General features: G+C 37.5%; 62 protein-coding genes and 1 riboswitch (2 of these 63 only partly in view). Of the genes, 21 read left to right on the plus strand and 41 right to left on the minus strand.

The features are described from left to right. The 3 genes from OU989_RS12575 to OU989_RS12585 all read right to left on the minus strand — a co-directional run. Positions 1–49: the 5' end (the start) of a GNAT family N-acetyltransferase gene (locus OU989_RS12575; RefSeq protein WP_274793382.1), read on the minus strand. 470 nt of this gene lie to the left of the window's left edge; 49 of the gene's 519 nt are visible here — the first part of the coding sequence; it begins with the start codon at positions 47–49; its stop codon lies beyond the left edge, outside the window. 580 nt (positions 50–629) lie between these two features. Then, positions 630–1,232: a CPBP family intramembrane glutamic endopeptidase gene (locus OU989_RS12580; protein ID WP_274793383.1), complete on the minus strand. Its 603-nt coding sequence runs from the start codon at positions 1,230–1,232 to the stop codon at positions 630–632. Positions 1,233–1,396: 164 nt separating this feature from the next. Beyond that, positions 1,397–1,558, minus strand: coding sequence for a hypothetical protein (locus OU989_RS12585; protein WP_274793384.1), 162 nt, complete (start codon positions 1,556–1,558; stop codon positions 1,397–1,399). Positions 1,559–1,646: 88 nt separating this feature from the next. On the opposite strand from OU989_RS12585, the gene OU989_RS12590 reads away from it, so the two are divergent. Continuing rightward, positions 1,647–2,648, plus strand: a complete 1,002-nt coding sequence (locus tag OU989_RS12590) for an SDR family oxidoreductase (RefSeq protein WP_274793385.1) — start codon at positions 1,647–1,649, stop codon at positions 2,646–2,648. A 2-nt stretch (positions 2,649–2,650) separates the two neighbouring features. Here the strand turns inward: OU989_RS12590 and OU989_RS12595 are convergent, their stop codons facing one another. Next, a complete protein-coding gene (locus tag OU989_RS12595; RefSeq protein ID WP_274793386.1) occupies positions 2,651–3,532 on the minus strand; it encodes a LysR family transcriptional regulator in 882 nt (293 codons plus the stop codon). A gap of 136 nt (positions 3,533–3,668) precedes the next feature. Here OU989_RS12595 and OU989_RS12600 point away from each other — a divergent pair, with 136 nt between their 5' ends. Then, positions 3,669–4,427: an SDR family NAD(P)-dependent oxidoreductase gene (locus OU989_RS12600; RefSeq protein ID WP_274793387.1), complete on the plus strand. Its 759-nt coding sequence runs from the start codon at positions 3,669–3,671 to the stop codon at positions 4,425–4,427. Between the two features lie 227 nt (positions 4,428–4,654). On the opposite strand, the gene OU989_RS12605 is transcribed toward OU989_RS12600, so the two are convergent. The 3 genes from OU989_RS12605 to OU989_RS12615 all read right to left on the minus strand — a co-directional run bounded on the left by OU989_RS12605 (position 4,655) and on the right by OU989_RS12615 (position 6,664). Next, on the minus strand, positions 4,655–5,497 hold the full coding sequence (locus tag OU989_RS12605) for an MBL fold metallo-hydrolase (RefSeq protein ID WP_274793388.1): 843 nt from the start codon (positions 5,495–5,497) through the stop codon (positions 4,655–4,657). Between the two features lie 188 nt (positions 5,498–5,685). Then, positions 5,686–6,255, minus strand: coding sequence for a GNAT family N-acetyltransferase (locus OU989_RS12610; protein ID WP_274793389.1), 570 nt, complete (start codon positions 6,253–6,255; stop codon positions 5,686–5,688). A 109-nt stretch (positions 6,256–6,364) separates the two neighbouring features. After that, positions 6,365–6,664, minus strand: a complete 300-nt coding sequence (locus tag OU989_RS12615; RefSeq protein ID WP_274793390.1) for a CD3324 family protein — start codon at positions 6,662–6,664, stop codon at positions 6,365–6,367. Positions 6,665–6,974: 310 nt separating this feature from the next. On the opposite strand from OU989_RS12615, the gene OU989_RS12620 reads away from it, so the two are divergent. Further along, positions 6,975–7,199: a hypothetical protein gene (locus tag OU989_RS12620; RefSeq protein WP_274793391.1), complete on the plus strand. Its 225-nt coding sequence runs from the start codon at positions 6,975–6,977 to the stop codon at positions 7,197–7,199. A gap of 733 nt (positions 7,200–7,932) precedes the next feature. Further along, on the plus strand, positions 7,933–8,409 hold the full coding sequence (locus OU989_RS12625; RefSeq protein ID WP_274793392.1) for a GNAT family N-acetyltransferase: 477 nt from the start codon (positions 7,933–7,935) through the stop codon (positions 8,407–8,409). A gap of 110 nt (positions 8,410–8,519) precedes the next feature. On the opposite strand, the gene OU989_RS12630 is transcribed toward OU989_RS12625, so the two are convergent. Further along, positions 8,520–8,660, minus strand: coding sequence for a hypothetical protein (locus OU989_RS12630; protein WP_274793393.1), 141 nt, complete (start codon positions 8,658–8,660; stop codon positions 8,520–8,522). Between the two features lie 12 nt (positions 8,661–8,672). Beyond that, positions 8,673–9,008, minus strand: a complete 336-nt coding sequence (locus tag OU989_RS12635; protein WP_274793394.1) for a YolD-like family protein — start codon at positions 9,006–9,008, stop codon at positions 8,673–8,675. Between the two features lie 349 nt (positions 9,009–9,357). Between OU989_RS12635 and OU989_RS12640 the strand changes: the two genes are divergently transcribed. Further along, the gene (locus OU989_RS12640; RefSeq protein ID WP_396631799.1) at positions 9,358–10,044 is read left to right on the plus strand and encodes a cupin domain-containing protein; all 687 of its coding nucleotides are present in this window, start codon (positions 9,358–9,360) and stop codon (positions 10,042–10,044) included. 97 nt (positions 10,045–10,141) lie between these two features. Further along, the gene (locus OU989_RS12645; RefSeq protein ID WP_274793395.1) at positions 10,142–10,618 is read left to right on the plus strand and encodes a DUF3231 family protein; all 477 of its coding nucleotides are present in this window, start codon (positions 10,142–10,144) and stop codon (positions 10,616–10,618) included. A 48-nt stretch (positions 10,619–10,666) separates the two neighbouring features. On the opposite strand, the gene OU989_RS12650 is transcribed toward OU989_RS12645, so the two are convergent. Together OU989_RS12650 and OU989_RS12655 are read right to left on the minus strand one after the other, a co-directional pair. Beyond that, positions 10,667–13,273 carry a cation-translocating P-type ATPase gene (locus tag OU989_RS12650; RefSeq protein ID WP_274793396.1) on the minus strand — a complete coding sequence of 869 codons (2,607 nt, stop codon included), beginning with the start codon at positions 13,271–13,273 and terminating at the stop codon, positions 10,667–10,669. Between the two features lie 293 nt (positions 13,274–13,566). Further along, positions 13,567–14,757, minus strand: a complete 1,191-nt coding sequence (locus tag OU989_RS12655) for an MFS transporter (RefSeq protein ID WP_274793397.1) — start codon at positions 14,755–14,757, stop codon at positions 13,567–13,569. Between the two features lie 122 nt (positions 14,758–14,879). Beyond that, a riboswitch (purine riboswitch) is annotated at positions 14,880–14,979 on the minus strand. Positions 14,980–15,139: 160 nt separating this feature from the next. Here OU989_RS12655 and OU989_RS12660 point away from each other — a divergent pair. After that, on the plus strand, positions 15,140–15,343 hold the full coding sequence (locus OU989_RS12660) for a hypothetical protein (RefSeq protein WP_274793398.1): 204 nt from the start codon (positions 15,140–15,142) through the stop codon (positions 15,341–15,343). Positions 15,344–15,376: 33 nt separating this feature from the next. Here OU989_RS12660 and lepB read toward each other — a convergent pair whose 3' ends face one another. From lepB to OU989_RS12675, 3 genes are all read right to left on the minus strand, one after another. Then, positions 15,377–15,937: a signal peptidase I gene (gene lepB, locus OU989_RS12665; protein ID WP_274793399.1), complete on the minus strand. Its 561-nt coding sequence runs from the start codon at positions 15,935–15,937 to the stop codon at positions 15,377–15,379. Positions 15,938–16,085: 148 nt separating this feature from the next. Next, positions 16,086–16,196, minus strand: coding sequence for a transcriptional regulator (locus tag OU989_RS12670; RefSeq protein ID WP_274793400.1), 111 nt, complete (start codon positions 16,194–16,196; stop codon positions 16,086–16,088). A 355-nt stretch (positions 16,197–16,551) separates the two neighbouring features. Further along, entirely contained in the window at positions 16,552–17,490 is a 939-nt protein-coding gene (locus OU989_RS12675) for an LCP family glycopolymer transferase (RefSeq protein ID WP_274793401.1), read from the minus strand. A 285-nt stretch (positions 17,491–17,775) separates the two neighbouring features. Between OU989_RS12675 and OU989_RS12680 the strand changes: the two genes are divergently transcribed. Then, the gene (locus OU989_RS12680) at positions 17,776–18,864 is read left to right on the plus strand and encodes a M24 family metallopeptidase (RefSeq protein WP_274793402.1); all 1,089 of its coding nucleotides are present in this window, start codon (positions 17,776–17,778) and stop codon (positions 18,862–18,864) included. 14 nt (positions 18,865–18,878) lie between these two features. Next, complete coding sequence (locus OU989_RS12685) at positions 18,879–20,093, plus strand: aminotransferase class V-fold PLP-dependent enzyme (RefSeq protein ID WP_274793403.1); 1,215 nt, start codon at positions 18,879–18,881, stop codon at positions 20,091–20,093. Between the two features lie 18 nt (positions 20,094–20,111). Here OU989_RS12685 and OU989_RS12690 read toward each other — a convergent pair whose 3' ends face one another. From OU989_RS12690 to OU989_RS12710, 5 genes are all read right to left on the minus strand, one after another. Continuing rightward, positions 20,112–20,885 carry an IclR family transcriptional regulator gene (locus tag OU989_RS12690; RefSeq protein WP_274793404.1) on the minus strand — a complete coding sequence of 258 codons (774 nt, stop codon included), beginning with the start codon at positions 20,883–20,885 and terminating at the stop codon, positions 20,112–20,114. Between the two features lie 1,074 nt (positions 20,886–21,959). Then, complete coding sequence (locus tag OU989_RS12695) at positions 21,960–22,394, minus strand: MarR family winged helix-turn-helix transcriptional regulator (RefSeq protein WP_274793405.1); 435 nt, start codon at positions 22,392–22,394, stop codon at positions 21,960–21,962. A 24-nt stretch (positions 22,395–22,418) separates the two neighbouring features. Then, entirely contained in the window at positions 22,419–23,174 is a 756-nt protein-coding gene (locus OU989_RS12700) for an SDR family NAD(P)-dependent oxidoreductase (RefSeq protein WP_274793406.1), read from the minus strand. A 149-nt stretch (positions 23,175–23,323) separates the two neighbouring features. Then, the gene (locus tag OU989_RS12705) at positions 23,324–24,325 is read right to left on the minus strand and encodes an anti sigma factor C-terminal domain-containing protein (RefSeq protein ID WP_274793407.1); all 1,002 of its coding nucleotides are present in this window, start codon (positions 24,323–24,325) and stop codon (positions 23,324–23,326) included. Further along, on the minus strand, positions 24,318–24,821 hold the full coding sequence (locus OU989_RS12710; protein WP_274793408.1) for an RNA polymerase sigma factor: 504 nt from the start codon (positions 24,819–24,821) through the stop codon (positions 24,318–24,320). Before OU989_RS12710 ends, OU989_RS12705 begins: the two co-directional genes overlap by 8 nt. A 228-nt stretch (positions 24,822–25,049) precedes the next feature. Between OU989_RS12710 and OU989_RS12715 the strand changes: the two genes are divergently transcribed. Next, the gene (locus tag OU989_RS12715) at positions 25,050–25,421 is read left to right on the plus strand and encodes a hypothetical protein (protein WP_274793409.1); all 372 of its coding nucleotides are present in this window, start codon (positions 25,050–25,052) and stop codon (positions 25,419–25,421) included. Positions 25,422–25,470: 49 nt separating this feature from the next. On the opposite strand, the gene OU989_RS12720 is transcribed toward OU989_RS12715, so the two are convergent. Both OU989_RS12720 and OU989_RS12725 read right to left on the minus strand, forming a co-directional pair. Next, a complete protein-coding gene (locus tag OU989_RS12720; protein WP_274793410.1) occupies positions 25,471–27,204 on the minus strand; it encodes an ABC transporter ATP-binding protein in 1,734 nt (577 codons plus the stop codon). Continuing rightward, positions 27,201–28,943: an ABC transporter ATP-binding protein gene (locus tag OU989_RS12725; protein ID WP_274793411.1), complete on the minus strand. Its 1,743-nt coding sequence runs from the start codon at positions 28,941–28,943 to the stop codon at positions 27,201–27,203. Before OU989_RS12725 ends, OU989_RS12720 begins: the two co-directional genes overlap by 4 nt. Positions 28,944–29,891: 948 nt before the next feature. Between OU989_RS12725 and crcB the strand changes: the two genes are divergently transcribed. Genes crcB through OU989_RS12740 form a run of 3 tightly spaced genes read left to right on the plus strand, consistent with a single transcriptional unit; the run spans position 29,892 to position 30,943 of the window. After that, positions 29,892–30,254: a fluoride efflux transporter CrcB gene (crcB, locus tag OU989_RS12730; RefSeq protein WP_274793412.1), complete on the plus strand. Its 363-nt coding sequence runs from the start codon at positions 29,892–29,894 to the stop codon at positions 30,252–30,254. Continuing rightward, a complete protein-coding gene (locus OU989_RS12735; protein ID WP_274793413.1) occupies positions 30,251–30,580 on the plus strand; it encodes a fluoride efflux transporter FluC in 330 nt (109 codons plus the stop codon). Before crcB ends, OU989_RS12735 begins: the two co-directional genes overlap by 4 nt. Before the next feature lie 15 nt (positions 30,581–30,595). Further along, entirely contained in the window at positions 30,596–30,943 is a 348-nt protein-coding gene (locus OU989_RS12740; protein ID WP_274793414.1) for a hypothetical protein, read from the plus strand. 29 nt (positions 30,944–30,972) lie between these two features. Here the strand turns inward: OU989_RS12740 and OU989_RS12745 are convergent, their stop codons facing one another. The 3 genes from OU989_RS12745 to OU989_RS12755 form a co-directional block, all read right to left on the minus strand. Continuing rightward, positions 30,973–31,674, minus strand: coding sequence for an SIR2 family NAD-dependent protein deacylase (locus OU989_RS12745; protein WP_274793415.1), 702 nt, complete (start codon positions 31,672–31,674; stop codon positions 30,973–30,975). Positions 31,675–31,779: 105 nt separating this feature from the next. Further along, a complete protein-coding gene (locus tag OU989_RS12750; RefSeq protein ID WP_274793416.1) occupies positions 31,780–32,379 on the minus strand; it encodes a trimeric intracellular cation channel family protein in 600 nt (199 codons plus the stop codon). A 246-nt stretch (positions 32,380–32,625) separates the two neighbouring features. Continuing rightward, entirely contained in the window at positions 32,626–33,552 is a 927-nt protein-coding gene (locus OU989_RS12755) for a helix-turn-helix transcriptional regulator (RefSeq protein ID WP_274793417.1), read from the minus strand. 162 nt (positions 33,553–33,714) lie between these two features. On the opposite strand from OU989_RS12755, the gene modA reads away from it, so the two are divergent. Continuing rightward, positions 33,715–34,503, plus strand: coding sequence for a molybdate ABC transporter substrate-binding protein (modA, locus tag OU989_RS12760; protein WP_274793418.1), 789 nt, complete (start codon positions 33,715–33,717; stop codon positions 34,501–34,503). Between the two features lie 2 nt (positions 34,504–34,505). Further along, positions 34,506–35,162: a molybdate ABC transporter permease subunit gene (modB, locus tag OU989_RS12765; RefSeq protein WP_274793419.1), complete on the plus strand. Its 657-nt coding sequence runs from the start codon at positions 34,506–34,508 to the stop codon at positions 35,160–35,162. Positions 35,163–35,199: 37 nt separating this feature from the next. Here modB and moaD read toward each other — a convergent pair whose 3' ends face one another. Genes moaD through OU989_RS12790 form a run of 5 tightly spaced genes read right to left on the minus strand, consistent with a single transcriptional unit; the run spans position 35,200 to position 38,709 of the window. Then, positions 35,200–35,433 carry a molybdopterin converting factor subunit 1 gene (gene moaD / locus OU989_RS12770; protein ID WP_274793420.1) on the minus strand — a complete coding sequence of 78 codons (234 nt, stop codon included), beginning with the start codon at positions 35,431–35,433 and terminating at the stop codon, positions 35,200–35,202. Further along, positions 35,426–35,905, minus strand: coding sequence for a molybdenum cofactor biosynthesis protein MoaE (locus OU989_RS12775; protein WP_274793421.1), 480 nt, complete (start codon positions 35,903–35,905; stop codon positions 35,426–35,428). The genes moaD and OU989_RS12775 overlap by 8 nt, the downstream gene beginning before the upstream one ends. Next, the gene (gene mobB / locus OU989_RS12780; RefSeq protein WP_274793422.1) at positions 35,902–36,426 is read right to left on the minus strand and encodes a molybdopterin-guanine dinucleotide biosynthesis protein B; all 525 of its coding nucleotides are present in this window, start codon (positions 36,424–36,426) and stop codon (positions 35,902–35,904) included. Before mobB ends, OU989_RS12775 begins: the two co-directional genes overlap by 4 nt. Beyond that, complete coding sequence (locus OU989_RS12785; protein ID WP_274793423.1) at positions 36,390–37,679, minus strand: molybdopterin molybdotransferase MoeA; 1,290 nt, start codon at positions 37,677–37,679, stop codon at positions 36,390–36,392. Before OU989_RS12785 ends, mobB begins: the two co-directional genes overlap by 37 nt. Before the next feature lie 13 nt (positions 37,680–37,692). Next, complete coding sequence (locus OU989_RS12790) at positions 37,693–38,709, minus strand: thiazole biosynthesis adenylyltransferase ThiF (RefSeq protein ID WP_274793424.1); 1,017 nt, start codon at positions 38,707–38,709, stop codon at positions 37,693–37,695. Between the two features lie 108 nt (positions 38,710–38,817). Here OU989_RS12790 and OU989_RS12795 point away from each other — a divergent pair, with 108 nt between their 5' ends. Genes OU989_RS12795 through moaC form a run of 3 tightly spaced genes read left to right on the plus strand, consistent with a single transcriptional unit; the run spans position 38,818 to position 40,374 of the window. Continuing rightward, complete coding sequence (locus OU989_RS12795) at positions 38,818–39,312, plus strand: MogA/MoaB family molybdenum cofactor biosynthesis protein (protein WP_274793425.1); 495 nt, start codon at positions 38,818–38,820, stop codon at positions 39,310–39,312. After that, positions 39,309–39,899, plus strand: a complete 591-nt coding sequence (gene mobA, locus OU989_RS12800) for a molybdenum cofactor guanylyltransferase (protein WP_274793426.1) — start codon at positions 39,309–39,311, stop codon at positions 39,897–39,899. The genes OU989_RS12795 and mobA overlap by 4 nt, the downstream gene beginning before the upstream one ends. Further along, entirely contained in the window at positions 39,892–40,374 is a 483-nt protein-coding gene (moaC, locus tag OU989_RS12805) for a cyclic pyranopterin monophosphate synthase MoaC (RefSeq protein WP_274793427.1), read from the plus strand. The genes mobA and moaC overlap by 8 nt, the downstream gene beginning before the upstream one ends. Positions 40,375–40,420: 46 nt before the next feature. On the opposite strand, the gene moaA is transcribed toward moaC, so the two are convergent. Genes moaA through OU989_RS12820 form a run of 3 tightly spaced genes read right to left on the minus strand, consistent with a single transcriptional unit; the run spans position 40,421 to position 42,616 of the window. Then, entirely contained in the window at positions 40,421–41,437 is a 1,017-nt protein-coding gene (gene moaA, locus OU989_RS12810) for a GTP 3',8-cyclase MoaA (protein ID WP_274793428.1), read from the minus strand. Then, positions 41,438–42,256 (minus strand): formate dehydrogenase accessory sulfurtransferase FdhD, encoded by an 819-nt coding sequence (gene fdhD, locus OU989_RS12815; RefSeq protein ID WP_274793429.1) that lies wholly within the window; start codon positions 42,254–42,256, stop codon positions 41,438–41,440. It lies immediately after the preceding gene. Positions 42,257–42,268: 12 nt separating this feature from the next. Then, entirely contained in the window at positions 42,269–42,616 is a 348-nt protein-coding gene (locus OU989_RS12820; RefSeq protein ID WP_274793430.1) for a Na-translocating system protein MpsC family protein, read from the minus strand. Positions 42,617–43,186: 570 nt separating this feature from the next. Here OU989_RS12820 and fdhF point away from each other — a divergent pair. From fdhF to OU989_RS12835, 3 genes are read left to right on the plus strand one after another with little or no spacing between them, the layout of a single operon-like run. Next, positions 43,187–46,123 (plus strand): formate dehydrogenase subunit alpha, encoded by a 2,937-nt coding sequence (gene fdhF / locus OU989_RS12825; protein ID WP_274793431.1) that lies wholly within the window; start codon positions 43,187–43,189, stop codon positions 46,121–46,123. A gap of 4 nt (positions 46,124–46,127) precedes the next feature. Next, on the plus strand, positions 46,128–46,607 hold the full coding sequence (locus tag OU989_RS12830; RefSeq protein WP_274793432.1) for a helical membrane plugin domain-containing protein: 480 nt from the start codon (positions 46,128–46,130) through the stop codon (positions 46,605–46,607). A gap of 13 nt (positions 46,608–46,620) precedes the next feature. Continuing rightward, positions 46,621–47,667, plus strand: coding sequence for an Mrp/NBP35 family ATP-binding protein (locus tag OU989_RS12835; protein ID WP_274793433.1), 1,047 nt, complete (start codon positions 46,621–46,623; stop codon positions 47,665–47,667). Positions 47,668–47,874: 207 nt separating this feature from the next. On the opposite strand, the gene OU989_RS12840 is transcribed toward OU989_RS12835, so the two are convergent. The 9 genes from OU989_RS12840 to OU989_RS12880 form a co-directional block, all read right to left on the minus strand. Further along, positions 47,875–49,527, minus strand: a complete 1,653-nt coding sequence (locus OU989_RS12840) for a M20/M25/M40 family metallo-hydrolase (protein WP_274793434.1) — start codon at positions 49,525–49,527, stop codon at positions 47,875–47,877. A gap of 29 nt (positions 49,528–49,556) precedes the next feature. Next, entirely contained in the window at positions 49,557–50,279 is a 723-nt protein-coding gene (locus tag OU989_RS12845; protein ID WP_274793435.1) for an amino acid ABC transporter ATP-binding protein, read from the minus strand. Beyond that, entirely contained in the window at positions 50,254–50,949 is a 696-nt protein-coding gene (locus tag OU989_RS12850; RefSeq protein WP_274793436.1) for an amino acid ABC transporter permease, read from the minus strand. The genes OU989_RS12845 and OU989_RS12850 overlap by 26 nt, the downstream gene beginning before the upstream one ends. 152 nt (positions 50,950–51,101) lie before the next feature. Beyond that, entirely contained in the window at positions 51,102–51,929 is an 828-nt protein-coding gene (locus OU989_RS12855) for a transporter substrate-binding domain-containing protein (RefSeq protein WP_274793437.1), read from the minus strand. Between the two features lie 21 nt (positions 51,930–51,950). Next, positions 51,951–52,697 carry an SDR family NAD(P)-dependent oxidoreductase gene (locus OU989_RS12860; protein WP_274793438.1) on the minus strand — a complete coding sequence of 249 codons (747 nt, stop codon included), beginning with the start codon at positions 52,695–52,697 and terminating at the stop codon, positions 51,951–51,953. A gap of 11 nt (positions 52,698–52,708) precedes the next feature. Beyond that, on the minus strand, positions 52,709–54,295 hold the full coding sequence (gcvPB, locus tag OU989_RS12865; protein WP_274793439.1) for an aminomethyl-transferring glycine dehydrogenase subunit GcvPB: 1,587 nt from the start codon (positions 54,293–54,295) through the stop codon (positions 52,709–52,711). A 21-nt stretch (positions 54,296–54,316) separates the two neighbouring features. Then, the gene (gene gcvPA, locus OU989_RS12870; RefSeq protein ID WP_274793440.1) at positions 54,317–55,705 is read right to left on the minus strand and encodes an aminomethyl-transferring glycine dehydrogenase subunit GcvPA; all 1,389 of its coding nucleotides are present in this window, start codon (positions 55,703–55,705) and stop codon (positions 54,317–54,319) included. Between the two features lie 27 nt (positions 55,706–55,732). Beyond that, complete coding sequence (locus OU989_RS12875; RefSeq protein ID WP_274793441.1) at positions 55,733–56,503, minus strand: SDR family NAD(P)-dependent oxidoreductase; 771 nt, start codon at positions 56,501–56,503, stop codon at positions 55,733–55,735. 328 nt (positions 56,504–56,831) lie between these two features. Then, on the minus strand, positions 56,832–57,671 hold the 3' portion of the coding sequence (locus OU989_RS12880) for a sigma-54 interaction domain-containing protein (RefSeq protein ID WP_274793442.1). Its footprint extends 552 nt past the window's final position; 840 of the gene's 1,392 nt are visible here — the last part of the coding sequence; its start codon lies off the right edge, out of view — the gene reads right to left on this strand; it ends in the stop codon at positions 56,832–56,834.

Consider the following 57,671-nt stretch of genomic DNA (forward strand, 5'->3'; position numbering starts at 1 on the left):
CAAAGGTCACTTCATAATCCGCCAATAAAGAACCTACGTTATTTGACATGTTCTATTCCCCTATCTTTCAATATTTTGATAACCGCAAAAATGAATATAACTGTTTAATACGACTCCTTTTTATTAATATCCTTCCTTTTTACATATAAGATCTCTTTCCCCTAGAAGTTTCACATTTTTTACCGTTAATAATTTTTTTCAATCTCTCATTATCTCGTATAAAAAAACCCATAATAGCTAACAATAACTATACTTCTGTTTGCCTATTTTTAAATTTTTGGCTTCTACTTCTTCCACGACAATCAAAATAATGCCTTCCAATAGGTCTTTTACTAGTGAATCGACAATTTAACATACATTACAAATAGAGGTGCTTGCATTGACTACATTCGGAAAATGTTTATATATCGTGTTCTTTGTAACACTGTTTTTATTTACAACGATTTATGATCATCTCACTCATGGGGATTGGGCCTTACTTGAAAATTTTTTCTTTTCTTTTTGGGTAGCAACTTTTTTATTCATGACGTTACTACTTAGAAGTAAAAAAGGTGAAGCAGAAAAAGGTTAGTTCATTTTAAAAGCTCAACAAACATAACCCCGTTCTCATTTGAGAATGGGGTTAGTTGTCAGTTGGATTTTTTAACACGTAAAACATTATATTTAAATAAAAGTGTTATCCCTAAGTTCATCAGAAAATGGACGATAATGGGGACCAAAATATTGTATGTATTAAAATAAAGCCAGCTAAACGTCAGACTTGGAATACTAATATTCAGGAGCATGATTGGCTTTTTAAAGTATTGAACATGAATGGCTAAAAACAAGCATGTAGTGATGAGTATGGCCATCCACTGATGATCCAGCCAAATGTAAAGAACATTTTGGATAATTCCTCTGAACAGAAGCTCTTCAAACACAGCACCTAACAACATAAAGGCGAAAATCTCGTGTAATGAATACATTTGATAACTCTTATTTGTATCATCAATATCATTCGAGGGTACAACATACGTTAAAATCACGCCATATAAGACTAAAGCAAAGGAAGCAATGATGACATACATAAGTAATTGAGCAGGATGATTAAATGTTAAGTATTGCTCAATGTTAACTACCTCGTACACGATTAACATAAACATAATAGCTAAACAAATGAATGAAAAGGAGGTAAACACTACAATAGCATCTTTCGGGTTAGCTTCCTTTTTTATGATTTTTTTATTTTCCATATAAAACCTTCTCTTCTTTTTTTCTATTGCTATCCTAGCAAAATCCATGAAATTTAATCTCAGGATCTCCTTATTTCAACTATTTTTTCTAATAAAAAAGGAAAAAAAGCCTACTTTAAAAAGAGTTCGGCATAACACCGAACTCAATCTACAGTTGCATCATACTATACTATTGGATAATACGGCTCGTAAATGGGTTGACTATAATAAGGTGGTCTAACACCAATGGTCGGTGTGAGCCAAGTATAATTCAAATAATGAATGTTTAATGAGTATGCTTCGTTTTCTAATAACCGCATAACCTCTGGAAAAAATTCAATTTCCATTTGACACTCCCCCTGTTGCATTCATAGCTATTTTCTATGCTTTAACATAAAAAGGTAAGCATTCATAGTATATGATGAAAAGGAGGGATTGGTTATCAACAATCCAAATGACTGGAATTCAAAAGACTACGAGGAATTAGTACAACAAATTCAATTTTATCAACAATGGTTTGAGGACAATAAAAAAGACGATCCGTACCCACACTATCCTATTTATGGTAAAATCACACAATACAAAGAGGTGCCTCTAACACAACCCGAACAAAGACAATTACGCCAGCCTGGTCTAGAAAGCTTAATGGTACCAAAGCCTATCATTGAAAACCCTCATTATAAAGGGAGTGGCAAGTTAAAGGGGAAAGTTGCTCTTATTACTGGGGGTGATAGTGGGATGGGCGCAGCCGCTGCCATTGCCTTTGCAAAGGAAGAAGCGGATATCGCCATTGCTTATTTAGATGAGCATGAGGATGCTAATAGAACGAAAAAAAGAATTGAGGAACTAGGCAAAAAATGTTTGCTACTTCCTGGGGATCTACGTCATAAAAAACAATGTGTTGACATTGTTTTAGAAACGATTAACACTTTTGGCCGTTTAGATATTTTATGTAATCATGTCGGTATTCAATTTCAGCAAAATGATCTTACAGACATCACAGATGAACAATTTGATGAAACTTTTAAGCTTAACGTCTATTCTCATTTCTATACGACAAGAGCAGCCCTTCCCTATTTAAAAGCAGGAAGCTCTATTATTGGTACTGCTTCCGTTGTGGCTTATGCAGGTGAACCTTTATTAATTGATTACACGGCTACAAAAGCAGCTATTGTTGGCTGGACTCGCTCCTTGGCAAAAAGCGTTGCTAATAAGCAAATTCGCGTAAACGCGATAGCCCCAGGCCGTATTTGGACACCACTTATTCCTTCCAGTTTCTCTTCAGATGAAAACGCCCTACATGGGACTAATTTATTTAACCGTATGGCTCAGCCTTTTGAGGTGGCTCCTACATTTGTCTATTTAGCATCGGATGATTCTAGGCACGTTACAGGGCAAGTATTACATGTAGATGGTGGTGAATCGACCCAATCTTAATTCTATTTCTTATCACTTAAAAAGGTGATCGCGAAATCACGAAAACTATTGACAACAAATGAACTCTTTCTATTTTTATTCCAAGCAATGCCTACCGTTTGAAAGCATTCAGGATCTGAAATTTTCAATATCTTGGCATTATCTAAATACTGATCTAAAAAAGAATTTTTAAAAATAAAAGAGATGCCTTTTCCTTCATTCACTAATTGTAAAATGATTGACAAATCTTCTCCTTCAAATGCAATTTGCGGAGTAAAACCTGCCTTTTCAAATAGTTGGTTTTCTGTTGCTCTGAAATTTTGCTCTGTTTCGGATAAAATAAACAGCTCATCCTTGGTCTCAATTAGTGAAACACTTTCTTTTACAGCAAGAGGATGATTTTTTGGAACAACTAAAAAAATCTCTTCTGTAAATAGTGGAACCCATTCTATTCTTCGATCAGCAATCGGATTGATGACAATCATTAAATCTATTTCACCATAAATTAATTTTTGTTGGGCTAATTTATCTGGTAATACATATTGACGGATTTTAACATTCGGGCGCTTTTTATAAAAATTAAAAAACAATTTGGGTAATAGTTTTGAATTCATGACATTAATGGCGACACTATCTTCTCTAATATTAGCTAGCTCTTGAATCTCTGTCTTTGCCTCATATAAATCATCTAGCGCTTTTTCCGCCTTCTCATAAAACATTCGGCCGTATTCATTTAAGCGAATCGATTTCCCTTTTCGATCAAAGAGTGGTACGCCAATATCTTCTTCTAAACGCGCAATCGTTTTGCTTAAGGAAGACTGCGAAATTTCTAGTTCCAAAGCTGCTTTTGACATATGCTCTAAGCGGGCTACCATTAAAAAATATTCTATTTGTGTTAGTTGCATTTTTTGTCCTCCCTTCTCATGCTTATTACTATAAAGGAATAAGCTCATTCTTACAAAATTATTGAATACAATTTTTAAGGAACGCTATACTACACATGTTAACAAGAAGCTCTTTAAATAATAGGAGGCAGGAAATATGAACTTACAAGATTTCGAAGGTCGTGTTGTTTTAATAACTGGAGCAGCTACTGGTATTGGTCGTGCTACAGCACTTGCTTTTGCTCGCCGAGGTGCGAAAGTAGCCATTGGAGATGTCGATGATCGTGCACAAGAAACGGTTGAGCTAATCCAACAAGAAGGTGGAGAAGCTGTATTTTTTAAAACGGATGTAACAAACGCTGATCAATTGAAATTATTAGTACAACAAACAGTAGAAAAATTTGGTGGACTCCATCACGCTTTCAACAATGCAGGTGTTTTAAATAAGCCAGCCAAATTCGTTGATATTGAAGAAGAGGCTTTTGATAAAGTAATGGCAGTGGATGTTAAAGGTGTATTTTTTGCTGTAAAACATGAGCTTGAATACATGATCAAAAATGGTGGTGGTACAATTGTAAACACTGCATCTGTAGCAGGTTTAATTGCCGATCCAAATATGGCCCCATACGTTACTGCCAAACATGCAGTTACTGGCTTAACGAAAGCGGCCGCTATTGACCATGCAGAAGATGGTATCCGTGTAAATGCTGTAGCACCGGGATTAACAGAAACACCAATGACACAAATGTGGAAAGATAGTCCTGAAGTATGGAACGAGGTTGTTTCTAATGTGCCAATGCGTCGCTCTGCTAAACCAGAAGAGATTGCTGAAGTAGTTGTCTTCCTTTCTTCAGATGCTGCAAGCTTCTGTAACGGTTATGTATACGGAGTAGATGGCGGGCAAGTTGCTCACTAAGTACCATTCTCTACTTTAATAAGTAAACAGTGTGGGTAGTTTTTACCCCACTGTTTTTTCCTGTTCCTATCTATTACTTCTAGCTTTTAATCTATATTTCAATTGCTTTTCAATTTATTTACAGTGGTTATGTTAATTACTATACAAACATACATTAATGGCGGGATAGCACCTTTAACATCGCCCCCAAGATGTTTTTGTACTGTGCTATCCCGCCCTTTTTACAGCTAATTGAGGTACTTACCGTGATTAGGTAAAGCAATTTGGTCAAAATCATCCACAAGATTCTGAAGATTTTCTGTCAATTCTTCTCCTTCCATTGCTAAACCATGTCCTGTAATGGCAACAGAAGGTCTTAATTCCTTTAATTTTTTCACTGACTCATAAGCTGCTTGCCAATCCGTTGTCAAATATCTAGGTGGACCACTAATTTCTTTTGTCTGGGTCAATACTTTATAGAGAGATTCTTGTTTCACCGTTACAAAGGCATCTCCAACAATTAATGCACCATCTTCGCTTCTAAATAAAGAAATATGTCCTGGTGAATGCCCTGGCGTATGAATCCAATGGAATCCTGGCATATGGGGGACAGAACCATCTGAAGGAAGAGCACTCACGTTACTCCCTAATTGAATTGATTCATGCGGAAAAATAGGTGACATTTTAGCAATCAAACCACCGTTAACTGTAGAATCAGGTTGTGGATAATTTTGTTCTCCCGTTACATAGGGTAATTCCAAAGAATGCACATAGACAGGGACATTCCAATGTTTGATTAATTCAATAATGGCTCCCACATGATCAAAATGACCGTGAGTCAATATAATGGCCTTGGGACGAGCATTGGCTCCAAAACGATTTTCCGCTACAGCAATGATTTCTTCCGCACTTTTCGGCATACCTGCATCTATTAACACAAATTCATTGGCATTTTGACCGTACAGCACAATATTGACGATCTGTATTGTATATTGATATAAATCAGGTCGTACTTCTACGCCAATACCGCTCCCTACAGATGTCGCCGGTATAAATTTATAATCATAACCGTAATGTAAATCCTTGTCCATTTCCAAACCTACTTTCGCTTCATATTTTATCAAGACAAACCTATTTTTCCTTTCTTCAGTTAAATTAATGCATGCAAATATTGTGATTACTATATGTATAAAAACAGCCATCCTTTTAAGTTGGCTGTTCTTTAGTACAAAATTAAAATTTTCTCTATTATAGAAGTAGTCATTTACTTATTTTCGTATTACCTTTTGGAGAATTCCGAATTTAATAAAGAATAGATGAACATATCTCTACATTCCCCCGTAACACTATGACATTCATATTGTCGTAAAAAACCCTCTTCCTTAAAATTAAATTTTGCTAGTAACGTCCTTGAAGCTATGTTTTCTGCGGCGACAGTTGCCTGTATCCTCACTAAACCTAATTGATTAAATCCAATAGACAATACTTCATTCACCGCTTCAGTCATAATGCCCCTATGCCAATATGATTCTGATAATTCGTACCCTATTTCAGCACGCTTGCCTTCAAAATTACTTAAAAAAATGGTACCTATCACTTCATCTGTGATGTTGTCAGCAATGGCAAAACGAATAATCCAGCCCTTTTCATAGCCTTCATTCCATATTTTAATAACCTCATAACTTTTTTCTAAGCTCTCAGGCCCATTCCAATCTAGATAACAATAAACATTTTCATTTGAATAATAATTGTATAAGGCTGGTGCATCTTCATGTTTTAACTGCCTTAATCGCATATGTTCAGTTTGAATGGTTGGAAATGAGTTTCCCAATAATTTAGTAAATTTCATATTTCTCTCCCTTTTCACGAATAATAGATAGCCTTATTTAAGAATATCTGAATATCATCACGGATCATACCTCATCGATATTTCATAAAAAAAAATAAGCCACTGCAATTTAAAATCGCAATGACTGATTGTTTAATGCCCTTCTTTTTTCTTTTAAAATAATTCTTTGAATACTCTTACGTGATAAATAATATTTTTCACCTAGCGTCTCACTATCCATTCCTGCTAAAAAATCATGATAAATACTGGCGTTTCTCAAATCCAGTTCCGTTCTTGTGGTCGTATTAGTTCCCCAGTTCTTTTTATGTTCTTCTTTCCTTGGAATATAAATATATTCACCATCCACATACTCTTGAATTAATGCTAACAATTCGGCAGGTAAAATATGCTTTGCTTTTTTATAGCTCATATTGCACTCCTAAATGTATAGATTGTTTTTAGGAAGAGCAAAGGCTATTGTCATTCATTTTTTTGCAATAGCCTTTGCTATGCAAACTTTGTATATTTTCTCAAGAAAAATCCCCCTTTTTTCTAATTATATGCATAATATACCATATACACCAAAATACCAATAGTCTTCCATTGGCTGTTAATATAATTAGAAGAGTATATTGTTTCATCGTTAAAAGCTACTGACAAAACGACTCCCATTTTTAGGTATTTGACCTCCACATCTATTACCACTTCTTTCATATATTACATTGAAAGGAGTGGTAATTGTGCCTTGGCAACACGAGATCCCCTATTTAATCGGGCGGCCAGTCGGTGTTTCTTTTACAAATGGGCAGGGTACTTCTGGTGTCCTCTGCGGCGTTTCAGGTGGAAAGCTTCATGTCCTCGAATATTTGTATCAAAGCCAATTTGCCTTAAAACAATACGATTTTCATATGATTCAAGATGTAAATGGCTTTCCACCTTGTCAGATGCAGCAGCCATTATACTAAAGACATCCATCTAGGATGTTTTTTTTATTGGCACTTCTTAGTTGACATACAAGTTATCTACTGTCCTTTTTAATTGGAGTATTTCTCACAGCGATTTTTCAATACTTAAAGTCATTTAATCGAAATTAAAAGCTAGCGCTTAAGATAGATAACTATCTTAAAACGCTAGCTCATCATACTAATAGTAGTGTAAAGTTCTTTCAACTTTACGTACACTCCTTTTATTGGTATTTGGGGTCACTTTCGTCCAAGTGACCTCTTTTTGTCATTCCACGTTTCGCTGTTTTATCCTTTTACCCTATCAAACGGAATCATCGGAACATTCATAAGACAAATTCGTTCTATAGGAGGGAGGAAAACAATGGGAATTAATTTAAATTTCTGGTCATTTGTTTTATCTTTAGGCTGCATCCTACTATTTTTTCTTTCAGGCACAATGAAAGACTTTTTTGTTACACAACTTCATTTTCATCCATTGACGTTGACTCTACTCTTGTCCATTACCTGTTTCTACCTCAGCTTTGTTGGAATGAAAGATGTAAAAAATTTAGCAACCTTGCTACGAGGGATCATAACAATGTTGATCACACTTATCCTAATAATCAGTATCTCCTTCATTTTATTTTTTGGTAATTTTTTAAGTTAAACTATCCTAGCTGACATTATTTTTATACAAGCCTCCTTGACGAACACCTGTTCTGTAGTTAGAATAATAAAAAAAGGAGGCTTTTTTATGCAAAAAACAGCGAACATTGAATTAGTACATTTTTCAGAAGATTATGTGGAGCAGTTACATAGTTTTGAACTACCGGAAGACCAACACCAATTTACAGCCCTTCCAAAAGAAATTTCCATAGAGACGGTTGGACAATATCCTATCGTCATATTAAGTGATCATGTGCCAGTTGGCTTTTTTGTTCTTCATGCAACTGACAGGGTAAAAGAATATTCTACAAACCCTAATGCTATGTTGTTAACTGCCTTATCCATCGATCATCAACAACAAGGTAAGGGCTATGCTAAAAAAGCAATGTTTGCACTTGCTGACTTTGTGAAGCAACATTTTAATGAATGTAATGAAGTGGTGTTAGTCGTCAATCACAAAAATATCGCCGCACAGCATCTTTATCACAAAGTGGGCTTTATCGATAACGGTGAAAGAAGAATGGGGCCTATTGGTGAGCAAATTGTTATGCAGTTACCACTTTAAAGAAACCATCACTCATTTGCTTTGTTCAAATGAGTGATGTTAAATTGTTTTAACACAAGCTCACCTCGGTTTTTAATACTTGAATGGATAGCGTAACACCTCATCATTTCCTATGGTAGCATTCCGCGCATCGCTAAAATAATCGTTTGGGCAAGCTGACGTTTAATGTGAACATAATCCTCTGCCATTGTTAAATATGCCGCAATGATTTCACTGCTAAGTCGAGCTGTAAACATTAATGTACTAATCATTGTTGCTCTCCATTAATCAAGTACATCATCTTCTATATGGGCAGCATAAATATACCTTAAGGGGATATGCTTTGTTGTGGTGATAGTTTCTAGTAGTAGCTCCTCCTCATGCATCGCCTGAATGAAGCCTCCCCATTGAACATAATGAGCCTGATCCCATATAGTTAACATAATATAGTTATGTTGAACAATTGCTCGCGAGATCGTTTGCTGTAATTCTTCAAGCTCCCATTCAGTGCGTTCACGAGGTGGCTCTGTAAACACCTCTTGTTTCCATTCTTTCAAAAGCATTAAATGCTCTGGTAACATCATCGCTGTCCACTTCATTGTTCCTCTATCTTTTATCATTTTCTCCACTCCTTAAGCAAGTGTCCGCCATATAAGCCATTGCGTGAAACACCGTGCCCACTTTTGTATAGGAAGCAACTCGTAATAAAGCTAGCATTCCATATTTTCTAGGTATCCATTACATGACCATTGATGATAATAATGTTGAATGCTCCTTTACTTACTGTAGTTCGTAAACATAGCTCTCTGAAGAAGAACAAATGTTCGTTTTTTATTATACGTATGTACTTTCTTAAATAGAAGTGGTAATTTTAGGTAACTTTAAAAAGGCAGATGAAGCAGGAGTTCCCACTGAGAGCTAGGCATTTGTGTAAGCCTAGCAATAATAGAAACATACTCTATGGTGATAATGAAGAGTACAATTGAAGTGAGAAAGGATGTAACTATAAACACAAATATTGATTATTCCTCCCCGTCTGCGGAATTCACTTTTGATGTCAACAAAAGTACGCTTTTTAAAAAGGATTCACGAAATTATATTAATGTGCTTGGCGTGGAACAATTAAATACATTAGAAAATGTATCTTTACTCGATATTTTTTTAAGTGAAGATAATGTTGTTGAGCCACATTACCATCAAAATGCAGCTGAGCTTGTCTATTGTATTACTGGGGCGGCGACAGTTTCCCTATTGAATCCCTTTACGAAGAAAATTCAAAACTATCCAATCAAGCCTGGGCAAGTCGCTAATGTACCACAGGGCTGGTGGCATTATGAAATAGCGACAGAAGATGACACCCATTTACTCGCTATTTTCGATGCGCCAACACCAGAAGTCATTTTAGGCTCTGATATATTGAAATTTACTCCAGCTAATATTATGGCTCACACGTATTGTTTAGATGAGGAACAATGGAAGAAAACCATTGCACCGGTTGTTCCAACAACTTATATTGGTCCAGCAAAAGGCTGTAATCATGTCAAATCAGCAACCGATAAACAAACGAAGCCAAAGCACTATATGAAACCATGTCCTTATCCGTATCCATATCGTTACCCTTATCCACATCCGTATCCCTATGGCACATATTATTAGTACGTTCTCTTAGTAAACTTTTATTGTAAAAGATGAATAGAATGTCATTTCTTGTCCATCCTAATCTTAGATAACCTAAGAGTTAGGAAGTGTCTCAATGTTAAAAGACAATCTAGCATCATTACGATTTAAGGAGATTTTTAAGCTTTGGTCACAGCTTGGTGTCAATCAAGGATATATTGCTTCAAGCCATGCCTTTTTTAAGCATACGCGTGATAAACAATTAAAGATAATGATCCTGGAGTTTATTCAATGTTTAAAAGAGGAAAATAAGCACCTGACATTGTTACTTAAGGAAAATGGCGTCTTGGCACCTACTACATCCATCGAGTATAATACGATGAAAATAACAGACCTTCGCGGCAAATCGATGATTAATGATGGTGAAATTAGTGCGATTTTATCCATGAATATCGCCTCCTCTTTAATTTCCGTAAGTCAAGCACTCGATCTGTCAGTGAAGAAGCTCCATTTAACAAAATATGGTGAACTTCATATGCGTTATTCACTACTGGGATCAAAATTGATTGACTATAGTCAGCGTAAAGGTTGGTTAGAGGCTCGTCCACGCTAAAAAGAAGCATCCGTTTCATCCATAACGGAAGCTTCTTTTTTTAACTTACTATCGTCTCCTAACGAACAGAAGCTTATACCATTGATTTACGAGGAATGGTAATACAGATAAGCTATAAATGAAGCCTAGCTGTGCAATCGTCAATGGGGCAACCTCAAAGACTGTTGTGAGCATTGGCATAAACAAGACAAAGTGTAGGCTGAGCACACCGATTAAGAAAGCGAGCCATGTATATTTATTCGAGAATACACCAATAGCGAAAATCGACTCTTTGGATCTGGAGTTGAAACCATGCACTAATCTGGATAAACACAGTGTTGTAAAGGCCATTGTGCTAGCTGTTAACGTATCGCCTGTCGATAGACCAATTTGAAAAGCAATAATGGTGGAGATGGCAATTAAAATACCTTCTAATACTACTTGTGTCGTAAAGGCTTTATTTAATAAAGGTGTATGAATATTTCTAGGCTTGTCCTTCATCGTTTTCTTATTATTGGGCTCTAACCCAATGGCGATAGCTGGCAAACTATCCGTTAATAAGTTGATGAATAATAGATGGACAGGCGCAAAAGGAACAGGTAGGCCTAACACCGTTGCATATAACACAACAAAAATAGCTCCAGCATTACCAGATAATAAGAATAGAATAGCATTTTTTATATTCGTATAAATACTACGACCATTAGCGATTGCCTTAACAATCGTCGAAAAATTATCATCGGTTAAAATCATCGATGAGGCATCTTTTGCAACCTCTGTACCTGTTACCCCCATTGCGACACCAATATCTGCTTGTTTCAAGGCAGGTCCATCATTGACACCATCCCCTGTCATAGCAACAACATGACCTTTATCCTGCCAGGCTTTTACAATTCGAATTTTTTGTGCCGGTGTAACACGAGCATAGACAGAATAATCATCAATTTTATCTTGTAACTCTTGATCTGTTAAACCATCAAGGGCGTGTCCTTCAATCGCTTCTTCTGGATTTTGTAAAATACCAATTTGTTGGGCAATCGCCGTAGCTGTAATTTTATGGTCACCGGTAATCATAACGGGCTTAATGCCTGCATTTATACAGCTTTCCACTGCTTCTTTCGATTCTTTTCTTGGAGGATCCATCATCGCAACTAAGCCGACAAAGATTAAGTCACGTTCAGCTCTTGTATCAACGCTTTGCTGAGGGAAAACATCTTTATACGCAATGGCCAGCACACGTAAACCATTCATTGAAAAGTCACGATTGACCGCTTCAATTTTCTGACGCTGCTGTGCGGTCATTTCAAAAATGCCTGTGGATGTTTTGATTCTCGTTACTTTGGGCAAGAGTACATCCAATGCCCCTTTCGTAATCATCACCGTTTGCTTGTCCATCTGATTTACCGTGCTCATAAGCTTTCTTGCCGAATCAAATGGAATTTCAGCCAAGCGTTTATATTGCTCTCGAATTTTCAGTTCATCAAGGCCATACTGCTTTCCTAATTTCACAAGAGCAATTTCGGTAGGGTCGCCGATTTCTTTCTGATCTCGCTCTACAGCATCACTACATAAAAGTGCCTTGATCATCAGCTCTTTTTCCACTGGATTTGTTGGATTAAGCCAATCATGTGGTATCTTTTTCTGGTCGACAAAGACTTCTTGTACCACCATTTTATTTTCTGTTAAGGTCCCTGTTTTATCAGAACAAATAACTGAAACACTTCCTAAGCTTTCCACCGCATAAAGCTTACGGATAATCGCATTTTCCTTCGCCATCTTCTGCGTGCCAAAAGCTAATACGATAGTCACAATGGAACTTAGCGCCTCTGGGATTGCTGCAACAGCAAGGGAGACTGCAAACATAAATGATTCAACTAAGGCTCGTCCTCGAATAAGGTCAATTGTAAAAATAGCTAAACAAATGAGTGTAATCCCTAATGCTAATTTTTCACCGAATTGATCAAGACTAATTTGTAGGGGCGTTTTCTTCTCCTTGGCTGTATCGAGTAAATTCGCAATTTTGCCGATTTCTGTCTGCATGCCGATTGCCGTCACCATTACAATACCACGGCCATTAGTTACAAAGCTTCCTGAATACACCATGTTCTTCTTATCAGCAATGGTCACATTATTTTTTCGTATAGGATCTGTACTTTTGGCTACAGCAATCGATTCACCTGTTAGGGAACTTTCATTAATGTGTAAATTATGACATTCTAGTAGTCTGCCATCTGCATTGATGTAATCGCCCGCCTCCAATATCAGAAGATCTCCTATCACAATTTCCTCCGAAGGAATCTGCATTAGTTGATTGTTACGCATGACTTTGGCAATGGGAGAGGTCAACGCTTTCAGATTGTCTAGAGATTGTTCTGCTTTTACATGTTGTACAGTACCTAAAATAGCATTTAAAATCACTACAATCATAATAACAATCGTACTTTCTACTTCCCCTAGTAGAAATGAAACGAAGGCCGCAACGAGTAATATAATAACTAATAAATCTTTAAATTGTCCGAAAAATACAGCCCACGTACTTGTTTTTTTTCCTTCCTCTAATACATTATAGCCATAGACCTGTTGCCTTTTTTGGACGTCATCATCGGTCAAGCCTTGTGGGGTGACGCTCAATATCTTCATGACTTCAGCAGACGATTGTTGATGATATTCAGTCATTGGGTTCTCCTTCCATTTACAAGATTTGAAGAGCTCCTACTATTTTTCTTGAAAATAGTAAGCGCACTTAAATCTCAAACTCCTATAAAATTCATTAACTACAACAATCTATTCCATATGTATTTAGAGTATGCTTAGAATTCATAGAGAAATTAATTTTGAAAGAGATACAAACATAGATTCAATCAAACTAAGTCTTAGCATAATTGCAGTTAATAGATCCAAAACCTCTGCTAAATCAAGCTAAAAAGGTATTGGAGATAGCTTCCCCAATACCTTTTAGGTTGTTTCTATTATGAGTTGTGGTGGGCTGATTGATAATCTCCATGCTGCTCCTGTCCAAGTGGCGCTCTTTTAATAGAGAAAATAGCACAACCTAATGCACAGAGAACTAGAATCGTTCCAAAGCTCGCTAAATGCATAACAGAATCAGTCAAAGCAAACATGGCGCCTCCAACTGCTGATCCAATGGATATCCCAATTTGAAGGGCAGCTGTATTTAAGCTCTGCTGAATATCGGATGATTTAGGATCAGTTTGAATTAAATAATTTTGTAATGGTGGTGTCAATGCCCAGCTTAATGCACCCCATAAAACTGTAAACACTAAAAATAGCGGTAAAGCAATGATCGTGTAAGGAATACTGAATAAAACTATAGCAAAGGCAGACACAATCAAAATAATGGCTTTACTCGTGCCAATTTTATCACTCACCCAGCCTCCTACTGCGTTCCCACTAACAGAGGCAATACCGAAGATTAAGTAACAAATACTAATCCATGAAGGACTCATATCAAATGCTTCTACTAAAAAAGGTGTTAAATAAGCGTAGAGCATGTAATGTCCTGCTAGCATAAACAACGTAGTTAACTGAGCTGTAAGGATTTTTAAATTAGCTAAAGATTTGATTTGTGCCTTCAGTGGCACTACTTCTCCGATTGGCATTTTTTCAAGTAATAAGGCAATTAAAATCATGGAAAGTGTTGACAGAATGCTAATGCCTAAAAATATAGCTCGCCAACCGAAAGCTTCTGTTATAAAAATACCCATTGGTACACCAATGACAAGCGCAGAGCTTACACCCATGAAAACGAGTCCTAACGCCTTGGCACGATGTTTAGGCTCAACAATTTTTGTCGTAATCGTTAAAGATAATACAATGACTAATGCTGTGCTCATCGCTGTGAAAATACGGGCAATTAGCACAATAATGAACGTTGTACTAAAGAAGGTCATTAAGTTACCTAACGTGAAAATAAATAATGATATTAAGAATAAGCGCTTCCTTTCCACCTTAGCTGTCAAGGATAACAGGACAGGCGCAGAAATAGCATAAACCAGTGCAAAAATCGTAATTAATTGCCCAGCTGTTGCTAAAGATACATGTAAATCCTCTGCAATATTTGGCAGTATCCCACCAACAATTAATTCAACTAACCCTACTGCAAAGGTAGTCACCGCAAGAATATAAACTCTCCAATTCATCGTAATCTCCCTTTCGTTACACTTTCATTTTTGCAGGAGATTTTTTTATGCATTACGCCGCAAGGTACGCTTCGGTACGCTACAAACTAACGGCTGAATCAACATAAAAAAATCCTGACTACAAAAATGAAGCAAAGTTTTGTAGTCAGGATTTTATGGTTCCTGGTAGAGACCCTCAATCCATATTATTGAGGTTATACAGATCAAATATTTACTTTAGCTATAGTAGCACATCAAAATTTCGTTGACAATAGCTTTTTTTATAGAATTAAATGATCTTATAAAACTGCCGAATCGAGAGAAAATTTCGAAATTCCGCTTATATTTTAATGAATTTGACCATACATATTAACATATACTAACTATTTTACGAGGTGATTGTTTGCGTATAGTAGGATTTGTCTGCTATTTTTTAATACTATTTTATGGCGTAGAATTAGTAGTAGAAGAGCTCACAATCGAAGAACCAGCTATTAGCTCTCCCGTGAAAAGTAAGGTATTGCCTATAAAAGAAACTGTTGAAAATTCAAGAGTTTGTGTCTATTACCCTACGTATAAGAGCTGTACAGATTTACCAAAAAACTAAAAGAGGTCACTCAAAGGAGTGGCCTCTTTTTCATTATTTTGAACCGATATGAAAATGGCTAAATGGATATAGTATTGCTTTAGATTCACCATAAACAGCGTCCTCTGAAATTAAACCGTAGTGGCGACTATCAAAACTTTTTAAACGGTTGTCCCCAAGCACAAAATACATGCCCTTTGGTACTTCTTTTTCATTAACTAATTGTTCCAAAGTAAAATTTTCTGTAATGCGTAATTGATTAGGATCATCTGTTTCACGATTAACATAATCTTCTTTGTATGCTTTCCCATTTACATACAATACATCATCTTTCATTTCAACTTTATCCCCTGGAAGACCTATTACTCTTTTAATATAGAGTTCATCCTCGGTAGGAGATTGGAAAACAATTTGATCGAATCGTTCAATTTTACTTGTTTTACTTACAATAATAATATCCTTATCATGATACGTCGGGTACATCGAAGCTCCCTGCACCTTAATTGGCGCAAATAAAAACTGCTTACAGCCAAAAACGACAACAGCCGTAATGACAATAATCTTGATGTAGGATAGTATTTCTTTTTTTAAATTTGTTGTTTTTTCCTCTTGCATGCTCATTCCCCGATACTGTTTTTTTAATAGTATAACATTTTCTATATACTATTGACGAATGAATCACGCAAATTGTTTCCAAATCAAAAAAAAAGACAATTGCTACAACGTAACATTGTCTAGTATTTATCCTTCTGTTGTGTAATCATTATGAATGGTTGGATTGTGTAGCAGAGAGACGCTGCTCGTTCAATAAATCGACTGCTAATACGATACCTACTGGTAGTGCAAATGCTAATAATATTGTGCCAAAAATCATCACAATCACTCCTTTTAACCATTTCTAATATCAGTATACATTTAATTTTCTGATTTTTCAAGCTACATTGAAAAATGAACTAGCTCTATTCATTAAAAAAAAATCATTCAACTAGGCATGCACCCTACCTGAATGATTTTTTATCTTTACATATACAATTTTAAACATAATAGTTGTAGGCCTCTAATAGCTGATTGGACTGGATTTCTTCGCACTTTGCGTTTAGGTACATAGCTTTGCATGCACTGATTAAGCGCTGTATACCTAAGCACCTGGGTCCTCCCATTCATTCATCTCCCTCCCTTCATGGCCGAAAAATTTACTTTGTTGACACTACGTGTAGTAAGCACCACGCTTACTTGCTTTTTAAATGATTGTTTAGATCTGTTTGTATTTTTTGAAGCTCTTCCTCATTCGGAATGTAGTACCAAATACGATTAATCCTTTGACCTTCTCCCTGTTCAAACGATATTTGCTCAATATCCTTATCCATTTTTTTATAAATACTTTGTAGCTGGATCAGGTCTTTGACTGAGAAGTTCATGCGAACATTATCGCCTAACACATTAAGCATATCTGTTGCCTTTAATAATGTAGATGGCGTGGAGGCTTTTTTCATAACAGCTTCAATAATTTGACGTTGTCGAATTTGACGACCAAAATCACCACGTGGATCTTCATAACGAATACGAGAAAAAATAAGCGCCTCATTACCATTTAACGTAATTTCACCCTCTGGGTAATGGTATTCGTCATAGGTTAAATCCATATCATTATTGATCGTTACACCACCAAGCGTATCAATAATTTGCAAAAAGCCCTCCATATTAATAAATACATAGTAATCAATTGGTATATTTAAAAAATTCTCCACCGTATCCACAGCCATCGGAACGCCACCAAAGGCATAGGCATGATTAATTTTATCAACGGTGTCATGACCAACAATTTCTGTACGAGTATCACGGGGAATACTAAGCATTTTCATCGTCTGCTTTTCTGGATTCACAGTAATCACAATCATCGTATCTGAACGACCACTATCATCTTTACGTTCATCGACCCCAAGCATCAGAACCGAGAATGGTTCTTTTTTGATCACTGTTTTTTCTTCTGGTTGTGCTGCATCTGTTGTTTGAATAAGTGGTGTATTTATTTTATTCATGGTTTTTTGGATGGTAAAGTAGGCAGTCCCTATAAAAATTAAAAAAATTGCTAATAGGCTACCGACTATCCACAGCCATATTTTTTTCTTGCTCTTTTTCTCTTTAGAGCGTTTCATGTTTTTTTCCATACATAAGTCCTCTCTTGCTTAACAATTTTGCCCCTCTTTTTGACGTATTAAGTTGGAAAAAAGTTTATCTAGTCTACTTATATGCATAATGAACGAAAAAAAGACGTACACTAGTATTTACTAAATTCACAGCATACTATTCCCTCATTTGTAAATTAATTTCCTTTCAGTTTATCTATTTCCTTCATTTATTGAAAATTCATTATTATTGATATATACTACTTTCAGATACAACGTCTCTATATAAGAAACAATTAATCTAGTTAATAGGTAGGAGGAATATCAATGTTTCAAAAAAGAAGAGAGAAGCTAGTTTCTCGCATGCAGCAACAGCAAATAGATCTAGCAGTCCTAGTGCCTGGTTCGAACATGTATTATTTTACAGGTCTCCAATTAAAGCAAAGTGAGCGCTTAACATTAGCTGTCATTACCGCTAACAATCAATTGTTTTTTCTAGTACCACAAGTAGAGTTAACGAAAGTAGATGCAAATAATGGTGGTGCTATCTTATCTTATTCAGATGAGGAAGGACCGGCACAGGCCATCCAGCAACTTAAAAAAGAGCTTGGAGCATTGCACACACTTGGCGTAGAGTTTGACACTATGCACGTCAAGGAGCAGAAAGCCATCGAAAAGCTTACATATGACAATTTATGTGATATCGGTGATTCCATTCGTGAACTACGGATGAAAAAAGATGACCATGAAATAACATTTATGCGACAGGCAGTACAAATTGTTGAAGAAAGTCTTGAAGCTACATTACCAACTATTCAAGCTGGCGTTACAGAGATGGAAGTAGCAGCACAATTAGAATATGAAATGAGAAGACGTGGATCAGAGGGAACACCTTTTGGCACCATTGTAGCTTCAGGTTATCGCGGTGCACTTCCCCATGGCAGAGCTAGTACAAAAAAAATAGAGATAGGTGAATTAATCGTCATTGACTTTGGTGCAATTTATAAGGGCTACGTAGCTGATATGACCCGAACAATCGCTTTAGGGGATGTCTCACCAACATTAAAAACAATCTACAATATTGTTAAACAAGCGAATGAAACTGCAATAGCTGCGATAAAACCAGGTATGACAGCACATGACATCGATGATATTGCAAGAAAAATTATTTGTGGTGCTGGCTATGGTGACTACTTCACACATCGACTAGGGCATGGCATTGGTTTAAGTGCACATGAAGAACCTTATTTAATGCAGCGTAATCACTTAGTGTTGAAATCAGGCATGGCATTTACGGTCGAGCCAGGTATTTATGTACAGGATGTGGGTGGTGTGCGGATCGAGGATAATCTCATTGTTACAGAAATTGGCTATGAGAATTTAATGAACTATACGAAGGAATTAATAATCCTATAAGGCTGGTGAGCACAATGATCGATATGATGAAAATACAAAAAGATATGCCGCTTCTTGAGCATTATATGTATTTAAACACAGCTGCTGCTTCTGCCATGCCACAGCCAGTAGTAGATGAGATGACGAGCTATATTCAAAAACAAGCAAGTATCGGCCCCTATTTACCATCTTTTCGTCAAGAAACGTATGAACAAGTAGAGAAAATTCGAGAGAAGGCTGCTTTGTTTATCGGCGCGGAGCAAGAAGAAATTGCCTTTGTGCCCAATGGATCCATGGCTATTAATTATGTTTCAGGTGGCTTGCAGTGGGAACAAGGTGATGAGGTCATTGTACTCGATACAGAAATGTTAAGTAATTATGTGCCTTGGCTTGCCCTTCAGCAGCAAGGTGTTCACTTAAAAGTGTTGAAAACGAATGCAGATTATATGGTGGATTTACAAGCACTCGAGCAGCTCATCACACCACAAACAAGACTAATTGCTTTTGCCCATATGTCCAATGCCTCAGGTGCCCTTCAGCCTGCTAAGAAAATATGTCAGTTCGCACAGCAGCACAATGTACTGACATTGATTAATGCCAATCAAACAGTTGGTTTAACCCCACTCCATGTCAAAGAGCTTGGGTGTGACTTTTTAGTAGCATGTGGGCGAAAATGGCTTCGTGGCCCTGAAGGATCAGGAATTTTATATGTACGAAAAGCGCTTATATCCACACTGACGCCTCTTATGATTGGTTGGGGTAGTACACAATGGGATTATCAAAACAATACTTATTCATTTTTAGAGACAGCTAAACGTTTTGAGCCAGGCTGTCCGATCATTCCAAGTATTTTAGGTTTAGGAGCAGCCATTGATTATGCAAATGCTATCGGTATTCATCACATTTATGAGCGTGTCAAACAGCTAACTAACTATTTGCTTGAACAACTTGAAACCATTCCAGGTATTGTTTTATATGGTCCACAAAATAGTGACTATCGATTATCAATTACACCGTTTAATATTGAGGGGCTTTTTCCCGATGATATCACGAATTATTTAGCACAACATGGTGTCATCATTGAAGCTGGCACCTTTATGGCGAATACCATTATGGAGCGCAATCACATTCAAAAAATGGCTCGCTTTTCGCCGCACTATTTTAACACTTTTGAAGAAATCGACACAGCTGTATCCCTCATGAAGAAATTCAAAGAATTCTCTAAAGGAAAGGCCCAAGATAGTTATTAGCTATCTTGAGCCTTTTGTTTATTCATGGTAGAACTTAAAGCTGTATTGATCGAAATAACGTTGGATATTCATCGCACCATATTGCAGAACATTAATCATTTCAGGAAGCTTTTCCTCGGTTGGTTTACGATAAATAGGACCTGCAATCGTTAATGAGGCAATGACTTCTTTTTTACTATTAAAAAGAGGTACACCAAGCCCAAATACAGAATGAGAATATTCTCCCGTTGTAAAGCACCAGCCTTGCTGTTGTATTTTCTCTAAATCAGCTAACATTTCAGCAGGGTCAGTAATCGTTTCTGGGGTTAATCTTTTCATGCCATGGTCCATAATTTCTTTTTTCCTCTCTTCAGGAAGAAAAGCCATAATGGTTTTACAAGATGCCCCAATATGTAAGGGTGTGCGTGTGCCAATTGACACCGAAAATTTAATCGTTTGAGAGCTCTCAGCTATTTCCACTGTGACGCCATCTGTCCCATCTAACCAAGTTAAAAATACCGATTCCTTGATAGCCTCTGCAAGATTCTTCATAATCGGTAAAACAAAATCAGAAAGATTTAATTTATCTTTGACCATTTGGCCATATTCCAAAAATCGGAGCCCTAATTCATATTTTTTCGTTTCAGGATTTTGAATCAGAAAGCCTTGATTTTCGAAAGTCGCCAAAATCCGATAAATAATTGAATGGCTAATATTCATCTCTTTCGCTAACTCTCGTACACCCCACGTCGGATTTTCCTTATTAAAATATTTGAGAACCTCTAATGAGTTATCTAATGTTTTTAATGTCATTTCACACCTCGAATGTCTCTATAATAGAACCGTATATTGATTATAAAATGAACTCGGACAATTTTCAATAAATTCAACTATTTTACAATTGGCTTTTAATCGAATGATTGGGTGCAATCGTTCGATTAGGTAAATAGAGCAGCCTATCCGCTCTGAGCAATTCTATCGAGTAAAAAGTGGGCGCTATCCTCCGAAATACTCTTTCTATCCATCACTTTTTGAATTCTACCCGCTCGTTTGAGCAGCCTATCCGTTCAGAGCAATTCTATCGAGTAAAAAGTGGGCGCTATCCTCTGAAATACTCTTTCTATCCGTCACTTTTTGAATTCTATCCACTCGTTTGAGCAGCCTATCCGCTCTGAGCAATTCTATCGAGTAAAAAGTGGGCGCTATCCTCTGAAATACTCTTTCTATCCGTCACTTTTTGAATTCTATCCGCTCGTTTGAGCAGCCTATCCGCTCTGAGCAATTCTATCGAGTAAAAAGTGGGCGCTATCCTCCGAAATACTCTTTCTATCCATCACTTTTTGAATTCTACCCGCTCGTTTGAGCAGCCTATCCGTTCAGAGCAATTCTATCGAGTAAAAAGTGGGCGCTATCCTCTGAAATACTCTTTCTATCCGTCACTTTTTGAATTCTATCCACTCGTTTGAGCAGCCTATCCGCTCTGAGCAATTCTATCGAGTAAAAAGTGGGCGCTATCCTCTGAAATACTCTTTCTATCCGTCACTTTTTGAATTCTATCCGCTCGTTTGAGCAGCCTATCCGCTCTGAGCAATTCTATCGAGTAAAAAGTGGGCGCTATCCTCCGAAATACTCTTTCTATCCATCACTTTTTGAATTCTACCCGCTCGTTTGAGCAGCCTATCCGTTCAGAGCAATTCTATCGAGTAAAAAGTGGGCGCTATCCTCTGAAATACTCTTTCTATCCGTCACTTTTTGAATTCTATCCACTCGTTTGAGCAGCCTATCCGCCTCGATCGTTTAACCTAAAAATTCAACTAAAAGAAAATCAACTCCCCTCTTAGAAGTTGATAGAGGAGAGTTGATTTCGTTTTTCTAAATTATGTTTCGCTACTCGTTTTTCTCTTGAATGCCCTGTACTAATTTCTCTTGAATCTGCAAATATTGGACAATTTCCTCTTCATCTAATACGTCAAAAAGCTGTACAAAGACTTCTTTTCCAATGGATTGCGCCTTTGCCAAGGCCTCTTGACCCTCGTCTGTAATTTGTAAGCGAATAGTGCGACGGTCAGATGGATCATACAGTCTTTCAGCTAAGCCAAGCTTGACCAGCTTTTCTGCAATGCTTGTCATGGCTCCTTTTGTATAGCCGATTGTTTCAGCTAATTCTGCCTGTTTTTGAGGGCCTTTCACATGTAGCTCATTTAAAACTAAAATGGGTGAAATCCCTAAAGGATATGGAAACGCTTTTGTAAAACGTATAATGTTGGCATTATTCACCTGTTCAATCATATGAATCAGTTTAAAAATATTTGTCTGTTTCAAAAAAATCCTCCTCAACGTCGAGAATTAATGAAGCATTAGTGAACCTCCATCCACCATAATCGTTTGACCCGTAATGTATTGAGAATCATCGGATGCTAAGAAAACAGCTACACGGCCGATATCTTGCTCAACATTACCGAAACGACCTAGCGGGATTTTACTTCTAACCGCTTCATAATACTCTGGCTGTGCTTTTGCCCATGCCTGAACACCTGGTGAATCAGCAAGTGGACTAATGATATTAACATTAATACCAAAACGACCCCATTCATTTGCCGCTACACGAGAAATGCCTCGGATGGCTTCCTTAGCAGCTGCATACGCTGCCTGTGTCTCATGTCCTTGTATGCCTGCACCAGATGCAAAGTTAATAATATTTCCTTTTGTTTCTTTTAAGTGTGGTAGTGCTGCTTGCATTAAGTAGAAGGTTGGATAAAAGCCTGTCCCAAATGATAAATCAAGATCTGCTTGTGTTATTTCTTCTATTGTAACTTGTTTTGAAGCATGAGCGTTATTAACTAGCACATCTAGTTTACCGTATTTTTCTACGACTGTATCAATAATTTTTGGTAAATGATCGCGTTCCATTAAATTTGCCTGCAAAAACATAGATTTCGGAGAGATTGCTTGCAATTCTTTTTCCATTGTCTCGCCGGCTTCCCTGTTTAAATCAACAATTGTAACGATGGCCCCTTCCTTTGCCATTGCTTTTGCCATTCCACTACCAATGCCACCCGCACCACCAGTAATGATAATTACTTTATCTTGTAGTTTAGTCATTTATCAACATCTCCTTATTGTTCATTTACAAATAGTTTAATATTAAACTATTTAATTGTAAACTAAATAGACTTCACAGAAAAAGCTTATTTTATGAATGGCTAAAATAAGCTTTACCTTTTAATGAACTATTTGATCTCTTACATTCTCTATTTTTGGTTGGATATTACCCCGAAAGTAGATGCTTTAATATAGGATTTTCCTTGTAATAACTGTAATTGCTCGGGTGTGCCAGTTACGACTGCCCCAATTATTTTCACATCACTTGTCTCCAAGTTTCCATTTTCCCCTATTAAAGCTTGATAAACCTCGTTTGTTTCCCACTCAAAATTTTTACTTTCCCGAAGTAGCTCAATGTTTCGAATAAAGGTGTCAACCTCGTTGCTTGAAGAACGGCGAGGTTTTGGTTTTGATTGCTCTGATTGGAAACCATAAATGTATGGGTAGTTGGCTGGAATTGTATTCTGTCCTTGCTGAAAAAAATCTAAAGTATCATCTGTATAGGCATCCACCCACCACCAATCTACTTGCACTTCAGTGGGCAGCTTGCTTTTAATTTCATCAAAACTATAGGCATTATCAAAAGAGATGGCTAATTCTACTAAAGTATTGTTCTCCAATTGTTTCAGTTCACTTATTTTATCTTTGTATTGATCGTAGGAAATCTTAGGATGGTAAAAAAACATTTCTCGATCACCTGTGTAGTCATTAAACCGTTCGAGTTGATGTGTTTCTGCCAGTGATTCTGAACCTTCTATTTGGATAGAGTTAGAAATGTAAGTTTGTGTAAGCGTTCCAAATAAATTATAATCACTTTCGATAGGTGTCCAAATATAGGGACGATGCTGATCTCCGAGCACCTTATAGGTCGTTGTTATTATTTTTCCTCCGAGTAAATTATCGTCATATTTCTGATTACTAATTTGAACATTTGGAGCACTTATTTCGTTAAATAAATGAATGTCATCACTTACTTTTTGTGCACTGTTTAACGATAAATGTCTAAGACCATACCAAAATGCTATTAGAACAATAGGCGTAACAATCAGTGTGATGCCAATCATTTTTATTGTTGACCAAAACCTTGCCTTTCTCATTATTTTTTTCGTTTGTTTATCATCAAATAAAAAATTATGGTGTTCTTTATTCATAATAAATATCCTCCTTAAATCGTACAGTAAATTCTTCCCTAGCTCGTCTCACATGCGTTTTTAAAGTGTTTTCATTTTTATTCATTAATGCTGAAATTTCCTTATATGATAATCCCAGCTCATATTTGAGGATTAATACTTCCTGATGCAAGATGGATAACGTGTCAAGCGTGTCTCTTATGTCCTTTAATTTTTCTTTTTTTAAAACCTGAAATTCAGGAATATTTATTAATGAGGTCAATTGAAATTCATCATATTCTGTTGTTGGATGGCGCTTTTCCTTTCTTTTGAGATCATAAAATTGGTTGGTTGCCACGCGATATAACCAGCTCATTGCTTTATCTGACTGAATCCCATTTTTATGTAATAAAAACTTATAGCAAGTATCTTGGACGATATCTTCCGCATCCTCATGGGCTAATCCACGTTTTCTTAAATAACGATATAACAGAGTTCCTACTTGCTGTAGAAACTCATTCAATGATTGCTTTGCCATGTCTACCTCCCTTCTGCCTATACAACGTAGAACTCGAGAAAAAGTTTACATATTATAAGAAAATTCCCAATAGAAAAGAAGACTATAATAATCTTCAAACTTGATGAAAAATTTCGGTTTTTCCCCTGCAAACAACAATTATTTTCAAATTTACACAAGCATCTTTTTAATTTGACAAGAATATACTGTAGCAGCTAGCTAAAAAGACTTTCAAGAAAGGAGTTGTGGATGATGGGTGCTAAATGGATAAAGGTTTCAGTCTTTTATTTATTGATTGTTTTTGCTTTTGGCCTGTTTATGCATTATACTGTTCAACTTCAATGGAAGGCGACACATGCTCATATCGGTGTGGTAGGTTGGCTGACTACTGGATTCATAGGTTTAATTTATTCAACGTATAAAGAAGCTGCAGAAACTGGTCTCGCTAAGGCACAATTTTGGCTTTATAATATTGGTTTACCATTCCTCCTTGTTGGCATGATGATGGTCTATCTTGATGTACCACGCTGGTTATTTGAATTATTTGTATCAGGTGGTGGCATTGCTGTAGCGCTGTCCGTCCTATTATTCTTTGTGAATGTCTTTAAATATGTAAGATAAACAAGAGAGCCCCACTTCCATGTATGAAGTGGGGCTCTTTCATCCAGTATTACTGTAAGGAACTTGCTTGCATTTGATACATTTTGTCATAAATACCGCCAAGGGCTAGTAGCTCATCATGTGTACCATTCTCAACAATTTTCCCTCGATCAAGCACAAGGATACGGTCCGCATTTTTAATTGTAGAAAGTCGATGGGCAATAATAAATGTTGTTCGTCCTTTTTTAAGAACGTCCATGGCATGCTGTATAATCTCTTCCGTTTCCGTATCAATATTCGAAGTCGCTTCATCTAATATTAAAATCGCTGGATCGAAGGCAAGTGCTCGTGCAAAGGAAATCAACTGACGTTGTCCTGATGATAACGTACTCCCCTTCTCAATAACTGGCTCATCATAACCATTTGGTAAGTTGGCTAAAACACGTTCTCCTCCGACTGCATTTAAAGAAGCATCAATTTTTTCACGTGAGATGTTAGGGTTGTTTAAGCTCACATTGGAGGCGATCGTGCCTGTAAATAAATAAGGGTCCTGTAGCACAATCCCCATATGTTCACGCATCGTTTGACGAGGAACAGAGGTGATATCAATGCCATCGATTGTGATTTTCCCTTTCGATGGATCATAGAAGCGGAATAGTAAGTTCATAATGGAACTTTTCCCAGAGCCCGTATGACCAACTAAAGCGATGGTTTCACCTTGATGCGCTTTAAATGATAGGTTTTTCAATACATAATCATTATCCTTATAAGCAAAGGAAACATCTTCGAAGACCACATTTCCTTTATATCTTGGTAAGTTCTTTTCAGAAACAGGCTCACCATCCGTATCTAGTACCTCAAAGACACGTTTACCAGCAATAAGTGAACGCTCAAGCTGTGAAAATTGGTTTACAATATTCGTGATCGGATTAAATAGCTTTGTTAAATAATCGACAAACGCATATAATGTCCCTGCGGAAATCACTTGAGTTGCTGTAAATGATTGCGTACCAAAGTAGAAAATAAAGACCGTAAACATGATGAGCCTTAACGTATTCACCAGGTTAAAGGAAGTGGCTGAGTCAAGCACTAGTAGCTTACGTTCATAAGCATAATGCTCATTATTCATGTCATCAAATTCCTTGGTCATTTGTTGCTCACGACGGAACGCCTGAATAATTGTCATACCTTGAATGGATTCGTTAATCATAGCGTTTATATCTGCGATTTTCGTACGAATGACGTCATTATATTTTGAAGCAAACTTTCGATATAAAATCATCCATAAGTAAACAATCGGAATCATTGTTAAAGCAAGCATCGCCATTTTCCAATTTAAAATAAAGAGTGCGATATACACGCCAATGATCGAAATAAAGCTCGTTACAAAATTGGAAAGTACCTGCACATATAAATTACGAACCGCCTCTGTATCATTTGTTACGCGCGCCACAATTTTACCTGCAGGCAAATTATCAAAGTACTGAATTGGTAAAGTTTGAATATGCTCAAAGACATCTTTCCGTAATTTTTGGATGACGCGGTTCGCGCCAATTTGTAAATAAATATACATAAAATAGCGTAATATGGCTGTTGCAATGGCTAACAGTAAATAAACTAGTAATAACCATGTTATCGGTTTGATTTCAATATGACCTATCGTCATGTAATGATCAATAATATGTTTGGCAATAAATGGCCCAACAAGCTCCGTAAAAACGGCGATTGTTAGGAAGAACAAGCCAAGAAGTATTGGCTTTTTAAAATACATCGCATAGCGAGTTAAACGTTGACTCGTACTCATGAGGCACCTCCTTCTAGCTGCTGACGGTCAAATTGCTCTTTATACCATCCTTGTTGTGAAAGAAGTTCCTCATGTGTTCCCTGCTCTACTATTTGCCCATCATCCAATACGATAATGACATCAGCATGTTGGATGCCTGATAGGCGATGCGTCGTAATAATCGTCGTTTTACCATGACGTTCACGCTGAATATTTTCAATAATTCTTGCCTCTGTCTTCGCGTCGACAGCGGAAAGCGAATCATCAAGCATTAAAATTTCAGGATCTTTAATCAACGCACGAGCAATAGACACACGTTGTTTTTGACCGCCTGAAAGAGATACACCTTTTTCCCCAACAAGTGTTTCAAGACCCATTGGTAAGTTTTCTAGATCTTTTTCAAAATACGCGGCACGAATGGCCTGCTGCAATTCAGCTTGGGTCGCATCTTCTTTCCCAAATAATATATTTTCACGGATAGTACGAGAGAAAAGTACATGATCTTGTGGTACATAACCAATCCAATCAAGAATCTGTTCCTTCGTTTGAGCCGTAATATCGATACCATCAATCAAAAGCTGACCCTGACCGATTGGATATTCTCGTAATAATTGGCGTAGGAACGTTGTTTTCCCCGCTCCAGTTTTACCAACAATGCCAAGCGTTTGGCCTTTTTTTAATGATAGTGAAATTTGCTGTAGGTTTTTCACCTGACTCATTGGATATTGGAATGTTAAATCATCAAAACCAATTGCTTTAGGTGTCGCAATCATTTGTGGATTCGGAATATTTTGAACATCGGCTTCATAGTTCAATGTTTCCTGCACCCGATCAAGTGAGGCATTCCCTTGCTGCATTACATTGATTAACTCTCCAATGGCGAAGATTGGCCAAACAGCTAACCCTAAATAGACATTAAATGTGACCAGTTGCCCAACAGTCATGGCCTCCGTTGACACTAAGTAAGCTCCATAGCCAAGCGCTACAACATAACTAATCCCAGTCCCAACTTTTGTTATTGGACCAAATAAAGCGTTAATTTTAGCTGTATGAATATTTTTCGCATAGACTGTTTCACTCATATCTGCGAAATTAGCCTCATCCTTTTTTTCCTGCACATAGGCACGCACCACTCGCACGCCCGCTACAGATTCAAGTACACTATCGTTCAGCTCACCAAATGCATCTTGTGCCTTCATATAGCGCTCATGAACGATTTTCCCTAAATATTGAATTAGGATGGCCATTATAGGTACAGGCAACATCGCAAAAAATGTTAGCTTCCACGAAATCATATAGCCCATCGCAAAAATGATAAAGCCCATATAAATCGTTGAGTCAATCAACGTCATAATACCAAAGCCTGCTGTTAAGGAGACGGCATTTAAATCATTTGTTGCACGTGCCATTAAATCCCCTGTGCGGTTTTTCTCATAAAACGTTGGGGTCATCCGTAAAAAATGCTGCATTAAATTGCGACGTAAAATTTTCTCCAGGTTTATAGCCCCTTCAAATAGTCGGAATTGCCACACAAAATTTAATAGATATCCCCCAATAATAATCCCAATGAAAATTAATATATACTTTGTTAAAATTGCTGGCGTCATTTCTCCTGCAGTCAACAGATCGATAATAGTACCGAGCAAATAGGGAGGAACAACTTCCAGCCCACTGGCAATCATCAGCAGCACTATCGCAACTGTATATTGCTTCCAATATTTTTTAAAGAACCAGCCTAATTTACTTAAAACGTCAAACATTCATCATAACCCTCTTTCTTCCGTGCTGTTGCGGATAGCTACCCACTTTCAAGAAATTCCTTTTTGAAAATCATTCGTTGTACTGTGTTTCGCATATACATACACTCCTTTTTTATTTTCACTACAACCTTTTTAGGCACCAAAAAAGACACATACCCTACAAAGAGCATGTGTCTCTTATAAAAGGCAGAACGGAATCCATACCTTTTTCTGCAATCTTAAATAAACGTTAGGCATGGACAATGTATGTAACTGTGAATGAATATGATACTGGTAAAATTAACATTGTCATGCCCTCCTTTGGTTGATTTGTTATAGTGTTCTTGAAGATTATCACACTATAGAAATATTTGTCAACTATCCTCCTGTAATTTTTTATCATTCCTAGAAAATAGTTAACGCTTTAAAGCATTGAATTGCTTTATGGAACCAAAAGGCAGATATGTTAGTCGAGTATCGACTATAACTTTACAATAATTGATGATTGCTTACATTAACCTAAAGGCTGAAATTAAAAACATGCAATAAAAAATACCCCGATAATACGCCATAAAATGATGCCAATGTTTGCCACAATCTTCTTCCATCTTTCTAATCCTTATATATCATCATCATTAGTTATTTATTATTTAGTTATTTATTACTTAGTAGTGGCGGGGTTTCCGTTTCCGGTTAAGCCGTTAACGGGTATTCCGTAAACGGCGAATGCCATGCCAACGTTTTTAAGAATCTTATTTAAATGAAAACTCTTTCATCATATTTAATATTTTGATATATTAAAGAGCCAAATCAAAATTTCCCTTCCCTTCTAAACAGCTTCTAAACATTATATACAGATAAAAGCTAGTTTTAGGGACATAGATTGGCGTTGTTGAGTAGAAATATTTCTAAAATTTTCTACTCATGCTACACTTTCACTATAGTCATTTTTAGTTAGGGGTCTTTACTTTGAAGTCATTTATAGCGGTGGGAATTGGCGGTATATTTGGTGCCATTAGTCGGTATAGTCTTAGTGTTATTATTCCAAATACAGGACCATTTCCTTTAACGACACTGTTTATCAATTTACTTGGTTGCTTTTGCTTAGCATGGCTTTTTACTTCTTTTACAAAGCGCACACCAATTGTACTTGGGATTGGTACGGGCTTTTGTGGCGCCTTTACCACCTTTTCGACATTTTCCTTAGATACACTATTACTCCTAGAAAATGGCGAGTGGCTTCAGGCTATACTTTATGTTGTGGCTAGTGTCGTAGGTGGACTAGCTTGTGCATGGCTCGGAATTCGAGTGGCTAGGGGGCATGTAGTATGATTTTTGTAGGAATAGGTGGATTCTTTGGTGCTCTTACAAGATTTTATCTAGGTAAATTACTAGCACATCCATACCCGTGGGCAACGTTTATTATCAATAGTACAGGTTCGTTTGCACTTGGACTTGTATTTGCTCTACAGCTTAGTGATTGGTTATGGCAACTGATTGGCATTGGCTTTTTAGGAGCCTATACGACATTCTCCACTTTTGGATTTGAATCACTCCAGCTGATTGAACAGCAAAAATGGGGGCAGGTCATTAGCTATATCGTTAGTACCGTGTTAGTTGGCATATTGTTTGCTGTTATTGGTTATCTAGTAGTGTAAAAGAGGTGATATTTTTTGACACAGCCATTAAATGAACTACTACAAGAACTTGAAGTTGAAATAGAACATACACTTTACGAACTGATCGATCTAGAATTAGAAGAAAATTATGCAGCTATGAATACGCGATTTGCTCAACTCCTTACTAAGGTCCAGGCAGCTCAGCTCATCGATTACAAGCTCGATATTCTCGTGGAGACTGAAGCTTTTGCAACTGAAACTTGTATTCTACTTCAAAGCTTACTAGAAGCAAAGGAAAGGCCAAATAAAAGGCATAGACTGCTAACACATCGGATGATTTTAAAAATATGGCTACGTAAAAATCAACGATTCACAAAGGAATTTTTACCGCAAATGTTTTAGGCGCCACTTGTTTTCGCAAGGGCGCCTTTTTACACTTCTAATTGTTGCAACACTTCTTTTATTTTCCCCTCTATTTTTAAATCGAATGGCGTTGCATGCTGCGACATATCTAAATTAATATAAACGGTTTTCCCACTTGTCATCATCGGCAGCTGGTTTACGGGGTATACCTCAAGGCTTGTTCCTAAGACAAGGACAAGTTCAGCCTTTTTAATCGCCTCCATTGACGTGTGCCAGCTAATTTGCGGTAGACTTTCTCCAAATAGAACGACATTTGGACGAAGTTTGCCACCACAATGACTGCAACTAGCCTTGCTCAAGAAATGCTCCATGGAAGCCGCCTGCTGGCAACGGTGACAACGAATGGAACGTATCGAACCATGTAATTCCTCTACTTTTTGACTTCCTGCCAATTGATGAAAACCATCCACATTTTGAGTAGCCACTAATGAAACGATTCCCCTTTGTTCCCAATCCGCTAAAATTTGATGACCTTCGTGAGGTGCTGCTTTTTCTAAATTTTCAAGGCGCATTTTATAAAACTCATGAAATAAAGAATAATTTTCTGTCAATGCCTCAGTTGTCGCTACAGCTCGAGGATCAATATTTTTCCACCAGCCCGATGCTGAACGGAAATCTGGAATTCCACTTTCTGTTGACATGCCCGCTCCTGTTAAAATGACCGTGTTCGTTGATGTTTGCAGCCATTCACTTAAACGTTTTATTGTCATATTTTCATTCCCCCATTCATATTGAAAAAGTTATCTACTCCTACTTCGACAATTAGTCCATTTTTCCTGTGAATGTTGATTATTTTATCACCACTTCACATCATGCTAGTGAGATTGTTTAAAAGGACGCTCCCATTTTAATTTATTATTTACAGATAACATTCGAATGAGCACGATGGCAATAACGATTATCGACAACTCAAGAGGGCTGCTCCACCGTGCCCATATGCAAAGAGCACATAAAAAAGTCAATACGGCATGTATTTCTTCTCTTAATGCAAGTGGCGTTCGACCAGCTAATAAATCACGAATCATTCCTCCCCCCACACCTGTAAACATCGAAGCGATGATAATGATGCCTAGATCATGATTCAAGCTTTTTGCTAATAACCCTCCTTGTATAGCAAAAGAAGCAAGGCCAATCGAATCAAAGAAATATCCCCATCGGTTCCAGTGATGTATCCAATCCCTTTTGATAAATAAAAGGGTCGTTAGCGTGATGAGGACAACGAGTAAGGAATGACGCTCCCATATATCTGACACAGGTATATCAAGGACAACGTTGCGAATGATGGAACCTCCGTAAGAGGTTGTTAGACCAAGCACAAATATACCAATAAACGAATAGTTGGCCTGTAAAGCCACAAATGCTCCGCTAATCGCGTATGCAATAATACCAATGATGTGTAAAACTGACCAAGTCACATGTTTCAACTCCTATTTTTTAGCCTATATAAAAAGCCCACCATAAAATAGTTGCGCATATAAATCGCAAACTATTTTATGGCGGGCTAATATCTAAGCAGTTTTATCTACTAATTTATCCATCTCACCATGTATTATATAGAAATTGTGTTGACGTTGAGCAATGTAGGAATAACACAACGACCATACAATTTCCCAGTAAAATTGTAATCGATGTTGTAGGGAAACTCAATGAAAAATTTTAGATTACAACGTTTCATACATGACTTGACCCATCTGTGAAATATCATAATCTCCTAAAGCAGCCACTTCCGCCTGAAAATCTGGTGCAGTCAAAATTTCCTTCACTAGATCAATTAATGGTTGATTTTCAGGTGATTTGAATAACACAATGTCATAACGCTCTGTTACTACAGGTATAAAATCGACATTAATGAGCTTAGCCATTTTTTCAATTCCTATTCCAACATCTGCATGACCATTTGCTACAGCAGAGGCAACATCAAGATGACTCATTTCTTCGTTATGGTACCCCTCAATAGTGGATGGTGAGATGTGGTGAATTCGCAATTGTTCATCTAATAAAGTCCGAGCACCCGAGCCCTTCTCACGATTGATTAGCTTACACGCTGTAGTCTTAAAATCTTCAAATGATTGAAGTTGCAACGGATTTCCTTTTTGAACATAGAAACCTGCTCGACGTGAAATGACATTGAAAAGTATGAAAGGATGGCTCACAAAAATCTTTTTTACATAGGGTGTATTATAGTCTCCTGTATCACCATCAAACATATGTAAACTCGCAATATCACATTCTCCGTTATACAACGCCATGACACCATTAAAGCTACCTTCATGGGAACGTAATACTTTAATCGATTGTCTTTTCTCAATATATTTTGCTAATAAATCCAACACTAAATCCTGTCCACTAATAATAATTTTAGGATATTGTTTTGCTTGATTGCCTATCTTTGGCACGGGCACTTTTTGAGTTGTACCTGTTTTACGTTTTTGAATATAGGCTTGCAAGTCCATACGATCTACCCGCATTTGCCGGCCGACACGGAAAACGGGCAAATCTCCTTTTTTCACCAAATCATAAACTGTTAATTTTGAAACCTTTAATAATTGTGCGACTTCTTCAATCGTATAGGATTGTTCTTGTGACATGTAAAAGTTCTCCTCCTATAAGCCTCTTTTTACATGGTAACGTATTTATTGTCTGATGAACATCTTGAAGTTTTCTAGCAATCCTATCTTTCCTTTTTACTTATGTCTTATTATAATTGGTTATGTCTTGTTATAACGAGTTATAAAAGGAGTACCATCATCATGAGAAAATACTTTTATAGTTTCTTTGCAACAGTGTTTATACTAGGAGGTCTATTAGCTGGCTGTAGTAGCCAAGAAAATGAGGTCTCAGCAAATAATCCTGTTGAATTAACAATTTCTGCGGCAGCTAGTTTACAGGATGCCTTAAAAGAACTTCAAACAATTTATGAAAAAGAACATGAATCCATCAAAATCCACTTTAACTTTGGTGGTTCAGGTGCATTGCAACAACAAATTTTACAGGGTGCTCCTGTAGATCTTTTCTTGTCAGCAGCAGAGGATAAATTCGATACCCTTGTAGAAGAAGGAATGATTGATCGACAGCAAGGAATCAATTTATTAGCAAACGAATTAGTATTAGTCGTTCCTAAACATAATGCGAAACAAATTCATTCCTTTGAAGATCTACAGCAAGCAGGGAAATTAGCGCTTGGTACACCCGAAACCGTACCTGCTGGGCAGTATGGTGTGGACACATTAAAAAATATGCAGCTTTGGGATCTACTTGAATCGAAAGTGGTCTACACAAAAGATGTGCGGCAAGTCCTTACTTATACCGAAACAGAAAATGTGGATGCTGGAATCGTTTATCGAACAGATGCCCTTGTCTCCGATAAAGTCGATATCGTTGCCACTGCGGATCAGGGTATGCACGCGCCGATTATTTATCCTGTAGGTGTCCTAAAAGCTAGTAAGCATACTAACGAGGCGGAAAATTTTTATCAATTTTTACAGACGGATGAGGCCATAAGTGTCTTTAAAAAATATGGATTTAAAGGAGTCCAATAAAGATGAGCGTTGATTTCTGGTCTCCGCTCAAGCTTTCGATAGAGATTGCCTTTGTCGCAGGAATAATGGCGATAGTAGCAGGTATTCTAATAGGCAAATGGATGGCTACACGTCATTTTAAAGGTAAAGTAGTGCTTGAAACCTTGTTATTGCTGCCACTTGTTTTACCCCCTACTGTAGTAGGTTTCCTGCTTATTGTTTTGTTCGGAAAAAATAGTATGCTAGGCAATTTAATTGTGTGGCTTTTTGATCAGCCAGTCATGTTCACTTGGTGGGCAGCCGTCATTGCTTCTACAATCGTCGCTTTTCCATTAATGTATCAGTCCGCTAAAACTGGCTTTGCCTCTGTTGAAAAAGATATCGAAAACGCGGCACGTATGGATGGCGCAAATGAATGGCAGGTCTTTCTATATGTGTCCATTCCCCTCGCATTAAAGTCACTAGTATCTGGTGGAATTTTAAGTTTTACAAGAGCTTTGGGTGAGTTTGGAGCAACTCTAATGTTTGCGGGAAATATTCCAGGGAAGACACAAACAACCCCACTTGCAATTTATATGGCGCTTGATTCAGGGAACATGACACTTGCCTGGACATGGGTTTTGTGTATGGTTGCCATTTCTTTTATTATGCTTCTTAGCATTCATCTCCTGAAAGTATAAAAGAGGTAGTTGGTTACAACCAACTACCTCTTTTCAGTCACCCCCCACTGATTGGTGGTATAAAAGCGATCGTGTCACCCGAGTTGATAATCGTTGTATCTGTCGCAAATTCCTCGTTAATGGCTGTCATCATTTGTTGTAATGATAGCTCCGGATACTGCTGTTCCATCCACTCTTTCAATTGAGCAACCGACACATCTGAGAGCTCTACCGTGAGCTTCGATTTCCCAACTACTTCCTGTAAGTGAGCAAATAATAAAATATTAATCACACTTTTCCTCCTCCTGAATGGCAGGTTTTCCTTGCGGATAAGGGACATTTTCTAATTGATCGCCAATCCATTCAGTCCCGTCCTCCCAATGTTCTTTTTTCCATATCGGCACAATTTGCTTTATGCGGTCAATCGCATATTCATTCGCCCTATAGGCCACTTTACGATGTGGTGATGAAACAGCAATGACTACAGCGATATCCGAAATAGCTAAATGACCTACACGATGGGTGATGGCCACTTTCACTTCTGACCATTGTTCTTGTATTTCCTTTGCAATCTGTTCAAACATTTTAATTGCCATAGCAGGATAGGCTTGATACTCTAAATGCAATGTTTTTTTACCATTCGTCATTTCACGCACGGTGCCAATGAAAAGTGTAATAGCCCCAGCATTTCGATTAAGTACTTTTTGTCTTACTTCCTCTACATCAATAGGTTTATCAATAATTTCAAATAATGCTGACGTCATGATGGTTTCCTCATTTCCTTCCATAAAAACTTCATATACTGTGCTTCTTCATGAATTGAAAAGGCTGGAATAGCTAGTGACGAATCAAGTGGATAGCTTGGCCAATAGAGCACACAAATAATATTAGAAACTTGTTGTAGTAAAGCTTCATCCTGTGCTGTTCGTAAGAGCACGATCTTCGGATAATGTTCTTTTTTATAGCCTTCAATTAGAATGACATCCAGTGGAAAGGATGCATACATTTCTAGTATTTCAGCCAGATGCCAATGATTTTGGTGAATACTCATCCGTAAAGTACCTGCTCCCGCAACTGCCGTGACATCTGCTCCCGCCTTCTCATGACGACCACTATCCTTCGAAGCATCTACGTGTGGTACTCCACCATGTCCATGATGCTTAATGGTCCCTACTCGTAGTCCTGCTGCTGTAGCTTGCTTGATCAGTTGCTCCATTAATGTCGTCTTTCCACTATTTTGATAGCCAACTATCTGTAGGATTTTTCGATTTTGTCCCAAGGCCACTCACTTCCTTGTTTATCTTCTAACAATAGGACTGCTACTGACATCCCTTTTTCATAGCCCCGTGAGCCACCCGGTAAAACGATAAAAGCATTGGCTGTCGCTAAAGATGACACCGCACTTGATTTATCAAACCCAGATGGGACAGCAACTAACTGACCTTTTTCATAGTAGGCACTCGCTCGTACGAAGCGTGTAAATGGATTAGGCTTTGTAAAATCTGCTCCTAAAATCGCTTGCTCTCGACGTAAATGTGGTTTTTGATTGCCACATGCAGTACGAATAATTGGGCGTACAAATAGCTCAAAGCCTACATAGCAAGCTGAAGGATTACCAGAAAGTCCAAATAGTAATTGTCCCCTGCGAGCCGCTACCGTTGTCACACTACCTGGGCGCATTGCTATTTTATTAAACAATACCTTTGCATCGATCGCTTCATAAATGGCTGGTAAGTAATCATAATCACCTACAGAAACGCCACCCGTTGTAATGAGAACATCGACTTCCTGTAAGGCTTTTTCCACATGCTCAATACATAAATTGAGATCATCGCTTAATTTGCCGAAATATTTTACTTCTGCGCCAGCACGTTCAATTTGAGCCATCATCATATACGCATTACTATTTCGAATTTTACCAGGCTGTAAAGGTTCACCTGGCTCTAGTAATTCGCTACCAGTAGCAATCACACCAATGACAGGTCTACGATAAACAGGCACTTGCTCATAACCAAAAGTAGCGAGTAAGGCCATGACTCCTGGGTTAATATATTGCCCTCGTTCAATGAGGATGGCACCTTGCTGCACATCTTCTCCCTTGTAGGATATATTGGTACCCGCCTCAAATGACCGTTTAATTGACATATACTTTTGGTCATTTTCCTCAAACGTATACGTTAATTCCAGCATCACAACTACATCACACCCTTGTGGTATAGGCGCACCTGTCATAATACGGACAGCTTGTCGTTCGCCAACAACCTCGTCATAGACATAGCCTGCACCAATTTCCCCAACGACCTGAAAACGGACTGGTTGCTGCGAGGAAGCTTCTCGGCTATCAATAGAACGAATAGCATATCCATCATAAGGGGAACGATCGAAGGCAGGTACATCATGGTCAGCTCGAATAGCTTCTGCTATAAAACGTCCATGAACGTGCGTTAATGGCACAAGCTCCTTTTTTGCTTGAAAGGCATAATCCATTACACGATGAACAGCTTCTGCCACAGGAATTGGTTGTCTTTTTTCTACCATTCGGTACACTCCTTTAACCTAATAAACGATAGTAAATGCTTTTAGCTTTTTGTATATCTTGTATTCCATGTATAACGACACGACCATCTTGAAAAATAACGATTCGATAATCCTCGGCTTGACATGATAGCAAGTAAGGATTTTTTTGAATTTCACCGTAGGGACGAAGCTGGTTGGCTAGCTGCTCCAACTGATAATAAATCGGCTTCGGAGGTCGTATTTGTACTGCATCTCGTCCACAAAGAATCTCTAATTTCGTTTGATTTTCATAGGATAAATAAGGATAGATTGGTTTGCTACCACAAGAGGGACAATCCTCCTGCCTTATTTTTTCCACATTGATTTCATAATGTTGATTTTGCCAAACATCAAATGTTAAATAGCTTTTTCGTAAGGCCTTTTCATCACCAACGAGTAGCTTTAAAACCTCTGCTACTTGATAGGCAGCAACGATCTGAACTGTTGGACTAATAATTCCTACCGTATCACACGTCATTCCTGTATGGGGCATAACCTTTAACAAGCAATGCAAACAAGGTGTTGTACCTGGTACAATCGTATAGGTCGCACCATAGCTACCAACACAAGAGCCATACACCCATGGAATTCGATGCTTTTGTGCAAGATCATTCATCACAAAGCGGACATCAAAATTATCTGTTGCATCAACCATGACATCGACACCTACTAATAATGGCAGAAGTGACTCTGTACAAGCATCCATTATGGCGACATGAATATCTACCTCTTTGTTGATACTTTGGAGCCTTGTTTTGGCAGCAATCACTTTCGGTAATTTTTCCTGTGCATCTTGTTCTGTATATAATTGCTGTCTTTGTAAATTACTCCATTCTACATAATCACGATCAATGAGCGTCAGCTTACCAACACCAGCACGGACAAGAGCTTCTGCACTAGCACTTCCCAATGCACCCGCACCTATAATGAGGACATGTTTTTGCTGGATGGACTGCTGCCCTGCTTGTCCGATAGAATTAAATAATTGTTGTCTAGAATATCTATTTTGCATAACAATGGGGCCTTTCTTTCTATGAATTTTCGTTTGACCTTTTGCTTTATAGCATTATAATAAAAGCAATGTTTTTCAGTAAAACACGAATGAAGGAGGTCTTTTACTGTGCATCCCACACATCACCAGCAACCCATTCAAGTTGCAATTTTAACCGTTAGTGACACACGCACAAAGGCAGATGATCATGCAGGTCAGCGTATTCAATCCTTGCTTCAAGAAGCTACATTTGAAGTAAGAGACTATCAACTAACAAAGGATGAACCACAGGATATCGCCATGCATGTGAAGAATTGGTGCAGTGATCCGACAATCAATACCGTTATTGTCACAGGTGGAACAGGATTTACACCAAGAGACCAAACCTATGACACCATTCTGCCGCTTTTTGAAAAGGAAATGATGGGATTTGGTGAGTTGTTTCGAACACTTAGTTTTGAAGAAATTGGTCCAAAAGCAATGTTTAGTCGGGCAACAGCTGGTAGCCGTCAGCAAACAGCTATCTATGTATTACCCGGTTCCACCAATGCAGTGACACTAGCTATGACAAAGCTTATTGTTCCAACAGTCCAACATTTTGTCGGTGAGTTGAATCGCTTATGAAAATAGCAGGTGTTGTGTTAGCTGGCGGGCTATCCTCTCGCTATGGTCAGCCTAAAATGTTTGAACTGTTTGCTGGGCAGCCTTTATATAAACATAGTCTCATAGCCTTACAAAAAAATCAGCTAGATCCTCTCATCATTGCTACGAACGCACACCTACAACAGATGTTTGAGCAGGAAGATGTCCAATGGGTTATCGAAGAGCAGCCACATCAAGGACCTCTTTTTGCCCTGCACCATTTAATGAAAGCCAATCCTGATGTAGAATGGTTCTTTGTTGTAGCGAGCGATATGCCTTATATGAATGCAGATTTTATTGAGAAAATGCTTAGTAAAATTAATGACGAATATGATGCTATTGTTCCTAGACAAGCCCAACGCGATCAACCATTAGCTGCATTATATCGGCGCACTGCTTTACCAAAGGCGCAACAGTTAACGGAGCAAAACAAACGCAGTATGAAAGTGCTGTTAGAGCAAGTTCGTGTTTGCTATGTCCCTTTTGAGGACAATTGCCTAACATTTATCAATATCAATGCCCAACAAGATTGGTCACAAACTAGTAAAAAGGAGTCTAACAATGAATAATTTCACACACTGGAACGAGGAAGGTCGTCCCAAAATGGTCGATATATCAGCAAAAGAAGTCACAACACGTATAGCCATTGCTCGCAGTACGATTACTTTATCTGATGCCGTCTATGAAGCCATTCAACAAGGTGGCATTAAAAAAGGTGATCCGACACAAGTTGCTCAAATTGCAGGGATTATGGGTGCAAAAAAAACGGCCGATATCATTCCTATGTGCCATCCCATCATGCTTCAAGGCACAGATTTCCAATTTGACTATGAAAAAGCAGAACATGGCTATGAGCTCCATATTCAAGCTACTGTTAAATGTAGCGGGAAAACAGGTGTTGAAATGGAAGCCCTTACTGCTGTGTCAATTGCTGCATTAACTTTTTATGATATGTGTAAAGCCGTTGATAAAACAATGGTCATTAAAGAAACCTACCTTGTTGAAAAAACAGGTGGAAAAAGTGGCACTTTTGTGCATAAATAAACAGAAAAATTCGGCATCATTTTGCCGATTTTTTCTGTTTTATGCTCTACCCTCCTATATGAGACATTTCGATTTTTGCATGTTTCCTCTTTGCCATTGTTTGTTCATTGCGTTCATCAGAATAGCGATCATTTCTTTTTGTCCAAACAGTTGTAATACAGTCCATAATGGCCGCATCATTTTGCCCTGAACGCAATAAATCTCTTAAATCTGTACCTTCTGTAGCAAATAAACAAGTGTATAATGTTCCTTCTGCAGAGAGACGCGCACGAGAACATGTGGAACAGAAGGAATCCGTCACAGATGAGATGACACCAATTTCCCCCTGTGCGTCTTGATACTGATAACGCGTTGCTACTTCCCCTTTGTAATTTGGAGCTACTGGCTGTATCGGAGAAAACGAATGAATTTGCTCAATGATGTCTTTTTTAGATACTACATCATCTAATCGCCAACCATTCGAATTACCTACGTCCATATATTCAATAAAGCGTAGAATATGCTGTTTTTCTTTAAAAAATTGAGCCATTGTGACAATATCTTGATCATTCTTGCCTTTTTGAACAACCATATTTATCTTTACTTGTAAACCCGCTTCTGCTGCCTTTTCAATTCCCTCTAACACCGTTAATACCTTTCCTCGATGGCCATTCATCTCGAAAAAACGTTCATCATTGAGTGAATCTAAACTAATTGAAACTCGGGATAATCCTGCCTTTGCCAGTGGCTGGGCATATTTTTTTAATAATGAACCATTTGTTGTTAAGGCAATATCTTCTACACCGTCTATGTGGTTAATTCGTGCGATTAATTCGGGTAAATCCCGTCTGAGCAGTGGCTCTCCACCTGTAATACGTATCTTTTTAACGCCTAACGACACAAAAATTTTTACTAAACGTTCAATCTCGTCAAAATTTAATATTTTATCAGACGGTAAAAATGCGTAATCTGGACCAAACACTTCTGCTGGCATACAATAGCGACAGCGAAAATTACAGCGATCTGTCACGGATATTCTTAAATCTCTTAACGGTCTGTGAAGTTGGTCTTGTAGATCCGTCATCTAATCTCCTTCTTTCAGTGCATTCTGAGTTGGTAATAGGATGCGTTGTGGATGTGTATAAATATTCAATGAATCCTGGCGAATAAAGCCCACTGTTGTAATACCTAGCTGTTCGGCCAATTGCAAGGCTAATTCTGTTGGTGCTGATTTAGATAAAACGATTTCACAGCCAATTTTGGATACTTTCAAAAGAATCTCCGACGATATTCGCCCACTAAAGACGATAACCTTATCTTGCATACGAATATGATGGCGAAGACAATAGCCGTAAATTTTATCTAAAGCATTATGTCGTCCAATATCCATACGGGTTAAAACGATGCCATGGACATCACAAAGTGCGGCATTATGCACACCACCTGTTTTCTTAAAAATATCAGCCCCATCCTGCATCGCATGCATTAAACGGAAGCAATCCTCTGTTGTTATTTGCACATGAACGTCTTCCATTTTTTTCGCTACTAATGCATCATTGGTAAACACAAAGCCCTGTCGACTCATACCACAGCAAGAGGTAATATAACGTTTGTTTTGCGTCTGCTGATAATAGGGATTGACATGCTTAGTTTTTATATGGACAAAGCCTTCCTTCTCTTGATGCCAAATTTCCTCAATATCCTCATAGCTACGAATAACTCGCTCCGAAGCTAAATAACCGATGACCATATCTTCCACATACTCTGGTGTACACACCATCGTAACAAATTCTTGCTGATTAATTTTTACTGTAACAGCGTATTCTGAGACAATCAAATCATCTATTTCTTTTACTTGCTGCCCTTCCACACGGACAATTTTTCGTGTTACCGCTCGATCCATCAGGCATTCCCCCTACTCACTGATGTTCTTTTCAAAAACAAAGACGGAAATCGCAAAATCCTCTTCGATTTTTATATCTGAAAATAAGTGAAGCAATTTACTGCCCATCAATTCTTCCATTCCCTCTGGCGGTGATTGCGTATATAAATCTTGAATCATACTTGTTCTTGCAGCATGTACCATTTTTAACCCTTCAGGTGTACTGGCAATGAATTTTTCTGTTGGGGTAATATTTCCATACAAAGTAGATACAGCCATATTTTCAACAAAAACGGTATGGATACGCTCTGGTCCTTTACCGAATAATTCCTTACGCAACTTTCGAATCATGTCATTAAATTCATGTACTTTTTTAGACATAGCAATGATTCTCCTATCGTATTTTAACATTTTTTAGTAAATTGAGATGAGGGTCACCCTTACAGTTTGTTAATGATATAGCAACATGAAAAAAAATAAAAGAGAAAATATTTCTTGATAACAATTCTCATTTAATAAATTTTATGATAAATATTGTTCATTTTGAAGGAAAGGGCTATAATCATTTATATCACAAATGGAATTGATGTATTTTGTTCCCTATGTCATATAAAGCATAGTGTTTTTAATATTTGAATTCTATTGTATAAAAATAAAAGTAGATTGAGTTTTTAGCAAGGCCTGCTAAGAATTTTATCCACCATGAATCATTAGCATGTCTTAGACGTGCGATTTCATGGTGGATTTTTTTATTTTTTCACAACAAAGACTTTGCTAAGTTGTTACGATCTAGCAATTTACCTATTTTGAGGTAGCTTTTAAGAACCATTGGGAATTACAATGATAACAAGACAAACTTTTCAGAAATAACCAACTCTAATTGTTATTCCCTTTTGTCTTAAGCGTAACATATTGTCTAGTAGTCTCAACGTGCAAAAGGAGGAAGTAACCTTGACTCAAATTAAAATTAATGGCGTATCGTATGATGTAAAAGAAGGAGCTACAATCCTTGATACCATTAATCAACATGACATCCCACATCCTCAAATATGTCATGTACCAGCTGTTGATCCAATTGAAACATGTGATACATGTATCGTAGAGGTCAATGGCCAATTAGTTCGATCCTGCTCCACAAAGGCAGTAGACGGCATGGATGTTTACTTAACTTCAGACAAAGCAAAAGCAGCACAAACAGAAGCAATGGACCGTCTACTCGAAAACCATTTATTGTACTGTACAGTTTGTGATAACAACAATGGGAATTGCGCGTTACACAACACAGCTGAATTAATGGAAATCGAACATCAGAAATATCCTTATAAGCCAAAAGTTGAACCTCATGAGGTAGACATGTCACATCCGTTTTACCGCTACGATCCCAACCAATGTATTGCTTGTGGTCAATGTGTGGAGGTTTGTCAAAATTTACAGGTAAACGAAACATTATCTCTTGATTGGGAGGCTGAAAGACCACGCGTTATTTGGGATACGGGTGTTGCAATCAATGATTCTTCCTGTGTAAGTTGCGGTCAATGTGTAACCGTTTGTCCATGTAATGCCTTAATGGAAAAATCGATGCTTGGAGAAGCTGGATTTATGACAGGTCTTAAACAGGATATGTTGGACCCCATGATTCATTTGATTAAGGAAGTTGAACCTGGCTATAGTGGTATTTTTGCCGTTTCTGAAGTTGAAGCAGCCATGCGCAGTAAACGTACTAAAAAAACAAAAACAGTCTGCACGTTCTGTGGTGTCGGTTGCTCATTTGAAGTTTGGACAAAAGGACGTAAAATTTTAAAAGTACAACCATCTGATGGTCCAGTTAATGCCATTTCTACTTGTGTCAAAGGTAAATTCGGCTGGGACTTCATTAATTCAGAGGAGCGTATTACAAAACCACTTATCCGTAAAAATGAAGAGTTTGTTGAATCGTCATGGGATGAAGCACTAGATTTAATTGCCTCTAAGCTCGGCGGTATTCAGCAACAATATGGCCCTGGTTCTGTTGGCTTTATTTCTTCGTCTAAAATTACGAACGAGGAAAATTACTTAATTCAAAAAATGGCGCGTCAATTATTCGAAACAAACGACGTGGATAACTGTTCTCGCTATTGTCAATCCCCTGCTACTGACGGTTTATTACGTACTGTTGGTATGGGTGGTGACGCTGGTACTATTCAAGATATTGCCAAAGCTGGTCTTGTCATTATTGTTGGCGCTAACCCTGCTGAAGGACATCCCGTTCTGGCGACACGTGTGAAACGTGCACATAAATTACATGGTCAGAAGTTAATAGTTGCGGATATTCGTAAACATGAAATGGCAGAACGATCAGATATCTTTATGCGTCCGAAACAAGGTACTGACCAAGTTTGGTTAATGGCTGTTACTAAATATATGATCGATCAAGGTTGGCACGATGAGGCCTTTATTCGAGAAAACGTCCTTCATTTTAGTGATTTTACACAAGTACTGGAAAAATACACACTCGATTACGCACAAGAAATGACAGGTATTTCTAAAGAAACATTGATTCAGGTTGCTGAAATGATTCGTGATGCAGATGGCACTTGTGTTCTTTGGGGTATGGGTGTAACACAAAATACAGGTGGCTCTTATACATCAGCCGCTATATCGAATCTATTATTAGCAACTGGTAACTATCGTCGACCAGGTGCAGGTGCCTACCCTCTTCGTGGTCATAACAATGTTCAAGGTGCATGCGATATGGGTACACTACCAAATTTATTGCCAGGCTATCAAAAAGTAACGGATGACGAGGCACGTGCAAAATTTGAAAAAGCCTATGGTGTCCCTATTCAATCACAACCAGGTCGAAATAATATGCAAATGCTAGATGCGATCATGGAAGGGAAAATGAAAGCGATGTATTTAGTAGGTGAGGATATGGCGCTTGTAGACTGTAATGCCAACCATGTCGATGAGGTGCTGTCACAACTAGACTTTTTTGTGGTTCAAGATTGTTTCCTTTCACGAACAGCACAATATGCGGATGTCATATTACCCGCTGCGCCTTCATTAGAAAAAGAAGGTACATTCACGAACACGGAACGTCGCGTGCAGCGTCTATATCAAGCTTTACCAACACTTGGTGAATCAAAAGCCGATTGGGAAATTCTTCAAGCAGTTGCTCGTCGTTTAGGTGCAGATTGGCAATATAACCACCCAAGTGACATTTTTGATGAAATGGCTAGCTTGTCTCCCCTATTCTCTCAAGCCAACTATGATGTTCTAGAAGGCTGGGGTAGCTTCTGTTGGGGTAGTCATGATGGAAAAGATACACCTTTATTATATGAAGATGGCTTTAACTTCCCAGATAAAAAAGCTCGCTTTGCTTTAAATGATTGGGTACAACCTGTTGAGTTTGAGGCACAGTATGATTGTCTTATTAACAATGGTCGTATGCTTGAGCACTTCCATGAGGGGAACCTAACAAATAAATCGAAAGGTATTCAATCGAAGGTACCTGAAATTTTCGTGGAAGTGTCACCAGAATTAGCGAAAGAACGAGGCATTGCAGATGGCGCCCTACTGCGATTAGTGTCTCCATATGGTGCATTAAAGCTAAATGCTCTTGTCACAGATCGGGTGCAAGGAAATGAATTATTTTTACCAATGAACTCGGTAAGCAAAGATTCAGCCATCAACTTCTTAACGGGCCCTGCAGCAGATGTGAATACATCCACACCAGCCTATAAGCAAACAAAGGTACGCGTAGAAGTGTTAAAAGCAAAAGGAAAATCACCACTTCCACGCACAAATCCACGCTATAAAAAACGTCATCCTCAAAACGGTGTGGAGGTACAACGGAAATGGAATCGTCCTGGCTACGTTCACTTAACAACTACTAACGAAAGAGAGTGAGAGCATGGCTGTACCGATTACAAACATAAGAAAACAACAATTAACAGAAGAACAACTGAAGGAACAGAAATTAGACAATTTAAAACAACTACTTTCTGATCATGAAGAAGCAGTCAATCAAGTATTCACCATTATGGCTGAATTAAAAGATATAGGTGCATTAGAGGCAGCTACTAAGCTATTAGAAGCAAAAGAGGAAGTGGCTCATATTGCCCTTGGGCAATTAACACGCAAGCCAGTCACAAATATCATTAACAATTTAATGGGTGTCGCAGGCGCATTGACAGACCTCAATCCTGAAACAACAACAAAGCTAATTGAAGGCCTAAACGCTGGTGTCGATGAAGCGAACAAAGCACTGGAGTCCGATGAAAAAGTAAGTGCCTTTAAGCTCGTAAAAATGTTAAATGATCCAGATGTCAATCGCGCACTTAATTTCGGGGTCCATTTCTTAAAAGGACTTGGTAAAGGCTTAAAAGAGTAAGGTGGTTACGTTAATGTTCGTAAAAGAAGATGTGATAAACGCATTAAAACAGGTAGAAGACCCTGAACTGCACCAGAGTATTGTAGATTTAAATATGGTACGTAATATTCAAATAAACGACACCCAAATAGCCCTGGATATTATGTTAACCATTCCAGGATGTCCGTTAAAAGCAACTATCCAGCAAGATGTCGAGAAGGCACTACAAGCAATTGGTGCCTCCGATGTTACCATTACCTTTGGGGTTATGTCGGACCAAGAGCGTGGTGAATTAACATCCACGTTAAAATCGAAAAATGTAACAGATCAAGGAATGCCGAATATGTTACTGCCTAATTCTGGCGTTCAATTCATTGCTATAACAAGTGGTAAAGGCGGTGTAGGAAAGTCTACTGTGACTATTAATTTAGCCGTCGCACTTGCCCGTCTTGGGAAACGTGTAGGTATTTTAGATGCCGATATATATGGCTTTAGTATTCCTGCCATGATGAATATTGAGCAAAAGCCTACTATGCTTGACCAAACGGCTATTCCAGTAGAGAGCCATGGCGTTAAAATAATGTCGATGGGCTTTTTTACAAAGGATAACCAGCCTGTTATGTGGCGTGGACCTATGCTGAACAAGTGGATTCGCAATTTTCTTGTCAACACGCTATGGGGAGATTTAGATTATCTACTGATAGATTTACCACCTGGTACAGGGGATGTGGCGATTGATATGGCAGCGATGATTCCGCAGGCACAGGAATTAATTGTGACAACACCCCATCTAGCCGCTTCTCATGTCGCTTTACGTGCCGGCTTAATGGCCCAACATACGAAACATACCATTTTCGGTGTTGTCGAAAACATGGCTTATTTTGAAGGGCCCGATGGTCACAAAAATTATCTATTTGGACAGGGTGGCGCTGAGCAACTAGCAGATTTATTGCAGACCAATGTAATAGCTCATATTCCTTTCGCTCAACCTGAAGAAAATACAGGTTCCTCGGTATATGCCGAGGAATCCATAATCGGTGAAGTGTTTACTCACCTAGCAGAAGATTTACTCTATCAGTAATATAATGAGACAAATAAAACACCTTTCGTTGAATAATGGGTTAACCAAACAATCAACGTGAAGGTGTTTTTTCTATGCGAACAAGAGTAAGCTGCCAATTTCTCAGCTACATCATTAGCTATTAAGAGTATCTTACATAGAGATCAAGGCTGTCGCTAGATAACTATCAAAAGAAGTAAAATAGGAATGACCATGAGCATGTATCCATTAATTATTTAGCAATTTATCTATTACTAGCTTTGTTAAATTGGGCATTATCTCCATAGTATATTTCAATTCGGTTCTTTCATATCTATTATGTGCATCATATCCATATGGCCCAATATTGATTGCAGGGATATTTAATTCTCTAATGGCATCATAATTTACATAATGTTTGCTTCCCCAGCTAGGATTATTGTTAATAACTGAATTCACACTATCTTCATCGACATTTATAGCGACGCAACTCATATCACAAATATGAGGGAAATAGTTTTTTTGAACAATAGGCTTATCATAATATGGTTGAACTTTTTCAACAGCATAGTCTAAAGCCATTAGTAAATTTTTTTCTTTTTCATTTTTCCCGGTTACTTCAACACATGGTGAGTACAATGAAGAATAAAAAATAATTATTGCAGGACTCTTATCTTTCGACCACTTCCAAACTTCTTCTACCACTCTTGCAGAATACATACGTACATCTAACGCTTTATTTTTTAATAGTTCCTGTTTAAAAATTTTTATATGTTCTTTGTAATCGTCCCCATATTCTACAATAATTGATTGTTCTAATTCTTCATAGAACAATACCCTTGTCTTCCATGGCAATTTTGCATATTCCTGACCACTTATTTCGCAATATCTCTTATAGTGATTGTTTAAATTAGTGATTGCATTATCAAATGCCATTTCTGCATGGATTTTTAACTTTTCTAAGACCTCTTTAGGTGACCAGGATTGCACAAAGAAATTATAATATACATAGGAAGCAAGAGCTGTCTGTACTGTATATGTTTCTTTAAAATCAGTTTGCTTCAAACTTACAGGTGGCATTGGTGTTTCTCCTAATGATTGATCACATAACTCTGGGTTATATGCAATTTGTCTAGTTAACTCTGCAGCAATATAGTTAGGGTCAAGTCCTTCAAAACTAGAACCTACATGACTTTCCGCCCCAGTAATATAAAAGGAAGGGAGTAGTTTACCGACGCTGCCTTTATATATATATCTACTTTCATCCCCCTCATACTTAGGAGCAACAAAATCGGAGTTAATTAATGCTGCGTAATCAAAACCATGTTCTTCTTTTAACCTTTTTAGATCCGTTAAACCAGACAATACTCCATGGGAACTATCCTCCTCATCACACTCAGCAAAAAATACAATGTTTCCATTCAGTTCCTCTGGATGTTCAGAATAATATTTTAATAAATAATAATGGCTTGCAACACCACTCTTCATATCAAGTGTTCCTCTACCAAATAACCATTCATTTGATTCTAAATGCTCTCTTACCAACGGCGGCACTTTTTCACTCTTTAACGCTTCATGAAGTTCATTAGGTAAACAAGCTTTCTCCTTCAAACTATTATAATCATCGATACCTACCGTATCTGTATGTCCCATTAACACAACCGTTTTATTACTATCTCCTTTAGTACCTTTTACAAAGGCAAACACATTGTATCTTTCAACCTCATCATCTATCGTACGTGAAGTAAATACATAACTGGAGTTTTTCTGGAAATAAGGTAGGCTAGAAATTGTTTTAGCCAGTGACTTTGAAATATCAATTTCCCCTTCGGTATTTACAATGCTCTCAATATTTACAAGCTCGTTCGTAACCCTTAATACTTCTTCATACGTTTTTAACATCGATCATCATCCCCTAATTACAGAAATAATTATAAAACCTGCTGTAAAAACTTAATGGTTCTTTCTTGTTTTGGAGCTTTAAAAATTTCTACTGGAGAGCCCTCTTCAATAATTTTACCGTCTGCTAACATAATTACCCTATCGGCTACTTCCTTAGCGAAGCCCATTTCATGTGTGACGACGACCATCGTCATGCCGTCTTTAGCAAGGCTTTTCATGGTTTCTAGAACTTCCCCTACCAACTCAGGATCCAATGCTGATGTTGGTTCATCAAATAACATAACACTCGGATTCATTGCAAGTGCCCTAGCAATAGCAACTCGTTGTTTTTGACCACCAGATAGTTGTTCCGGATAGTAATTAGCTTTATCCGCAAGACCAACTCGTTCTAACAAACTCATAGCAAATTTAATTGCTTCTTCTTTACTTTGCCTTTTTACCTGAATAGGTGCTTCTATTATATTTTGTAAAACACTTAAATGGGGAAATAAATTGAAATGTTGAAATACCATACCCATATTTTCTCTTACAAGATTTAAATTAGTTCTTTTTACATCAATAATTTCATCATTAATGCTTATCGTACCTGAATCTAATATTTCCAAAAAATTCATACAGCGTAATAAAGTGCTCTTCCCTGAGCCACTAGCCCCTATGAGAACAACTACTTCCGATTTATTAATTTCAAGGTTTATATCTTTTAAAACCTTCAAGTCACCAAATGATTTAGAAAGCGATTTCAACTTTATCACGTTTTTTCCTCCTTCCAACATCCAGTCGACTTTCAAGTTTATTAAATAACAATGTGAATAATAAGACTAAAATTAAATAATAAATTCCTACAACAAAGTATGTTTCAAGAGGCATATAATTGTAAGCTTGGGTTGATAGTGCATGGTTAAATAATTCAGATACTGCAATGTAGGCTACTAAAGACGAATCTTTTAACCCTATGATGAATTGATTAGCTAATGCTGGAATAGCTCTTTTAAAACTCTGTGGCAAAATAATTCGTCTCATTGTTTTAAAATAGGTCATTCCTAAAGATCGACCAGCCTCCATTTGGCCTTTATCTATAGATTGAATGGATCCACGGAAAATTTCTGCAATATAAGCTCCTGAATGGATTCCAAGCGCAATGGCCCCAGCTGCAAAGTCTGTTAAGGTAAAGATACTAGAAATTCCATAGTATAAGAACATAAGTTGTACAATTAAAGGCATACCACGAACAACAAAAATATAAGTATTGGCAATACTTTCCAGGATTTTAATATTGGATACTTTAAAAAAGGCAAACACTAACCCAATCACACATGCAATAAATAAAGAAACTATTGTTAACTCAATGGTTAAAACGGTCGCTTTTAAAAACTCCATGCCATGCTTTTGAAATATTGATGTTACATTTGTGAGAAAATCCATAGTAATCACCTAACCTCTTTTAAGGATGTGGATATGAAAGACACTTATTTAGAAAGTAAAATAGAAAGAATTTTCAATTTACTTAGTTTATAATTCAATTATTTTCTATGCCTAGTACATCTTTAGCATACTAGGCACGCTATTTTTAACAGTTACTCTAACAAGTCTTTCCCAAACCATTTCATACTTATTTCTTTATACGTTCCATCTTCGACCATCTCTTCAATCGCATTATTAATCGCCTCTAATAAAACTTCGTTATCTTTATTAATCGCCACTGCTATTTCTTCTCTTTTAATGACCTCTCCTAGGGCTTGAATCTTCAATCCTGACTCTTGCATTGCTGAAATACCTACAATTCTATCTGTAATCACTGCATCTAGACGACCGGGTGGAAGATCTTGTAATGCATAAATTTCACTAGGGAATTCTTTGATTTTATCTGTATAATTCTTTGCATCTTCAACATAAGTACTAGCTTGCATAACACCAATCGTTTTTCCCTTTAAATCTTCTACTGTTTTAATATCCTTATTTTCACTAGAGATAAATACTGTAGCACCTGAAACATAATAAGGGATTGAGAAATCAACCTGTTTAGACCTTTCCTCAGTTGCTGTCATACTACCAATAATCGCATCATATTTATTTCCTCGTAACCCTTGAATAATCGTTTCCCATGGATTGGTTACGGGATTTGCTTCAAGGCCAATCCTCTTTGAGATTTCTTTCCCGATCTCAACATCAAAGCCGACTAGTTCTTGATTTTCCTTATAATTTAATGGTTTTAGTAAACCACTCATTGCAAATGTTAACTTTCCGTCCTTAACCAATTTCATTTCTGTTGCTACACCTTTGTCTTGATCCTCACTTTTTGCATCCGCAGTTGCCGCAACTTGTGTATTTGTTTTATTGTCCGAACATGCCGCCATCAACGAAATGACCAACACCAATAATAAATAGAATGTATTTTTCTTCATCAAATAACCCCTTCCATTTAATTAAGCTAGTTCTCCACCATCAATAGCAATGGCTTGTCCGGTAATATAGGACGAATCATCCGAAGCAAGGAAAGCGTATAATGCTCCGACTTCTTGAGGATCTGCATGTCGTTTCAGGGGGATACCTTCATTGACAACTTCCAACATAGCTGGTGTATATTCAGCCATTTGCATTGGCGTTAGCACGTATCCAGGACATATCGTATTTACTCTGATATTTGGAGCAAGCTCTAACGCCATTGTTTTTGCTAATAGATTAACACCTGCTTTGGAAGCGTTGTAATCCGTATAGAATGGATGACCTGTCACTCCATTTGTAGACGCTGTCATAAGTATGACACCCTTGCCCTGCTCCACCATAATTTTTGCGGCTGCTTGTGAAGTATAAAATACACCGTTTAGATTAATGTTTAATACTTTATTCCATTGTTCAGGACTAATATCAAGAAACTTATTGCGAATGCTAATACCTGCATTCGCAATAAAAACATCTACACCACCTAAATCTCTTTTTATATTCTCAAAAACAGCATTTACATTTTCAGGGTTACTAACATCTACTACATATCCTTTAGCAATTCCGGGATTTTCTTTTATCGATTGTTCAATACCTTCTTTATTAATATCTAAAATAGCCACTATCGATTCTTCTTCTATAAAACGTTGTGCTGTGGCTAATCCTATACCACTAGCGCCTCCCGTGATGACGACTCTCTTATTTTTTAAACTTCTATGATTGGTTCTCATCCTAACACCCCCTACCTATTATTTATTAATACTTCCTTTTTATTTTTCATCTTTTGTTGATATACCCTCCATGAAATACACCATTTTGATGGCTCATCTAAATAATCTGCTTCAATTAATTGATGAATTGTACTATTTTGCGGTGCTGCTTTAACAATTTCTGGCGTTTCGTATGCTTCTTTAGAAATCTGCTCCAGCGCTTGAATATATTCATCTAAATCTGCTTTAGAATAGGATTCTGTTGGTTCAAGTGTAAATGGTTGCGGAACAATATAAGGATGATGACTAGTCCAGTAATGTAAACCGAAGTCAGTCATTCGGCGCTGCACATCCTCTGTTGTCACACCTGTTTCTTTCTCCAGTTGCTCCCAACTATATCGAACTTGCTCTAATCGTTGCCCTTGTATATACGGCACACTTACACCACGAATTTTTGATACTTTACTATACAGATAATTATTATTTAATACAGCTGTTTCTGCCACGGCTTTAAGACCATCTGCTCCTAGTGCTCTAACCCAAGCATAAGAGCGTAAAATAGTTTGTGCTACCCCATGGAATGATCGTACTTTTCCAATCGAATGCTCTAATTGATCATTTAACACATACTGGTCTCCAACCTTCTCAACAATTGGTCCTGGCAAATATGGCTTTAATTCTTCTGTCACCCCGAGCGCCCCTGTTGCTGGTCCTCCACACATGTGAGGTGCTGCAAATGTTTTGTGAAGATTGAAGAAACACATGTCAAAGCCTGCTTCTCTTGCTCGTGTAATTCCTAACAGTCCATTGGCATTTGCCTGGTCGTAGTAACAAATTCCACCTGCATCATGTACTATTTTCGTAAATTCCTTAATTTTAGAATTATAAATTCCTGTATCTTCAGGGTTAGCTACTACAAATCCAGCAGTTCTTTCTGATACAACTTCTTTCAATTTATTAATATCTGGGAAACCATTTTCATCTGGGGGAATAGTAATTATTTTGTAACCTTTTACTACTGCTGTAGCTGCTTGAGATGGATGAGAGAAGATGGTTGTAATAATTTCATTACGTTGATCTGCCTCACCTTTCACTTCAAAATATTTGCGTACAATTGATGCCATGGCAAACAATGCTTGTGTCCCACCACTTGGTTGGAAGGAGAAGCGATCCATCCCGGAAATTTCACGCATCGCTAAGTCCATATTGTGAATGATTTCGAGCATTCCTTGGACAGTACTTGGATCTTGTAAAGGGTGAAGTTCCATTATTTTAGGATTACGAATAAGCAATTCATTAATTTTAGGAATATACTTCATCGTACAAGTACCTTGCCCAATTTCAACATTAAAATCAGAGCCTAATGTTTCTTGTGAAAGCCTTACATAATGTCGTAGCACACGTGCTTGACCGATTTCTGGTAAATTCAGTTTAGCTACCCTTTTCATATTTTGCGGTAAAGATGAAACACCATCACCGACCGCTTCTACTACCTCATTTGAAGGTTGTGGAACTTCTACTCCGACTTCTCCTGGTTGATGTAACTCAAAAATAATAGGTTCATTCCATTTAGCTTGATGAAAGTCTTTATTTACATTATCTCTTACAATCTTATCCATGTTAAAACTCCTTTCCACCATTTAATTTCCAGTAATTGTAGATAAAGCATTCACTAGCTTATCGATATCCTCTTTTGTGTGAACTTCGGTTACACAATAGAGTGCTGCTTGACCATATTCAGGAAACTCCAACGATAAATCTTTACCTCCAAAGATTTTTTGCTCTAGTAATCGTGAATTAATTTCTTCTACTGTTAATCCTGTATCATTAAAATCTATAATGAACTCTTTGAAAAATGGTGAGGTAATTCTTGAACCTCGAATGTTTTTAATCGTATTCAATTGCATTACTGCATACTGACTGTTTTGCATGATAACTTGACCTAACTCATACATGCCATTAGGTCCCATTAATGATAAATACACACCTGCCGTAATACCCCAAAGAGCTGTTTGTGTACCTACAGATTCCTTACCATTTTCTCGATCCGCAAATGAAGTACGATCATAGGCAATGTCACCGAAACCATATTCACCTTTCTTAACAGTCGGAATGATACCGAACAAGCGGGATGGATATTCATTCACAAATTTCGGGTCGTTATAGGTTGCAATAAATCCAGCTTGCCCTCCACTATAATTCATGTGCATACCTAATGGTTGAAGATCTCCACAAACAATATCAGCCCCATATTGACTTGGTGGTGCCAAAACCCCTAGTGAACTTGGATCAACTCCAACAATCATCAGTACGCCATATTTTTTAGCTAGTTGTGAAATTTCCTGTCCTTGCGACTCGATGAAGCCTAAATATGATGGATTTTCGAAGTAAATAGCTGCAACCTCGTTTGACAATTTTGCTTCTAAATCGGCTAAGTCCATTAATCCTGTATTAATATTAAATTTGACCCCTTCAAATGATAATTGGGGTGTACCATAGTTTGTTATAACTTTTCTGCGTTCTGGAGAAAGTGTATTAGCAAGTAAAATCTTCGTACGCTTTGTAATCCGACTAGCCATACGAATCGCCGTAGATGCAGCTTGAGCCCAATCAAATGTGGGAACATTAACAACTTCCATATCCACAAGCTCCGCCATCAAGCTTTGATATTCAAATAATGCTTGAAAGCGACCATGATCCTCATAGGGCTCTCCTGCATAAGCTGTTAAAAACTCCGCACGTTGGTTCACTTCATCACATACGGCTGGAATGAAGTGTTGCCAGCAACCTGCTCCTAGAAAATTAATGTATTCATTGGAGCTTATATTTTTATTTAAAAGCCCATCAATATGGCGTCGTAACTCTAATTCATTCAAAGCTTTCGGGATATCCATCGTACCTTTAAAATGTAAATTTTCCGGAATGCACGAATAAAGCTCCTCAACGGATTGAACTCCTATTTCCTCTAACATTTCTTGTTTGACCTCAGATACCATATTAGGAATATATGGATGAACCTTTTTACTCATTTAAAATGCCTCCCTCTATTATTAATTTTAGGCTAATCCGCCACCATCAACTGTTAATGTAGTTCCTGTAACCCAAGCTGATAAATTACTTGCAAGGAATAGAACCCCTTTCGCAATATCTTCAGGTGTTCCTAGTCTTGCTAACGGTCTATCTACAGCCGAACTACGTAAAAAACTTGATTCGTCTATGTTTAATTGTTTTGCCTCCCCACGTAGTAATGGCGTGTCAGTATCTCCAGGACAAATGCAATTTACGCGTATATTTTCAGGGCCATGGTCAATGGCCATAGCCTTTGTTAAATTTACAACTCCTGCTTTTGCAGCACAGTAAGATGCAGCTTTGTCTCCACCTTTGATTCCCCATCCTGAACCTGTATTAATGATACTGCCACCGTTATCTCTCATGAGTGGGATTAAGTATTTAGAAAGTAGATAAACCCCTTTAAGTGAAACATTAATAACAGCATCCCAATCCGCTTCGTCTAGATCCACTACTGTTTTTCTGCGAATAATACCCGCATTATTAAAAAGTACATCTACTTTTCCGTATCTTTTCTGGATAGAATCAGCCACATTTTGGCAGTCTTGTGTATTCGTCACATCGCATTTTAAAAACTCAACATCTAAACCAGCCTCTTTTAAATTTTTTTCTGTATCTTCACCTTTTTGTTGATCTATATCTAGAATCACAGTTTTCGTTCCCAACTCACTTAATAATTTAGCTGTAGCAAGACCAATCCCCGAGGCCCCTCCTGTAATCACAGCCACTTTACCTTCTAATTCAAAGTAGTCTTCCAAATACATCTTCCTCCTTTCATTTCCTTACTATATATCTAGCAAAATACGTGCCAACTGTAGAAAACTTAATTTCACAAAGCTATTCAATCTGCAGAAAAGTCAGAAACTTCAGGTGTTAAAGCTACTTTTTCATAATGCGATCAATAGGAGAGTTAACAATATACTCACTTTCCTTTTGCCATATTTGTCATTTCTGTTGTCACTTTTGTCATTAAAATTAACCATAAAAAAACACAAATACCTAGGAAGTTCACTTTAAATTACTCAAAGGAGGTGAGGAATTTAAAAATCTTCCACAAGCTTGGTATTTGTGTCAAACTAATTTATACTATAAATTTACACTTTTTAGTTTTCTATAAAGCGTCCTTGTACTTATTCCTAATTCTTCGGCAACTCGTTCTTTTCCAGCAGTATCATCTCCATATCGAGCGAGCATTTGGTAGATGACCTCCATTTCTGTATCTTTTAATATAGTAGAATTGCTATAAAGATTTTTCGCTTTATTCTTTTCGATAATATATTTGGGTAAGCTTTCCTTAGTTAATTGTAGGGAATTTTCCATTACCATACTGTACTCTAATACATTTTCTAACTCTCTTATGTTCCCTGGCCAAGAGTATAATTTCAACTCCTCCAAAAATTCATTTGAAAAATCTTTAATAAATTTCCCTGTTTTATGCTGAATCTTTTCAAGTAGCTTTTCAATCAAATATTCAATTTCATCCGTTCTTTCCTTTAAAGGGGGCAACGTTAAAGGGATAACATTTAGACGATAATATAAGTCCGAACGAAACTCACCTTTTCTCACCATATCTTCTAAAGATTTATTTGTAGCAGCAATAATTCTTACATTTACTTTTCTAGGCTCAATTGCTCCGACTCTATAAATAAGTCCATCTTGCAATACCGTTAACAGCTTTGCCTGTAAATGTAATGGTAATTCTGTAATTTCATCGAGGAATAAAGTGCCCTTGTCTGCCACTTCAAAATAGCCCATTTTTCCTTTTCTTCTTGCCCCTGTAAACGCCCCTTCATCATAGCCAAATAACTCACTTTCAAACAAGTTTTCAGGAATACTTGCACAATTCAGCTCTATAAATTTCCCTTTATGTGTAATGCTATTTGAATGGATATATTTAGCTAATAAACTTTTTCCCGTCCCCGTCTC

The organism is Lysinibacillus irui, assembly GCF_028877475.1.
GTDB lineage: Bacteria > Bacillota > Bacilli > Bacillales_A > Planococcaceae > Lysinibacillus > Lysinibacillus irui.

Bases quoted from the DNA above. Each gene is read 5' to 3' on its own strand.
- OU989_RS12580 (WP_274793383.1), bottom strand. From the start codon at position 1,232: ATGGAAAATAAAAAAATCATAAAAAAGGAAGCTAACCCGAAAGATGCT.
- OU989_RS12585 (WP_274793384.1), bottom strand. From the start codon at position 1,558: ATGGAAATTGAATTTTTTCCAGAGGTTATGCGGTTATTAGAAAACGAA.
- OU989_RS12595 (WP_274793386.1), bottom strand. From the start codon at position 3,532: ATGCAACTAACACAAATAGAATATTTTTTAATGGTAGCCCGCTTAGAG.
- OU989_RS12600 (WP_274793387.1), top strand. From the start codon at position 3,669: ATGAACTTACAAGATTTCGAAGGTCGTGTTGTTTTAATAACTGGAGCA.
- OU989_RS12605 (WP_274793388.1), bottom strand. From the start codon at position 5,497: ATGGACAAGGATTTACATTACGGTTATGATTATAAATTTATACCGGCG.
- OU989_RS12610 (WP_274793389.1), bottom strand. From the start codon at position 6,255: ATGAAATTTACTAAATTATTGGGAAACTCATTTCCAACCATTCAAACT.
- OU989_RS12615 (WP_274793390.1), bottom strand. From the start codon at position 6,664: ATGAGCTATAAAAAAGCAAAGCATATTTTACCTGCCGAATTGTTAGCA.
- OU989_RS12625 (WP_274793392.1), top strand. From the start codon at position 7,933: ATGCAAAAAACAGCGAACATTGAATTAGTACATTTTTCAGAAGATTAT.
- OU989_RS12630 (WP_274793393.1), bottom strand. From the start codon at position 8,660: ATGATTAGTACATTAATGTTTACAGCTCGACTTAGCAGTGAAATCATT.
- OU989_RS12635 (WP_274793394.1), bottom strand. From the start codon at position 9,008: ATGATAAAAGATAGAGGAACAATGAAGTGGACAGCGATGATGTTACCA.
- OU989_RS12640 (WP_396631799.1), top strand. From the start codon at position 9,358: ATGAAGAGTACAATTGAAGTGAGAAAGGATGTAACTATAAACACAAAT.
- OU989_RS12645 (WP_274793395.1), top strand. From the start codon at position 10,142: ATGTTAAAAGACAATCTAGCATCATTACGATTTAAGGAGATTTTTAAG.
- OU989_RS12650 (WP_274793396.1), bottom strand. From the start codon at position 13,273: ATGACTGAATATCATCAACAATCGTCTGCTGAAGTCATGAAGATATTG.
- OU989_RS12655 (WP_274793397.1), bottom strand. From the start codon at position 14,757: ATGAATTGGAGAGTTTATATTCTTGCGGTGACTACCTTTGCAGTAGGG.
- lepB (WP_274793399.1), bottom strand. From the start codon at position 15,937: ATGCAAGAGGAAAAAACAACAAATTTAAAAAAAGAAATACTATCCTAC.
- OU989_RS12670 (WP_274793400.1), bottom strand. From the start codon at position 16,196: ATGATTTTTGGCACAATATTATTAGCATTTGCACTACCAGTAGGTATC.
- OU989_RS12675 (WP_274793401.1), bottom strand. From the start codon at position 17,490: ATGGAAAAAAACATGAAACGCTCTAAAGAGAAAAAGAGCAAGAAAAAA.
- OU989_RS12680 (WP_274793402.1), top strand. From the start codon at position 17,776: ATGTTTCAAAAAAGAAGAGAGAAGCTAGTTTCTCGCATGCAGCAACAG.
- OU989_RS12685 (WP_274793403.1), top strand. From the start codon at position 18,879: ATGATCGATATGATGAAAATACAAAAAGATATGCCGCTTCTTGAGCAT.
- OU989_RS12690 (WP_274793404.1), bottom strand. From the start codon at position 20,885: ATGACATTAAAAACATTAGATAACTCATTAGAGGTTCTCAAATATTTT.
- OU989_RS12700 (WP_274793406.1), bottom strand. From the start codon at position 23,174: ATGACTAAACTACAAGATAAAGTAATTATCATTACTGGTGGTGCGGGT.
- OU989_RS12705 (WP_274793407.1), bottom strand. From the start codon at position 24,325: ATGAATAAAGAACACCATAATTTTTTATTTGATGATAAACAAACGAAA.
- OU989_RS12710 (WP_274793408.1), bottom strand. From the start codon at position 24,821: ATGGCAAAGCAATCATTGAATGAGTTTCTACAGCAAGTAGGAACTCTG.
- OU989_RS12715 (WP_274793409.1), top strand. From the start codon at position 25,050: ATGATGGGTGCTAAATGGATAAAGGTTTCAGTCTTTTATTTATTGATT.
- OU989_RS12720 (WP_274793410.1), bottom strand. From the start codon at position 27,204: ATGAGTACGAGTCAACGTTTAACTCGCTATGCGATGTATTTTAAAAAG.
- OU989_RS12725 (WP_274793411.1), bottom strand. From the start codon at position 28,943: ATGTTTGACGTTTTAAGTAAATTAGGCTGGTTCTTTAAAAAATATTGG.
- OU989_RS12735 (WP_274793413.1), top strand. From the start codon at position 30,251: ATGATTTTTGTAGGAATAGGTGGATTCTTTGGTGCTCTTACAAGATTT.
- OU989_RS12745 (WP_274793415.1), bottom strand. From the start codon at position 31,674: ATGACAATAAAACGTTTAAGTGAATGGCTGCAAACATCAACGAACACG.
- OU989_RS12755 (WP_274793417.1), bottom strand. From the start codon at position 33,552: ATGTCACAAGAACAATCCTATACGATTGAAGAAGTCGCACAATTATTA.
- modA (WP_274793418.1), top strand. From the start codon at position 33,715: ATGAGAAAATACTTTTATAGTTTCTTTGCAACAGTGTTTATACTAGGA.
- modB (WP_274793419.1), top strand. From the start codon at position 34,506: ATGAGCGTTGATTTCTGGTCTCCGCTCAAGCTTTCGATAGAGATTGCC.
- OU989_RS12775 (WP_274793421.1), bottom strand. From the start codon at position 35,905: ATGACGTCAGCATTATTTGAAATTATTGATAAACCTATTGATGTAGAG.
- OU989_RS12785 (WP_274793423.1), bottom strand. From the start codon at position 37,679: ATGGTAGAAAAAAGACAACCAATTCCTGTGGCAGAAGCTGTTCATCGT.
- OU989_RS12790 (WP_274793424.1), bottom strand. From the start codon at position 38,709: ATGCAAAATAGATATTCTAGACAACAATTATTTAATTCTATCGGACAA.
- mobA (WP_274793426.1), top strand. From the start codon at position 39,309: ATGAAAATAGCAGGTGTTGTGTTAGCTGGCGGGCTATCCTCTCGCTAT.
- moaC (WP_274793427.1), top strand. From the start codon at position 39,892: ATGAATAATTTCACACACTGGAACGAGGAAGGTCGTCCCAAAATGGTC.
- moaA (WP_274793428.1), bottom strand. From the start codon at position 41,437: ATGACGGATCTACAAGACCAACTTCACAGACCGTTAAGAGATTTAAGA.
- fdhD (WP_274793429.1), bottom strand. From the start codon at position 42,256: ATGGATCGAGCGGTAACACGAAAAATTGTCCGTGTGGAAGGGCAGCAA.
- OU989_RS12820 (WP_274793430.1), bottom strand. From the start codon at position 42,616: ATGTCTAAAAAAGTACATGAATTTAATGACATGATTCGAAAGTTGCGT.
- OU989_RS12830 (WP_274793432.1), top strand. From the start codon at position 46,128: ATGGCTGTACCGATTACAAACATAAGAAAACAACAATTAACAGAAGAA.
- OU989_RS12835 (WP_274793433.1), top strand. From the start codon at position 46,621: ATGTTCGTAAAAGAAGATGTGATAAACGCATTAAAACAGGTAGAAGAC.
- OU989_RS12840 (WP_274793434.1), bottom strand. From the start codon at position 49,527: ATGTTAAAAACGTATGAAGAAGTATTAAGGGTTACGAACGAGCTTGTA.
- OU989_RS12850 (WP_274793436.1), bottom strand. From the start codon at position 50,949: ATGGATTTTCTCACAAATGTAACATCAATATTTCAAAAGCATGGCATG.
- OU989_RS12855 (WP_274793437.1), bottom strand. From the start codon at position 51,929: ATGAAGAAAAATACATTCTATTTATTATTGGTGTTGGTCATTTCGTTG.
- OU989_RS12860 (WP_274793438.1), bottom strand. From the start codon at position 52,697: ATGAGAACCAATCATAGAAGTTTAAAAAATAAGAGAGTCGTCATCACG.
- gcvPB (WP_274793439.1), bottom strand. From the start codon at position 54,295: ATGGATAAGATTGTAAGAGATAATGTAAATAAAGACTTTCATCAAGCT.
- gcvPA (WP_274793440.1), bottom strand. From the start codon at position 55,705: ATGAGTAAAAAGGTTCATCCATATATTCCTAATATGGTATCTGAGGTC.